Annotated in this window: 53 protein-coding genes and 1 rRNA gene (2 of these 54 cut by a window edge); 32 read left to right on the top strand and 22 right to left on the bottom strand. The window is 65.5% G+C overall.

Translation table 11 applies throughout. The features are described from left to right. A 16S ribosomal RNA gene (locus HPT29_RS13450) occupies positions 1–505 on the bottom strand; it reaches 982 nt to the left of the window's first position. 923 nt (positions 506–1428) lie between these two features. Here HPT29_RS13450 and HPT29_RS13445 point away from each other — a divergent pair. The 3 genes from HPT29_RS13445 (at position 1429) to HPT29_RS13435 (ending at position 4020) form a co-directional block, all read left to right on the top strand. Continuing rightward, positions 1429–2940, top strand: coding sequence for a PAS domain-containing sensor histidine kinase (locus HPT29_RS13445; protein ID WP_210272192.1), 1512 nt, complete (start codon positions 1429–1431; stop codon positions 2938–2940). Continuing rightward, on the top strand, positions 2930–3541 hold the full coding sequence (gene fixJ / locus HPT29_RS13440) for a response regulator FixJ (protein WP_173948327.1): 612 nt from the start codon (positions 2930–2932) through the stop codon (positions 3539–3541). Before HPT29_RS13445 ends, fixJ begins: the two co-directional genes overlap by 11 nt. Positions 3542–3651: 110 nt before the next feature. Then, complete coding sequence (locus HPT29_RS13435) at positions 3652–4020, top strand: response regulator (RefSeq protein ID WP_173948326.1); 369 nt, start codon at positions 3652–3654, stop codon at positions 4018–4020. A 158-nt stretch (positions 4021–4178) separates the two neighbouring features. On the opposite strand, the gene HPT29_RS13430 is transcribed toward HPT29_RS13435, so the two are convergent. The 11 genes from HPT29_RS13430 to hemN all read right to left on the bottom strand — a co-directional run bounded on the left by HPT29_RS13430 (position 4179) and on the right by hemN (position 15570). Beyond that, complete coding sequence (locus HPT29_RS13430) at positions 4179–4865, bottom strand: helix-turn-helix domain-containing protein (RefSeq protein WP_173948331.1); 687 nt, start codon at positions 4863–4865, stop codon at positions 4179–4181. A 145-nt stretch (positions 4866–5010) separates the two neighbouring features. Further along, positions 5011–6126 (bottom strand): MFS transporter, encoded by a 1116-nt coding sequence (locus tag HPT29_RS13425; RefSeq protein WP_173948325.1) that lies wholly within the window; start codon positions 6124–6126, stop codon positions 5011–5013. Further along, positions 6123–6272, bottom strand: coding sequence for a cbb3-type cytochrome oxidase assembly protein CcoS (gene ccoS / locus HPT29_RS13420; RefSeq protein ID WP_173948324.1), 150 nt, complete (start codon positions 6270–6272; stop codon positions 6123–6125). Before ccoS ends, HPT29_RS13425 begins: the two co-directional genes overlap by 4 nt. A 3-nt stretch (positions 6273–6275) precedes the next feature. Next, positions 6276–8513, bottom strand: a complete 2238-nt coding sequence (locus HPT29_RS13415; protein ID WP_173948323.1) for a heavy metal translocating P-type ATPase — start codon at positions 8511–8513, stop codon at positions 6276–6278. 12 nt (positions 8514–8525) lie between these two features. Further along, positions 8526–9026 carry a FixH family protein gene (locus HPT29_RS13410; protein WP_173948322.1) on the bottom strand — a complete coding sequence of 167 codons (501 nt, stop codon included), beginning with the start codon at positions 9024–9026 and terminating at the stop codon, positions 8526–8528. A gap of 11 nt (positions 9027–9037) precedes the next feature. After that, a complete protein-coding gene (ccoG, locus tag HPT29_RS13405; RefSeq protein WP_173948321.1) occupies positions 9038–10495 on the bottom strand; it encodes a cytochrome c oxidase accessory protein CcoG in 1458 nt (485 codons plus the stop codon). Positions 10496–10622: 127 nt separating this feature from the next. Further along, positions 10623–11507: a cytochrome-c oxidase, cbb3-type subunit III gene (gene ccoP, locus HPT29_RS13400; protein WP_173948320.1), complete on the bottom strand. Its 885-nt coding sequence runs from the start codon at positions 11505–11507 to the stop codon at positions 10623–10625. Between the two features lie 4 nt (positions 11508–11511). After that, positions 11512–11667 carry a cbb3-type cytochrome c oxidase subunit 3 gene (locus HPT29_RS13395; RefSeq protein WP_173948319.1) on the bottom strand — a complete coding sequence of 52 codons (156 nt, stop codon included), beginning with the start codon at positions 11665–11667 and terminating at the stop codon, positions 11512–11514. A gap of 11 nt (positions 11668–11678) precedes the next feature. Next, a complete protein-coding gene (gene ccoO / locus HPT29_RS13390) occupies positions 11679–12413 on the bottom strand; it encodes a cytochrome-c oxidase, cbb3-type subunit II (RefSeq protein ID WP_173948318.1) in 735 nt (244 codons plus the stop codon). An 11-nt stretch (positions 12414–12424) separates the two neighbouring features. Then, positions 12425–14089: a cytochrome-c oxidase, cbb3-type subunit I gene (gene ccoN / locus HPT29_RS13385; RefSeq protein ID WP_173948317.1), complete on the bottom strand. Its 1665-nt coding sequence runs from the start codon at positions 14087–14089 to the stop codon at positions 12425–12427. A gap of 116 nt (positions 14090–14205) precedes the next feature. Further along, positions 14206–15570 (bottom strand): oxygen-independent coproporphyrinogen III oxidase, encoded by a 1365-nt coding sequence (gene hemN, locus HPT29_RS13380; protein ID WP_349774700.1) that lies wholly within the window; start codon positions 15568–15570, stop codon positions 14206–14208. A gap of 246 nt (positions 15571–15816) precedes the next feature. Between hemN and HPT29_RS13375 the strand changes: the two genes are divergently transcribed. Together HPT29_RS13375 and HPT29_RS13370 are read left to right on the top strand one after the other, a co-directional pair. Further along, positions 15817–17268 carry an aldehyde dehydrogenase gene (locus HPT29_RS13375; protein WP_173948316.1) on the top strand — a complete coding sequence of 484 codons (1452 nt, stop codon included), beginning with the start codon at positions 15817–15819 and terminating at the stop codon, positions 17266–17268. Between the two features lie 121 nt (positions 17269–17389). Beyond that, positions 17390–18229: a 3-oxoadipate:acetyl-CoA acetyltransferase gene (locus HPT29_RS13370; RefSeq protein WP_173948315.1), complete on the top strand. Its 840-nt coding sequence runs from the start codon at positions 17390–17392 to the stop codon at positions 18227–18229. Positions 18230–18245: 16 nt separating this feature from the next. Here HPT29_RS13370 and HPT29_RS13365 read toward each other — a convergent pair whose 3' ends face one another. From HPT29_RS13365 to HPT29_RS13355, 3 genes are all read right to left on the bottom strand, one after another. After that, complete coding sequence (locus HPT29_RS13365) at positions 18246–19235, bottom strand: magnesium transporter CorA family protein (protein ID WP_173948314.1); 990 nt, start codon at positions 19233–19235, stop codon at positions 18246–18248. A 343-nt stretch (positions 19236–19578) separates the two neighbouring features. Beyond that, the gene (locus tag HPT29_RS13360) at positions 19579–19716 is read right to left on the bottom strand and encodes a hypothetical protein (RefSeq protein WP_173948313.1); all 138 of its coding nucleotides are present in this window, start codon (positions 19714–19716) and stop codon (positions 19579–19581) included. 169 nt (positions 19717–19885) lie between these two features. Beyond that, entirely contained in the window at positions 19886–20665 is a 780-nt protein-coding gene (locus HPT29_RS13355; protein WP_173948312.1) for an IclR family transcriptional regulator, read from the bottom strand. Positions 20666–20840: 175 nt separating this feature from the next. On the opposite strand from HPT29_RS13355, the gene HPT29_RS13350 reads away from it, so the two are divergent. The 13 genes from HPT29_RS13350 (at position 20841) to HPT29_RS13290 (ending at position 31951) form a co-directional block, all read left to right on the top strand. Next, on the top strand, positions 20841–22016 hold the full coding sequence (locus HPT29_RS13350; protein WP_173948311.1) for an ABC transporter substrate-binding protein: 1176 nt from the start codon (positions 20841–20843) through the stop codon (positions 22014–22016). Between the two features lie 84 nt (positions 22017–22100). Next, a complete protein-coding gene (locus tag HPT29_RS13345) occupies positions 22101–22964 on the top strand; it encodes a branched-chain amino acid ABC transporter permease (protein ID WP_173948310.1) in 864 nt (287 codons plus the stop codon). A gap of 1 nt (position 22965) precedes the next feature. Continuing rightward, the gene (locus tag HPT29_RS13340; RefSeq protein ID WP_173948309.1) at positions 22966–23979 is read left to right on the top strand and encodes a branched-chain amino acid ABC transporter permease; all 1014 of its coding nucleotides are present in this window, start codon (positions 22966–22968) and stop codon (positions 23977–23979) included. Further along, positions 23976–24740: an ABC transporter ATP-binding protein gene (locus HPT29_RS13335; RefSeq protein WP_173948308.1), complete on the top strand. Its 765-nt coding sequence runs from the start codon at positions 23976–23978 to the stop codon at positions 24738–24740. The genes HPT29_RS13340 and HPT29_RS13335 overlap by 4 nt, the downstream gene beginning before the upstream one ends. Beyond that, positions 24721–25437: an ABC transporter ATP-binding protein gene (locus tag HPT29_RS13330; protein WP_173948307.1), complete on the top strand. Its 717-nt coding sequence runs from the start codon at positions 24721–24723 to the stop codon at positions 25435–25437. Before HPT29_RS13335 ends, HPT29_RS13330 begins: the two co-directional genes overlap by 20 nt. 8 nt (positions 25438–25445) lie before the next feature. Then, positions 25446–26240, top strand: coding sequence for a 3-oxoadipate enol-lactonase (gene pcaD / locus HPT29_RS13325; RefSeq protein WP_173948306.1), 795 nt, complete (start codon positions 25446–25448; stop codon positions 26238–26240). 31 nt (positions 26241–26271) lie between these two features. Then, on the top strand, positions 26272–26664 hold the full coding sequence (pcaC, locus tag HPT29_RS13320) for a 4-carboxymuconolactone decarboxylase (RefSeq protein WP_173948329.1): 393 nt from the start codon (positions 26272–26274) through the stop codon (positions 26662–26664). Further along, positions 26657–27382 carry a protocatechuate 3,4-dioxygenase subunit beta gene (gene pcaH, locus HPT29_RS13315; protein WP_173948305.1) on the top strand — a complete coding sequence of 242 codons (726 nt, stop codon included), beginning with the start codon at positions 26657–26659 and terminating at the stop codon, positions 27380–27382. Before pcaC ends, pcaH begins: the two co-directional genes overlap by 8 nt. Then, a complete protein-coding gene (gene pcaG, locus HPT29_RS13310) occupies positions 27382–28008 on the top strand; it encodes a protocatechuate 3,4-dioxygenase subunit alpha (protein WP_173948304.1) in 627 nt (208 codons plus the stop codon). The genes pcaH and pcaG overlap by 1 nt, the downstream gene beginning before the upstream one ends. A gap of 21 nt (positions 28009–28029) precedes the next feature. Next, positions 28030–28881 carry a CoA transferase subunit A gene (locus tag HPT29_RS13305; protein ID WP_173948303.1) on the top strand — a complete coding sequence of 284 codons (852 nt, stop codon included), beginning with the start codon at positions 28030–28032 and terminating at the stop codon, positions 28879–28881. Continuing rightward, positions 28878–29666: a CoA-transferase subunit beta gene (locus HPT29_RS13300; RefSeq protein ID WP_173948302.1), complete on the top strand. Its 789-nt coding sequence runs from the start codon at positions 28878–28880 to the stop codon at positions 29664–29666. Before HPT29_RS13305 ends, HPT29_RS13300 begins: the two co-directional genes overlap by 4 nt. A gap of 1 nt (position 29667) precedes the next feature. After that, positions 29668–30870, top strand: a complete 1203-nt coding sequence (pcaF, locus tag HPT29_RS13295) for a 3-oxoadipyl-CoA thiolase (RefSeq protein WP_173948301.1) — start codon at positions 29668–29670, stop codon at positions 30868–30870. 16 nt (positions 30871–30886) lie between these two features. Then, positions 30887–31951, top strand: a complete 1065-nt coding sequence (locus tag HPT29_RS13290; protein ID WP_173948300.1) for a 3-carboxy-cis,cis-muconate cycloisomerase — start codon at positions 30887–30889, stop codon at positions 31949–31951. A 6-nt stretch (positions 31952–31957) separates the two neighbouring features. Here HPT29_RS13290 and HPT29_RS13285 read toward each other — a convergent pair whose 3' ends face one another. Then, positions 31958–32125, bottom strand: coding sequence for a hypothetical protein (locus tag HPT29_RS13285; protein ID WP_173948299.1), 168 nt, complete (start codon positions 32123–32125; stop codon positions 31958–31960). 54 nt (positions 32126–32179) lie between these two features. Further along, complete coding sequence (locus HPT29_RS13280; protein ID WP_173948298.1) at positions 32180–33073, bottom strand: helix-turn-helix domain-containing protein; 894 nt, start codon at positions 33071–33073, stop codon at positions 32180–32182. A 145-nt stretch (positions 33074–33218) separates the two neighbouring features. Here HPT29_RS13280 and pobA point away from each other — a divergent pair, with 145 nt between their 5' ends. Beyond that, a complete protein-coding gene (pobA, locus tag HPT29_RS13275; protein ID WP_173948297.1) occupies positions 33219–34388 on the top strand; it encodes a 4-hydroxybenzoate 3-monooxygenase in 1170 nt (389 codons plus the stop codon). Between the two features lie 69 nt (positions 34389–34457). Here pobA and HPT29_RS13270 read toward each other — a convergent pair whose 3' ends face one another. The 5 genes from HPT29_RS13270 to HPT29_RS13250 all read right to left on the bottom strand — a co-directional run bounded on the left by HPT29_RS13270 (position 34458) and on the right by HPT29_RS13250 (position 38896). Beyond that, positions 34458–35276 carry a DUF1932 domain-containing protein gene (locus tag HPT29_RS13270; protein ID WP_173948296.1) on the bottom strand — a complete coding sequence of 273 codons (819 nt, stop codon included), beginning with the start codon at positions 35274–35276 and terminating at the stop codon, positions 34458–34460. Between the two features lie 34 nt (positions 35277–35310). After that, complete coding sequence (locus HPT29_RS13265) at positions 35311–36003, bottom strand: 4-carboxy-4-hydroxy-2-oxoadipate aldolase/oxaloacetate decarboxylase (protein WP_173948295.1); 693 nt, start codon at positions 36001–36003, stop codon at positions 35311–35313. After that, positions 36000–36722, bottom strand: a complete 723-nt coding sequence (locus HPT29_RS13260; protein ID WP_173948294.1) for a PIG-L deacetylase family protein — start codon at positions 36720–36722, stop codon at positions 36000–36002. The genes HPT29_RS13265 and HPT29_RS13260 overlap by 4 nt, the downstream gene beginning before the upstream one ends. 25 nt (positions 36723–36747) lie before the next feature. Next, complete coding sequence (locus HPT29_RS13255) at positions 36748–37836, bottom strand: 4-oxalomesaconate tautomerase (RefSeq protein ID WP_173948293.1); 1089 nt, start codon at positions 37834–37836, stop codon at positions 36748–36750. A gap of 106 nt (positions 37837–37942) precedes the next feature. Beyond that, positions 37943–38896 carry a LysR family transcriptional regulator gene (locus HPT29_RS13250; RefSeq protein WP_173948292.1) on the bottom strand — a complete coding sequence of 318 codons (954 nt, stop codon included), beginning with the start codon at positions 38894–38896 and terminating at the stop codon, positions 37943–37945. 156 nt (positions 38897–39052) lie between these two features. On the opposite strand from HPT29_RS13250, the gene HPT29_RS13245 reads away from it, so the two are divergent. The 13 genes from HPT29_RS13245 to HPT29_RS13185 form a co-directional block, all read left to right on the top strand. Beyond that, a complete protein-coding gene (locus HPT29_RS13245; protein WP_173948291.1) occupies positions 39053–39931 on the top strand; it encodes an amidohydrolase family protein in 879 nt (292 codons plus the stop codon). A 62-nt stretch (positions 39932–39993) separates the two neighbouring features. Next, positions 39994–40971 carry a Bug family tripartite tricarboxylate transporter substrate binding protein gene (locus tag HPT29_RS13240; RefSeq protein ID WP_173948290.1) on the top strand — a complete coding sequence of 326 codons (978 nt, stop codon included), beginning with the start codon at positions 39994–39996 and terminating at the stop codon, positions 40969–40971. Between the two features lie 103 nt (positions 40972–41074). Then, entirely contained in the window at positions 41075–42163 is a 1089-nt protein-coding gene (locus HPT29_RS13235) for an alpha/beta fold hydrolase (protein WP_210272190.1), read from the top strand. A gap of 2 nt (positions 42164–42165) precedes the next feature. Beyond that, a complete protein-coding gene (locus HPT29_RS13230; protein WP_173948289.1) occupies positions 42166–43032 on the top strand; it encodes a class III extradiol dioxygenase family protein in 867 nt (288 codons plus the stop codon). A gap of 4 nt (positions 43033–43036) precedes the next feature. Beyond that, on the top strand, positions 43037–43351 hold the full coding sequence (locus tag HPT29_RS13225) for a YciI family protein (RefSeq protein ID WP_173948288.1): 315 nt from the start codon (positions 43037–43039) through the stop codon (positions 43349–43351). A 54-nt stretch (positions 43352–43405) separates the two neighbouring features. After that, complete coding sequence (locus HPT29_RS13220) at positions 43406–44422, top strand: Bug family tripartite tricarboxylate transporter substrate binding protein (RefSeq protein ID WP_173948287.1); 1017 nt, start codon at positions 43406–43408, stop codon at positions 44420–44422. Positions 44423–44521: 99 nt separating this feature from the next. Continuing rightward, positions 44522–45697 (top strand): ABC transporter substrate-binding protein, encoded by a 1176-nt coding sequence (locus HPT29_RS13215; protein WP_173948286.1) that lies wholly within the window; start codon positions 44522–44524, stop codon positions 45695–45697. A 158-nt stretch (positions 45698–45855) separates the two neighbouring features. Beyond that, the gene (locus HPT29_RS13210; protein ID WP_173948285.1) at positions 45856–46938 is read left to right on the top strand and encodes an aromatic ring-hydroxylating dioxygenase subunit alpha; all 1083 of its coding nucleotides are present in this window, start codon (positions 45856–45858) and stop codon (positions 46936–46938) included. 8 nt (positions 46939–46946) lie between these two features. Continuing rightward, positions 46947–47921, top strand: coding sequence for a PDR/VanB family oxidoreductase (locus HPT29_RS13205; RefSeq protein ID WP_173948284.1), 975 nt, complete (start codon positions 46947–46949; stop codon positions 47919–47921). Then, the gene (locus HPT29_RS13200; RefSeq protein ID WP_173948283.1) at positions 47921–48676 is read left to right on the top strand and encodes a GntR family transcriptional regulator; all 756 of its coding nucleotides are present in this window, start codon (positions 47921–47923) and stop codon (positions 48674–48676) included. Before HPT29_RS13205 ends, HPT29_RS13200 begins: the two co-directional genes overlap by 1 nt. Before the next feature lie 31 nt (positions 48677–48707). Further along, on the top strand, positions 48708–49871 hold the full coding sequence (locus tag HPT29_RS13195; protein WP_173948282.1) for an ABC transporter substrate-binding protein: 1164 nt from the start codon (positions 48708–48710) through the stop codon (positions 49869–49871). Between the two features lie 58 nt (positions 49872–49929). Continuing rightward, entirely contained in the window at positions 49930–50784 is an 855-nt protein-coding gene (locus HPT29_RS13190; RefSeq protein WP_173948281.1) for a branched-chain amino acid ABC transporter permease, read from the top strand. A gap of 19 nt (positions 50785–50803) precedes the next feature. Continuing rightward, positions 50804–50909 carry the beginning of a branched-chain amino acid ABC transporter permease gene (locus HPT29_RS13185; RefSeq protein ID WP_173948280.1) on the top strand. 932 nt of this gene lie beyond the right edge of the window, so only the first 106 of its 1038 coding nucleotides appear in the window; the start codon lies at positions 50804–50806; its stop codon lies off the right edge, out of view.

Here is a 50909-nt window from a genome sequence, read left to right as displayed (position 1 = left end):
GATTCCGAACAACGCTAGCCCCCTTCGTATTACCGCGGCTGCTGGCACGAAGTTAGCCGGGGCTTCTTCTGCGGGTACCGTCATTATCGTCCCCACTGAAAGAGCTTTACAACCCTAAGGCCTTCATCACTCACGCGGCATGGCTGGATCAGGCTTGCGCCCATTGTCCAATATTCCCCACTGCTGCCTCCCGTAGGAGTTTGGGCCGTGTCTCAGTCCCAATGTGGCTGATCATCCTCTCAGACCAGCTACTGATCGTCGCCTTGGTGAGCCATTACCTCACCAACTAGCTAATCAGACGCGGGCCGATCCTTCAGCGATAAATCTTTCTGCTCTCGCACGTATCCGGTATTAGCCCAAGTTTCCCTGGGTTATTCCGAACTGAAGGGCACGTTCCCACGCGTTACTCACCCGTCTGCCACTCACCCCGAAGGATGCGTTCGACTTGCATGTGTTAAGCCTGCCGCCAGCGTTCGTTCTGAGCCAGGATCAAACTCTCAAGTTGAAGAATTTGATCTCGACTATGTCACTACGCAAATTGACAGAGCACCTCCATCTCCAGCGTTGCCACTGAAGCGGTGTACTCACCAAAGCATAGATCAGGTCGATGTTCATTCCATCCGGCCCCAAAGGACCGGCGCAAGGACACCGCCGCCTACGCTTCTCTTCCCTCTCAACAATGTCAAAGAGCACGTGCCTCGCCAGGGAGACACAAAAAGAACCTCAAGCCGTCCAGCCATCCCTCGCGGAAGGCGCAGACCTCGAAGCCTCCAGGCGACCAGTCCGTTGCCGAACCCCGCCGCCGATGAGACTGATTTAGTCCCTGTTCTTTCCCCTGTCAACCGCCCGCCGAAAGTTTTTTCAAGCTTTCGTACCCGCCGCTGAAGATCTGCCGGAACACTCGCAAGCCTCTCTCAAGTAAAGGCCAAGACATCCCGTTCGCAAAAACGCTGCCGCGCCTGCGTCAACCCCGCCGGAAGGCCAAAACCTCCCAGCCCATGCCGGAAAAAACCGCCAGAGGAGCCGCTCACCACGCCCGAAGACCCTTCGAACCCGCACCGCTCATGGCCCAGACCAGATCAAACCCAGCCCGTACACCCGACGACCCGCCCCAGGCCTGACGGCCTGAACCCTGGAAAATCCGTCCTGGTGGAAAAACCCCGCAAGAGCCCCGCTTCCGCAAAACACCCTCAAGGGAGGCGCTCATATAAACCCTCCCAGACACTTTGCAAGCGACTTCTTCAAAGGAACTGCCGCAAACAGCGACTGAAGGGAGGAGGCACCCTAGAGTAATATCGTTATGATGCGTCCAACTTCAAGGGACGTGCGACCTTAAAGGACACTGCATGACACGGTGTATGGTGGTGATTGGCCGCTGGTGGATCACGGCTGGGAATTGTTATGCTGCGGCCCTGAAGAGAGGTCATATTGTCAGATCAACAGTTCAACCCCGAGAGAACCGCCGAGCTTCTGGTTGACGCCGTTACCGATACGGCTTTCGTCGTGCTCGATCGCGATGGAACGGTCGAGAGTTGGAGCCGCGGCGCGGAGTACATCTATGGATGGAGCCGCGACGAGGTGATCGGGCGCTCCGCGTCCGTACTGTACAGTGCTGCAGACGGTTCCGAGGCGCTTCGTCACGACATCCTTGCGGCTCGCTCAACGGGGCGTCACAGGAGCCAGGGCCTTCGGCCACGCAAGGATGGATCGGTCTTCATGGCCCTGGCGACGTTGACGCCGCTCTCCGACGGCGAAGAGTGCGGCATTGCGATGATCACGCGCGACATCACGGCGTCGGTTGTCGCCGAGGAGGCGCTGAGAACGCGGGAGGCACATCTGCGATCGATCCTCGAGACTGTTCCAGACGCCATGGTGGTCATTGACGAACAAGCCCGCATCCAGTCCTTCAGCGCTACTGCGGTGCGTCTCTTCGGCTACGAGCCCGCCGAAGTGATCGGGGAGAACGTCAAGATCCTCATGCCGCCGCCATACCGTGAGCAACACGACGGCTACATGCTGCGGTACCGCAACACGGGCGAAAGGAGGATCATCGGAGTTGGACGCGTCGTCGTCGGGCAGCGCAAGGATGGTTCAACCTTTCCCATGGAACTGGCGGTCGGTGAGATGCATTCGGGAGGGATCCGCTATTTCACGGGCTTCATCCGCGACCTGACGGAGCGACAAAGGACGGAGACGCGCCTGCAGGAACTTCAATCCGAACTCGTTCACATGTCGCGTTTCACGGCTCTCGGAGAGATGGCCTCGACGTTAGCGCATGAAATTAACCAGCCTCTCACCGCGATCACTAACTATCTCAAGGGCTGCAGGAGAATCCTGGAGCGGATGGAGGGCGATGCGATTCCCATGCTGCGGGATGCGGTCAATGAGGCGGGCGAGCAGGCCTTGAGAGCCGGGCAGGTGATCCGCCACCTGCGCGAGTTCGTGGCCCGGGGCGAGAGCGAACGTCATCTGGAGAACCTGCCCAAGCTCATCGAGGAGGCAAGCGCTCTGTCCCTCGTGGGGGCGAAGGAACAAGGGGTTCGAGTTGTTTACGACTTCGATCCGGACGCTCCCTTCGTGCTTGCCGACCGGATCCAGATCCAGCAGGTTCTGCTGAACCTGATCCGAAACGCCATCGAAGCCATGCAGGAGACAGAGCGGCGAGAACTCCGGGTAGCCACCCGCACGGTCGATGCCGGGCATGTGGAGCTGAGCGTGGAGGATACCGGACCGGGTCTCGCGCCCGAGGTCGCAGCTCAGCTCTTCCAGCCCTTCGTCACGACCAAGAAGCACGGAATGGGCGTCGGTCTGTCGATCTGCCGTACGATCGTGGAGGCCCATGGCGGGAAGATCTGGGCCGAATCGGCGCCAGGAACGGGAACGGCATTCAGATTCACGTTGAGATTGGTCGGCAGGGAGGAGATGTCGCATGCAGAGTGATGTTGCGGTGCATGTGGTCGATGATGACGTGGCCGTCCGGAAGTCCCTGGCGTTCCTGCTCGCCTCGGAGGGCCTCCCGGTCCGCCTGCATGAATCGGCCTCGGCCTTTCTCGATGATGCGCCTGCCGTCGAGACGGGATGCATCGTGACGGATGTCCGCATGCCGGGGATCGACGGAATCGAACTGATCCGCCGGCTCAAGGCCCGCGGCGTTGCCCTGCCTGTCATCGTCATGACCGGCCACGCGGATGTGCCGATGGCCGTCGAAGCCATGAAGGAGGGGGCGGTCGACTTCCTGGAGAAGCCGTTCGGGGACGAGGTGTTCCTCGCTGCGGTTCGTTCCGCCTTGGTCCGTCAGGAGAAGAGCAGCCACCATGGACACCAGCTGGCCGAAATCCAGAGGCGCTTCGATGCCTTGTCCGAGCGGGAGCGGCAGGTGCTTGACGGTCTGGTCGCCGGAAAGGCCAACAAGGTGATCGCCTACGATCTCGGGATCAGCCCGCGGACAGTTGAGATCTACCGGGCCAATGTCATGGCCAAGATGCAGGCCAAGAGCCTGTCTGAACTCGTCCGTCTAGCCCTCCTGATCGAGGCCAAATAGTCCCTTAAGGGATATTCCTGAGTAGGGCGGCAGCCCACTTCGTGCATAATTTGCCATGTTGGCCAAATGTCATGCCCATTGGCCGGAACCGATGATTGCACAGGCGTTTGATGTCTCACCCTACGGGGCTGGTCATCGTCGTGGACGACGACGACGCGGTCAGAAACTCACTGAAGTTCGCCCTGGAGCTTGAGGGTCTGACCGTGCGGCTGTTCAAGGGCGGCGCGGAGCTTCTGGCCGCGTCGGATCTGCCGGAGGGCGGGTGCTACGTGATCGATTACAACATGCCGGGAATGACCGGAATCGAACTCGTCGGACACTTGCGGCAACGCCGAAATGACTGCCCGGCGATCCTCATCGCGTCCCAGATCAGCGACGATCTCAACCGTCGCGCAGCCCGATCGGGATTCCGGATCGTTCTAGAAAAGCCGCTGCATGACAGCGAGTTGCTCGACAGCATTCACGCAGCGCTCGCGTAAAATCGAGCCTGCTCATCGTCTGTGCTCCTGCGGCACTCTGTTCTGTTCGTTCTGGATCGACTTCCTCTCGAAAGCGTTCGGCCTCGCGACCTTGCAACCGCGAAGCTGAATGAGCTCGGGTTGGTTGAAGAGGAAGCTGAGGCGCTCGATATCCTAAGCTAAGCGTTCAGGCGCTCGAGCGCCGCCCTGTTGCTCAGCACCACGTGGCGAGCCGAGGGGAGCGCGATCATGCGCTGACGCTCGAGTTGCGTGAAGGACCGCGAGACGGTCTCGATGGTCAATCCGAGATGGTCAGCGATATCCGTGCGTGACATGGGAAGATCTAGAGCGTCTTCATCGGCCGTGCGCTCGGCCATATCGAGTAGGAAAGACGCAATCTTTTCCAGGGCCGATTTACGGCCGAGCAGGAGCATGTGGTTCTGGGCCCGGATCAGGGAGCGCATCATTCCCATCGTTATATCCCGGGCGAGTTGCGCATCGCTTCCGGTCATAGAGGCAAGATGGCTGCGGCGATAGGCGACGATGATGCAGTCGCCGACAGATTCCGCGCTGAACCGGTAGTCCTCGCCAGCCTCGATGCCGAAAATATCGCCTGCCAGATGAAAAGCATCAATTTGGCGCCGTCCGTCGCTGAGGAGCTTGGACGTGCGCACCACACCGGACAGCACCTTGTAGACGAAAGCGGCTCGGTTCCCCTCGGCGAAGATTTCCTCATCCTTGGCGAAGGACTGGACCGAGCCGACGCTGGAGGCCGCGGGCTCCGCTGGCTTGCGCAGGGGCGGAACTTCCAGGCTGAACAGAGGAAGAGTCGAAGAAGTGGCCTTATTGAGGAGCGCTGTCTGCATCGGACCCTCGCGAACTCGTGAACGTGACGATGCTCCATGGGTACCGCCGCCGAGGCGCGGCAAAAATTCAGGTCTGATACCTAAGGGGTTTTCCTTAGGTCGCCGTTCCGGTGACCCGGAGTCCGTCAAGGGGGCGCACCAGATGCTATGCGAAGATGCTCGCCGCCAGAGTTCCGAGGATTGCTCCCGTGAGCGCGGCGCCGTCGTGCAGGCCGAGGAGCCATCGCGGGAGCGAACCGTTCCTGTGGACCCAAAGCGTGGTCCCAAGGACGACCAGTGACCATCCGCCGCCGACGCAGGCCGCTCCGAGCGAAAAGCCGCTCGCATTCGTTGACAGCATGAATGCTGCTCCGCCGAACGCCAGCAGCAGGCCTCCTGTAACGGAGAGATGAACAGGGAGGGCCAGGCGGGGCAGGAACGCCAGGAGCAACGACGGAGCGTACATGGCCATCACATGCCAAGCTACGGCCCCGACGGCCGCTTCCGACGGCGCGCAGCCGATGACCGCGATTGGGGTTGCACCCATCAGTGCGGTCATCATGAACCATCCGACCGCACTGATCAGGGTCGGCGGCAGGAAGGCGCGCCATCCTGGCGTGCCGACGGCTTCGGTCTTGTGCTCGCGACGGCTTTGGTAAGGCAGAGAGGCGGTCGCCACCAGAGACGCCACATGGGCCACGGCAGCCGCAGCGGCCGTGCCGGCAAATACCCGCGGAGACGCCAGATCCTCCGCGACAACGGCAAGGGTCGGAGCGATAAGGCCCGCCAGGGTGGCTGCGCCGAACACGATCAAAACGGTGCCGGCTCCCTTGCCGCCGACAGGCACCGCGGCATGGCGATAGAACAGGCTGAAACCGCCAGCAATTCCAAGCCAGAACGAGCCGAGCACCAGGGCTCCGAAATGCATGGACGCAAGAGCAAAGACGAGCACGAGGCCCCCGGCGGCACCCAGACTCGCTCCGAGGGAGAAGGCGGCCCGCCGGCCGAACGAGTCGAGCAGGAACGAGGCGGGCAGGCTCGCAAGAGCCGCCCCGATATAGAAGGCCATATAGGGAAGCGCGACCAAGCCGTGGCTTGGTGCGAGGGCCAGCCCGGCCAAGGGCAGGATGCTGAGTGTCAGGATCTGCGCGAGAACCGAGAACGCGAAGCCTGCGGCCAGAGGGATCGTGCCGGAGCGGCCCTCGTTTGTCCGACCCAGCGTGCCCGGGTCACAGACGCATTCGAGCTGTCCCGCCCGGGGCATGGGGACTGAAACGATCATTTCCGGACATCGTCGTCGGACAGGACGCGCACGGCGGCTCCCTGCACATCGTCATACTGGCCACTTTTCAGCGACCACATGAAGGCAGCCAGACCGGACAGGCCCAGCAGGAGTGCCATCGGAACGAGATAGATCAGAACTTCCATGGCTCAGGCTCCTTGCGCTGCCGGACGGGGAGACGACGGGATCGGCTCGGTCTGCGGCGCGCCCGGCATGCGCCCGCGAGCCCGGAGGGCATTAAGGGTCACGATGGTCGAGGAGCCGGACATCGCGAGAGCGGCGACCAGCGGCGTGACGTAGCCGAGAAAGGCGAGCGGAACCGCGATCAGGTTGTACACGAGGGCAATGCCGAGATTCAGGCGCATCAGGCGGTGGGCCCGCCGGGCAATGTTGATGGTGTCCTGCACGGGCTTCAACATCTCGCCCAGGAAGACGGCATCGGCCTGTGTCTGGGTCAGATCGGCGGCGCTGATCGGCGAAAGCGACACGTGCGACGCGGCCAGGGCCGGCGCATCGTTGAGACCGTCCCCGACCATCAGCACCTTACGTCCTTCGGCCTTGAAAGCCTCGAGCGCATCGATCTTGTCGGTGGGTTTGCAGCCGCCGCGCCACCACTCGATCCCGAGGGCCGAGGCGACTGGCGCGACGGCCTCCGGTCGATCGCCCGACAGGATATAGCAATCGAGGCCAGATTCGCGCAGGCTTTGAACGACCGCGGCGGCATCCGGGCGAAGGGCCTGCCGCACGAGCAGAACAGCCTTCTTGCCACCCCAGGAGAATGCAATCGCGGACGCTGCCGGATCGGTAGAGGCGACCTGGGCCGCGAGATCATCCATCCCGCAGAAGGCCGGTCGGCCCAACCGCATCTCCTCGCCGTTGACAATGGCTCGAACGCCCTGACCGGGTTCTTCCATCACGCCATCATAGGGGCTGGCCTGAGCCATGCGGGCGATGGTGGCCGCCAGCGGGTGGTGGCTCGACAAGGCAAGACGACCGGCCGCTCCCAGCACGGTGGGATCGATATCGCCGGCGTTGACGATGCTCATACCCGGCATCGTCAGGGTTCCGGTCTTGTCGAACACGATGGTGTCGACCTTAGCCAGCCGCTCGAACACATCTCCCGTGTTGAGGAAGACGCCGGCGCGGAAGAGGGCTCCCGAGGCGACCACCTGGACCACCGGAACGGCGAGTGCCAGAGCGCAGGGACAGGTGATGATGAGCACCGCGACGGCGGTGATCAGCGCGTCGTGAACGGACGCCCCGGTGGCAATCCAGGTCAACGCCGTGAGGGCGGCTGCCGCATGCACGACCGGGGCGTAGACCTTCGCGACGCGGTCGGCCAGTCGCACATAGCGGGACTTGGCTGCCGCGGCATTCTCCAGCAGGCGCTCGACTTCGTCGAGGAGCGTGCCCTTGCCGGCGGCGGTTACCTTCACGGTCAGGGTGCCATGGGAGTTAAGGCTCCCCGCATAAACCTGACTGTCGGCCCGGACGGAGCGGTGAGCGGTCTCGCCGGTGACGAGGCTCTCGTCGATCTCGGACGAACCGGCGACGACGACGCCATCGACCGCAATGCGCTCGCCAGGACGCACCAGGACCCGGTCGCCGATCTTCACGGCAGCGGTCGGCAGGAGAACGACCTCGCCGCCGTCTTCGATCCTGTGAGCCACTTCGGTCCGGAACGATGCCAGGTTGCCTGCCACCGCGCGGGTTCTTCGACGCATGGCCTGATCGAGGTAGCGGCCACAGAGCAGAAAGAACAGGAGCATCACCACCGAGTCAAAATAGGTGTGCTCAGCGGAGTTGATCGTCTCGACAACGGAGACGGTGAGCGCCAGCAGGATGCCGATGACGATCGGCACGTCCATGTTTGTGCGGCTGTTGCGCAGGGCGTTCATCGCGCTCTGGAAGAAGGGCTGGCCCGCATAGGCCACCGCCGGAAGGGCGATGAGAGCCGCCAGCCAATGGAAGAAATCACGGGTCTCAGGTGTGATGTCCGTGACGTTGCCGGACCAGACCGACACCGCCAGCAGCATGATGTTCATGGAGGCGAAGCCGGCCACGGCAAGGCATTTCAGGAGCCATTTGGCCCGGCGGTCCTCTTCCTCCTCCACGAGCCTGGACCGGAAGGGATGGGCCCGGTAGCCGAGCCGCTCCAATTCGTCTACGACCTGAGCCGGGGAGAGCGCCCCCACGCGCCATTCGACGGCGAGACGATGGTTGGTGTAGTTCAGCCGTGCATCCACGATGCCGGGAAGCCGGCACACGCCGCCTTCGATCTCGTCAATGCAGGCGGCGCAGTCGATCCCTTCGATGGCGAGGTCGAGATGGGATGTGCCATCGTCCTGGTGCTTCACATAGATTGACAGGTCGAGCGCTTCGGCCATCACAGAGGCCTCCTAGAGCGAGATGCGGGTCTTCGAGCGAAACAGAGTCTCAGTTTCGCGCCTCAGTTCGATGACGAGGTCCCATTGGCCCTCCGGCATGGGAGTGAGGCTCTTGAACCGGCCTGGGGTCGCTTCGACGAACTCGAGCGGCATGTCGCGACGCTTGTCGGTTGGATGGGCCAATCGGATCTCGGGGCCGAGGCCGGCCAGCGCCTGTCCCTGGTCATCCCTCGCCGTGATGATCACGCCGGCCGGACCATTGCGTTCAAGGGACGCCTCGACGGACCAATGGCGCGCGTCCTGGGCTTGAGCCGCCGCGACATCGTTCTTGAACGACAGGCCGGCCTTGTAGGCGCTCTCCGTCTCGACCCCGCTGAAGCTGGAGATGGCGACCCGAACCATGTAGAAATTCATGGCGAAGATGACGCCGAAGAATGTGACGAAGTAGAGCAAAACCGCCCGTCCGGTGATCGGTCGCGGCGCCCGGCCTGGTGTGCTGACGGGAGTGGACATCTGATTTCTCCTCAGGGGGCCTTGAAGTGATCGTTCGTGCTGGTCGTGTCGCCGGTGGCGAGATCGGTCAGAACGAACCGGAGCGGTACCGAATCCTCGGCGCGCGAACTCGTGTCGGTCACGAGAACCCGGGCTTCGAGGGTCTGATCCGGACCGACGGTGACGGTGGGACGGCCCTGCTGATCAAGGTCTCCGCCCACGACGTCGATCCTCGCCTCCGGCAGACCTTCCAGGGTGAGGGAGTAGCGCCGTTCGTCTAGTGTCTTGTTGGCGACCCGGATCGTAAACCCATTGCGAATGGACCCGTCCGAGAGGCGCACGTAGAGCGGGTTGCGATCGTGCATCACGCTCAGGTAGAGGCTCTGGCGCATGGCGAGCGACCCGATCATCACCAGACCGACGACGGTCATGAGCCCTGCGTAGAAAAGGGTGCGGGGGCGCACGATGCGGCGGACTTCCGGGCGGCCCTCGATCCGGGCCTGGACGTTCATGTCCGTGTCATAGGCGATTAGGCCCTGCGGACGTCCGACCTTCACCATCACGTTGTCGCAGGCATCCATGCACAGGCCGCACTGGATGCAGTCGAGCTGCAGGCCCTTGCGAATGTCGACGCCTGTCGGGCAGACGGCCACGCATTGATTGCAGTCTATGCAGTCGCCGGCGGGCAGCCCCTGCAGCTTCAGGACGTCGTTCTTCTTCACTGAGCCGCGCGGTTCGCCACGGTCATAGCGGTAGGTGACATTGAGGGCATATTCATCGGTCAGCGCCGCCTGGATCCGCGGCCAAGGACACATATAGGTGCAGACCTGCTCTCGCATGAACCCGGCGAGGGTATAGGTCGTGAAGGTCAGGATACCGATCCACAGATACGCGACGAACGACGCCTGGAAGGTCGCGAGATCATACACCAGGGTTGGCGCATCGGCGAAGTAAAGCACCCAGGCGCCGCCGGTCCACCACGCGATCATGAGCCAGATGACGTGCTTGAGGGCTTTTCTGCCGAGGACAGGGAGGGTGAGCTTCCCTTTGTCCTGGCGCATGCGCTCTCGCCGGTCGCCCTCGACCCAGCGCTCCACCGCATAGAAGAGGTCGGTCCAGACGGTCTGAGGGCAGAGATAGCCGCACCAGATCCTGCCGGCGACCGCATTCATGAGGAAGAGGGTCAGGGCCGCCAGCACGAGAAGGCCGGTGATGTAGTAAACCTCCTGTGGCCAGATCTCGATGAAGAAGAAGTAGAACCGACTATTGGCAAGATCGACCAGGATGGCTTGATCCGGCGCGTTGGGGCCGCGATCCCAACGGATGAAGGGCAGGAAGTAATAGATCCCTAGCGTGATAGCGAGCACGATCCACTTGATCGTACGGTAGCGGCCCTTGACCGCCTGCGGGTAGATCTGCTTCCGAGGAGCATAGAGCGGAGCGTCGTCGGCCGAGGCTCCGAGAGGGTGGGGAAGGGGGGCGTCAGCCATCGAATCTGTCGCAATCGTCTCGATCTGAATGACGATGAGATACGATGAGCGTGACAGAGCCGCCTTGATTCAAATCAAGCAGCGATCGGAGCGCACCCCGGTCGCTGCGTCTTGCGGTGTCAACGACTTAGCGAGCCTGATCACCACCCAGGGAATGCACGTAGAGGGTGAGCGCCTTGATGGTCGTGTCGTCGAGCCGCCCATGCCAGGTCGGCATGACTCCGCCGCGCCCGTTCATCAGGCCCTCGACGATGGTGGCCTTGTCGGAGCCGAAGAGCCAGATCTTGTCGGACAGGTTGGGTGCGCCGAGGTCCTGGTTCCCTAGGCCCTTCTCCCCATGGCAGGCCGCGCAGTTGTCTGCGAAAACCTTCGCACCCGCAGCCAGATTGGCGCTTTTGTCGGTCGGCAGGCCCGCGAGGGAACGGACGTAATCGGCCGCCTGCAGGATCTCTTCGCGCTTGAGCATCCCGTCGCGACCGAAGGCCGGCATGGAGCCGGAATGGCCCTGATCGCTCGTGGAGCGGGCGCCGTGGCGGATCGTCTGGTCGATTTGGGCGAGCGACCCGCCCCAAAGCCAGTCGTCATCGTTCAGGTTCGGGTAGCCCTTGGCGCCTGCGCCGCCGGCTCCGTGGCAGGGGGCGCAGTTGTCTCCGAATGCCGCCTTGCCCTGGGCCCGCGCGAACGCGAACAGTTCAGGGGTCTGCCTGATCTCGTCCAGTGAGCTTGCGGCGAGCTTCGCGGTCATGCCGGAACGCTGCTGCTTGAGAGCGTCGAGATCGGCCGTCACCGCATCCCGCGAGTGCCAGCCGAGCGCTCCTTTGGTGTAGGAGGAGACCAGTGGCCACGCCGGGTAGGCGATGCAATAGGCGATCGCCCACGCGATGCAGGCATAGAACGTCCACAGCCACCAGCGCGGCAGAGGATTGTTGAGTTCCTGGATGTCGTCCCAGCTATGCCCGGTGGTGGTCACGCCGGAAACGGCGTCGACCTGTTCATGTTTGTCATGGGCCATGGGATCAATCCTCCTGGAGAGGCATGCGGGAGGCCGCGTCGAAGCGGTCCTTCCGTGAGGGAGCGAGGGCATAGATCAGCACCGCTAGGAAGACGGCGACGAAGTAGAGGAGCCCCCATGTCTGGGCGAATTCTGCAAAGAACTTGTATGCGGCTGGCATGGTCGTGATCCTCAGCGCACGTTGGCCTTGTTGTCATAGAGCTTGAAGTCAACCTGGGTGCCCAGCATCTGCAGATACGCGATCAGGGCGTCGGCTTCCGTGACCTTCTGCGGATTGCCGTCGAAGGCCCGGGACTGAGCCTTGGGATAGCGCTTGGCGAGATCGATGGCATTCGGATCATCGGCATTGGCCTGGATTCGGACATCGCTTTCGGCATGCTTGAGCATCTCGTCGGTATAGGGAACGCCGAGCGTCGCCTGCACCTTCAGCTCCTCAGAGATGGCCGATGCATCGAGCTCGGTCGTTTCGAGCCAGGGATAGCCGGGCATGATCGAGCCGGGCACCACGGCGCGCGGATCCTTCAGGTGATCCTTGTGCCAGTCGTCGGAGTACTTGTTTCCGAGGCGGGCGAGATCCGGGCCAGTGCGCTTGGATCCCCATTGGAAGGGCCGGTCGTACATGCTCTCGGCGGCGAGCGAGTAGTGTCCATAGCGCTCGACCTCGTCGCGCAGGGGACGGATCATCTGACTGTGGCAATTGTAGCAGCCTTCACGCACGTAGATGTTGCGGCCGGCGAGCTCGAGAGGGGTGTAGGGACGGACGCCCTCCACCTTCTCGATGGTGCTCTTGAGGTAGAAGAGCGGCACGATCTCCACGAGGCCGCCGATGGAGATCACGATCAGCACGCCGATGATGAGGATGATCGAGTTGGTCTCGAAAATCTTGTGGCGGGACCAGAAAGACATGACCGTTTCCTTTATTCCGCGGCAATGAGTGCGGGCTGCATGGCCTGAGGAGCCTCCTCGACCGCCTCGCCGACCGAGATCGTCTTCCAGACGTTCCAGACCATGATCAGGCTGCCGGCCACGAAGAAGGCACCGCCGAGCGCACGGATGACATAGAAGGGGTTCATCGCTTCCACGGTCTCGATGAAGGAGTATTCGAGGAAGCCGAGACTGGTATAGGCGCGCCACATGAGGCCCTGGAGGATGCCTGCCACCCACATCGACGAGATGTACAGGACGATCCCGAGGGTCGAGATCCAGAAGTGCCAAGACACGGCCTTCATGGAGTAGAGTTCCTTCTTGTTCCACAGCCACGGTACGAGGCAGTAGATGGCGCCGAAGGAGATGTAGGCGACCCAGCCGAGGGCTCCGGCATGAACGTGGCCGATGGTCCAATCGGTGTAGTGAGACAGAGAGTTAACCGCCTTCACCGACATGAGCGGTCCTTCGAACGTCGCCATGCCGTAGAATGCGACCGACACCACCATGAGACGAAGAACCGGATCGGTGCGCAGCTTGTCCCAAGCGCCCGAGAGCGTCATGAGGCCGTTGATCATACCGCCCCAAGAGGGCATCCACAGCATGACCGAGAACACCATGCCCAGGGTCTGCGCCCAGTCGGGCAGGGCGGTGTAGTGCAGGTGGTGGGGACCTGCCCAGATGTACATGAAGATCAGCGACCAGAAGTGAATGATCGACAGACGGTAGGAATAGACCGGCCGCTCGGCCCGCTTCGGGATGAAGTAGTACATAATGGCAAGGAAGCCGGCAGTGAGAAAGAAGCCGACCGCGTTATGGCCGTACCACCATTGCACCAGAGCATCCTGCACGCCCGACCATACGATGTAGCTCTTGGGCGAGAAGAGGGAGACCGGAATCGCAGCGTTGTTGCCCAGATGAAGGACCGCAATAGTCAGGATAAAGGCGAGGTAGAACCAGTTCGCCACGTAGATGTGGGGCTCCTTGCGGCGCATGACCGTGCCGAGGAACACCAGGAAATACGTGACCCAAACGATCGTAAGGAAGAGGTCCGCGTACCATTCGGGCTCGGCATATTCCTTGCCCTGGGTGATGCCGAGCAGGTATCCCGTTCCGGCGATCACGATGAAGAAATTGTAGCCTAGCACCACAAACCAGGGTGCGATGTCGCCGACCATCCGGGCGCGACAGGTGCGCTGCACGACATAAAACGAGCTGGCGATCAGGACGTTGCCCCCAAAGGCGAAGATCACCGCCGAGGTGTGCAGCGGCCGCATCCTGCCGAAGGACAGCCACGCCGTGTCGAAATTGAGCGCCGGGAAGGCGAGTTGAAGGGCGATCAGGAGGCCGATTGTGAAACCCGCGACGCCCCAGAACACGGAAGCGATCGTGGCGAACTTCACCGGACCCATGTTGTAGTTCGGCTTGCCGCCGATGGTCAGCGGTGGCAGTTCGGCCGGCCGCTCGTAAAACCGGTTTACGATAGCGAATACGGCGGCGACACTGGCCGCTGCAAAGAGGTAGGCGTGAAAGGCGTATTCGGGCGTATAGGCCTTCGCCGCGATGATGATGCTGAGGAAGGCCAGCCCGGCGAAGGCAAGGGCGGAGCCCATTTCGCCGAAGGTCATTCCTTTTGAGGGTGCTGCCGCTTGAGCCATAGGCTTCGACCTTTTGAGATTATCGGCGAAGCCGTGAGCTTCGCCGTCAGTAGAGTCGTGTAATGGGAGGGGCGGGAGGGGGCATTGATGCAGATCAATGGCCGGACGCCGGCGCCTTAGAGGGCGCTGGAGTGACGCTGGCCGTCGTTCCCGAGGTAGCGGTCGAACACCGAGCAGACGTTTCGGACAAGGGCACGGCCCTCGTCCGGGATCGTCAGGGTCAGTCCGTCGCGCACGACGAGGCCGTCCGCCGCCAGTTCGTCGATGACCTCGATCTCGTGCCTGAAATTCGGGGCCTCGCCTCGGGCGTTCGACGCAACGTCCTGGAGATCAACGGAAAAGTCGCACATCAGGCGTTCGATGATCGTTCGGCGCAGGCGGTCATCCTCGGTCAGGGCGACGCCGCGGACGACCGGGAGTTGGCCACCGAGAACGGCCTCCCGGTAGGAGGGCGTCGTCGGCGCATTCTGGACATAGCCCTGCGGCACCGAGCCGATCGCCGAAGTACCGAAACCGATCAGGGCTACAGCCTCGTCCGTCGTATAGCCCTGAAAGTTGCGGTGAAGCCGTCCGTCCTGCTGACGAATCGTCATGGCGTCGTCCGGCTTGGCAAAGTGATCGATCCCGATCTGCACATACCCGGCCTCGATAAAGGCATGGGCCGCGGCTTCGCGCTGCTCGACGCGCGCCACCGCGTCGGGGAGCGCCGCTTCGGGCAGGAGGGCCTGATGGCGTTTCATCCAGGGGACATGGGCGTATCCGAACAATGCGATGCGGTCGGGATCGAGCCTCAGGGCGAGCTCTACGGAGCGCCTCACGCTCTCGACGCTCTGGAACGGCAGGCCGTACATCAGGTCCAGGTTCAGGCCGTTCACGCCGGCCTGGCGGAGCCATGCGGCCACCTGGGCGGTCTGCTCGAACGACTGGATCCGCCGGATGGTCTCCTGCACCTTCGGGTCGAAATCCTGGACACCCAGGCTTGCCCGGTTGAGGCCGGCTGCCGCAAGGGCTTGAACGTGCTCCGGCGTGATCGTTCTCGGGTCTATTTCGACGGCGATCTCGGCCTCGGGCCGGATATCGAAGGCCAAGCCAAGGGTACGGGAGATCCGCAGAAGATCGCCCGGGGACAGGATCGTTGGCGTTCCTCCGCCCCAATGGATATGGGTGACAGCCATGCGGCCGGGCAGGTGGCGCGCCACGAGTTCGATCTCCCGCTCCAGGCACTCCACATAGGCCGCGACGGCCGTGTAGCTGCGGGTCACGGCGGTGTTGCAGCCGCAATAGAGGCAGAGTTCCGCACAGAACGGCACGTGCAGGTACAGGGACAGGGGCTTGCCCGGCTCCAACTCGGCGAGCCAGGACGCATAGGTCTCAGCCGTGACGTCCGGCTTGAAGTGCGGGGCGGTGGGATAGCTCGTATAGCGCGGGACGCGCTGGTCGTAGCGGGCAATGAGTTCAGGGGTCATGATGGAAGCTTGCATGGAAGCTTCGCGATCCGCTTTGACCTGGATCAAAGCTGGCAGATCCCTGGAACGGCATACCAATTACGCCTTCCATTCGGATTCCACCGGTCCCGTCGGCGCGGGGCCGGTGCACCGCCGCTCTGTCCGGGCGGGAAAACCTACCGGCCGTCGACGGATGAGGCTCGATCGCCGCGGCACGGTTGCGATATCGTCGCCCTGCCACACCTTCATCCTTCCCACTGGGCCGATCCTGGAGCAGCAGACATGACGGACATCCATCTTCTCATCGACGGCCGGGACGTGCCCGCCTCCAATGGCGCCACCTTCGAGCGGCGCGACCCGATCTCCGGTGACGTGGCGAGCCGAGCGGCGGCGGCGGGCGTCGCCGATGCGCAGGCGGCCGCCGATGCGGCGGCAGCCGCCTTTCCGGCCTGGTCCAGGCTCGGGCCGAACGCCCGGCGCGCGGTGCTCCTGAAGGCTGCCGATCTGCTCGAGGGCAGGGCCCAGGACTTCGTGACCCTGATGGCGACCGAGATCGGCGCGACCGCCGGCTGGGCGCAGTTCAACGTGAAGCTCGCGGCCGGCATGCTGCGCGAGGCGGCTTCGCTCACGACGCAGATCACCGGCGAGATCATCCCGTCCGACAAGCCGGGCTGCGTGTCCATGGCGGTGCGCCAGCCGGCCGGGGTCGTGCTCGGCATCGCGCCCTGGAACGCGCCGGTCATCCTCGGCGTCCGGGCCATCGCGACGCCGCTCGCCTGCGGCAACACGGTCGTCTTGAAAGCCTCCGAGATCTGCCCCGGAACCCATCATCTGATCGGTGCCGTCCTGCGGGAGGCCGGTCTGCCGGCCGGCGCCGTCAACGTGATCACGAACGCGCCGGAGAACGCCCCGGAGGTGATCGAGGCCCTGATCGCCCATCGGGCCGTGCGCCGGATCAACTTCACCGGGTCGACCCGGGTCGGGCGCATCATCGCCGAGACGGCGGCGCGCTTCCTGAAGCCCGTGCTTCTCGAACTCGGAGGCAAGGCGTCCCTCGTGGTGCTGGACGATGCCGATCTCGACGCCGCCGTTGCGGCATCGGCGTTCGGGGCCTTCATGAACCAGGGCCAGATCTGCATGTCGACGGAGCGCATCGTGGTCGACGACGCGGTGGCGGACGATTTCGTCGCCAGGCTCGCCGCGAAGGCGGACTCGCTCCAGGCCGGCAATCCGCGCCACGGCAACTTCGCCCTCGGATCCCTCGTCGGCGTCGAGGCGGCCCAGCGGATCAGCGGGCTCGTGGACGACGCCGTCTCGAAAGGCGCCAGGCTCCTGGCCGGCGGCCGGGTCGACGGCACGGTCATGTCGGCGACGGTTCTCGACCATGTCACCCCGGCCATGCGGCTCTACGGCGAGGAATCCTTCGGCCCGGTGGTCTGCGTGATCCGGGCGGCGGGACTCGAGGAGGCGGTCCGGATCGCCAACGACACGGAATACGGCCTGTCGGCGGCGGTCTTCGGCCGGGACGTCACGCGCGCCCTCGACGTGGCGCACAGGATCGAGTCCGGCATCTGCCACATCAACGGGGCCACGGTGCACGACGAGGCCCAGATGCCGTTCGGCGGCGTGAAGGCAAGCGGCTACGGCCGCTTCGGCGGCAAGGCCGGGATCGCCGAGTTCACGGAGCTGCGCTGGATCACCATCGAGACCGGCCCGCAGCATTTCCCGATCTGAGGACGCCTGCCACGATCCTTGGATTCTTGCCGGGAACTTCGCCCGTCCGGCTCGCTTGCCCTGCGCGGCGCCCTAAGTGAGAAGAAGCACCCTCAGCCAGGGCGCCGTCAGGAGAGCATTCGTGAGGCCGGTCATCATTGCCGTCGCGATCACGGGGTCGGTCCCGCGCAGGAAGGACAATCCGGCGGTGCCGATCACCCCGGACGAGCAGATCGAGTCGACCCGTCAGGCCTACGAGGCGGGCGCCACGCTCGTCCACATCCATGTCCGCAACGACGACGAGACGCCCTCGTCCGATCCGGATCGCTTCGCGGCCGTCCAGGCCGGTGTCGCCAGGCACTGCCCGGGCATGATCATCCAATTCTCGACCGGCGGCCGGGGGCGTGATCCGGCCCAGCGCAGCTCCGCCCTCGGCCTGCGCCCCGACATGGCCTCCCTCTCGACGGGCTCCGTCAACTTCCCCACCATCGTGTACGAGAACCACACGGTTCTGGTGGACGAGATGGCGGGAAAGATGAAGGAGTTCGGAATCCGCCCGGAGATCGAGATCTTCGATCTCTCTCATCTGCACGGGGCCAGGCGCCTCGCCGACAAGGGGCTGCTCGACGATCAGCCGCATATCCAGTTCGTCATGGGAATCCAGAATGCGCTTCCGGCCGAGGAGCGCCTGCTCGACATCCTGCTCAAGGAAGCCAAGCACCTGTTTCCGAACTGCACCTGGACGGCGGCCGGGATCGGGCGCCATCAGGCCTCGGTCATGGACTGGGCGCTCGCGCGGGGTGCGGACGCGGTCCGGACCGGGCTCGAGGACAACATCCGCATCACCCGGGATCGGCTCGCCTCCAGCAACGCGGAACTCGTGGAGCACGCGGTGCTGTCCGTCGAGCGGCACGGCCACCGGGTCGCGACCCCGGACGAGGCCCGGGCGCTGCTGGGCTGCAGACCGGGTCCTGCGACCTAGAGCGGGTGTATCGCTCTCAGATCCAACCTCTGCGACGGGCCACACCGGCCGCGATGCCGATGAAGGTACCCAAGGCGGAGATAACAACCCAGAAGCCGATGACGCCAGTTTGTGTGTAGGGCGTCTCGAAATTCATGCCGAACACGCCCGCCACCGCCCCGATCACGCCCAACATCACGGTGACGAAAGTCAGCCTGCGGACAAGGTCATTCGTCGCTTCTGCCGTACGGGTCGTAAATAACTCAAACGAGCCGTTCACCAGTTCGCGGGCGTGGTCGACGGCATCCACGGCACGCTCGAACCGTCGTTCCAGGGATTGATAATGCGCAGCCGCCTCGGACTCGAAGATTTGAGCGAAGTCCGGACGTGAGAGCCCGTAGAAGACAGGGCGTTGCTGATTCAGGAAGTGGCGAAGTTCGGACACCTTGCGCCGCATCCCGACCACGCCTGCGAGCAGGCTGCGCCGGGCCGAGTGCGCCAGCATCGCCTCGTCGATCCGGTCCAGAAACTCCTCGAGTTCGCTGACGGCCTCGAAATAGGCGCTCAAATGCCAGTCCAGCAGGGATGCCGCGAGCGCCGGTGGGCTCAGAGCCCCGATCACCGTCTCACCCTTGCCCTGGTCGCGGAAAGCCTGAAGGAACGGCAATTCGCCATCATGCACGGTAATGATCCACCGCGGGCCAATGAGAAAGTCCAAGTGGACGGGACGCCACTTGGTTAGGGCCCGATCCCCGTTGCCGTTCTCTCCGCGCGAGAGGCCGATAACGTCGAACTGGAAGTACTCGCCGTAGTTGTCCAGATACGGCGCCTCTTGAGGATTGAGCAGTTCCCTGACAGAACCGCGGTCCAGGCTGAAGAGACCGGCGAGATGCTCCACCTCATCGCGATTGCGGCCGCTGACGTCGACCCACAGGAGCGTTCGTTCGTCGAGGCCCGCCAGGCATTGCTCATCGAGATCGACCTCTCGGTCATGTCCATCTGCATTATAGAGAAAGGCCTGGATCATTTTCCCTGGATTGATTCTGCCAGATTGAGGTCGCGTTTACTGCCCGATGCTGGCCAGCAGAAGACTTGATCCGATCAGGCAACCGAAAGACGCAGCAAAAAGTATCGCGGCTCGGGTGAGAGACGGTTTCGCTTCCGCGCCTGATGGGCGTGAGCCGACACCTTGCGATTCCTCTACGCTTCGAACACGATCCATGACCTCTCCTGCCTGAATTGCACGGTGGCATGAGGACTGAACGGAAGTGGCAGGCGGATTATTCCATCAAACAGGGAAAAAATATCATCGGAGGCGCAACGATGACGCACATTGCGCACCTGTCGCAGCCTCAAGCCAAGAGCTCGGTTTACAAAATAGTCGAATAGGTGGCTATGGCGATCGGGAGCGTCACGAAGATGACCGTCGTTACGATCTTTTCCAGGCGGTCGATTTCATTCTCGGCATCCGTGATTTTTGCATGAATTCTTGAATCGTCACCGCTCATCACGATCACCAGTTCTATAAATAAACTATGTGATGACAACGTTTGGCGAGCGTCCGAGGTCCATGTGACGAGCCACGAGCCGGGCCTGTTTCTCCGCACGGTGCCATCACGGGAAAAGAAGCATTGTTTCGAACCCGAAAGCGCAATTCCACGTCTCACGTCCGATGCGCTAAAGCAGGTAGCGCAGCGACTCGCTCGCCGCGCTCAGCGACGGCAGGAAGCGCTCGCGCATCTCGTCCGCCGAGACGCGCCCGGCCTGCGCGCTAAGATTGAGCGCAATCGTCACCTGGCCGTTCTTCTGGACCACCGGCACGGCGATGGAGCGCAGGCCGAATTCGAGCTCCTCGTTCACGATGGCATAGCCCTGGCCGCGCGTGGCTTGGAGGACTGCACGGAATTCCGCCTTGTCCGTCACGGTCTTCGGCGTCCTCGCCTCCAGGCGGACGCGCCCGAGATAGGCGTCGATCGCCTCCTCGGGCTGGTAGGCCAGGATCGCCCGGCCCAGGGAAGTGCAATAGGCCGGGAGACGGCTGCCGACCCCCAGGCCGATGGACATGATCCGGCGCGTCGCCGAACGGGCGATGTAGACGATGTCGTCGCCGTCGAGGATCGCGGCGGAACTGGATTCGCCCGTCGCCTCCGAGATCTGCTCGAGAAAGGGCTGTACCCGGGTCGAGAGCGACGCGGACGAGAGATAGGCGTAGCCCAGCCGCAGGATCCGGGGGCTTAGGGAAAAGTAGCGCCCGTCGAAGCTCGCGTAGTTCAGCCGGGTCAGCGTGAGCAGGTAGCGCCGGGCCGCCGCCCGGGTGATGCCGGTCAGCTTGGAAACGTCGGACAGGGTCAGGCGGGGCCGGCTGGCATCGAAGGCCTCGATGACGAGGAGGCCCTTTTCGAGACTCGCGACGAAATCCCGGTCGCTGCCCTGATCCTCGATATTTGCACCCTGCATCGCCCGCTCCGGAGGGGTATGGTGAACTTTGGTAGCCTTGACACCCCCATGCCAAACCGTACTACATGTGCGATATAGCTTTCAATGTTCGCGATGCGCACAAAGGGCTAGACGATAGGATGAGAAGACCGCGATCCTGGATAACGAGATCGGGGCGCCTAGAGGGAGGAACGGAATGAAGGTTTCCAACGCAATTCTCGGAGCCGCCATCGGGGCTCTGCTGGCGGGTTCGGCCATGGCCGACACGATCAAGGTCGGCATCATCGGGCCGTTCTCGGGGCCCTTCGCGCTCCAGGGAAAGAACTTCCAGGCCGGCGTCGAGGCCTACATGGCGCTCAACGGCAAGTCCGTGAAGGGCCATGACATCGAGGTGATCTACCGCGATCTCCCGGCGGCCAATCCCGCCCAGTCCCGCGCCCTGGCGCAGGAACTGGTGGTGAAGGAGAAGGTGCAATATCTCGGCGGCGTGTACTTCACGCCGGACGCCATGGCGATCACGCCCCTGCTCAAGCAGGCGAACACGCCGCTCGTGATCTTCAACGCCGCCACCTCGGCGATCATGACCCAGTCGCCCCTGGTGGTGCGCACCTCCTTCACGACCGCGCAGACGACCTCGCCCCTGGGCAAGATCGCCACCGAGCGCGGCGTCAAGAAGGTGATCTCGGCGGTGAGCGATTACGGCCCGGGCGTCGATGCGGAAGCGGCCTTCAAGAAGGCGTTCGAGGCCGCCGGCGGCCAGGTGGTGGAAGCCATCAGGATGCCGCTCAACACCACCGATTTCAGCCCGATCATGCAGCGCGTGCGCGATTCCGGCGCCGAGGCGGTCTTCGCCTTCCTGCCGTCCGGCCCCACGACCCTGGGATTCGTGAAGGCCTACAACGAGACCGGCCTGAAGCAGGCCGGGATCAAGTTCTTCGCACCGGGCGATCTCACGCAGGAATCGGATCTTCCCGCGCTGGGCGACGGCGCCGTGGGCCTGCTCACCACGTTCCATTACGCGGTCTCGCACGACAGCCCCGAGAACAAGAAGTTCGTCGAGGCCGCCACCAAGGCCGTCGGCGGAGCCGACCAGCTCTCCTTCCCGTCGGTCGGCGCCTATGACGGCATGCACGTGATCTACAAGATGATCGAGGCGACGGACGGCAAGCAGGATGCCCAGAAGGCCGTGGACGCGGTGAAGGGCCTGGCCTGGACGAGCCCCCGTGGTCCCGTGAGCATCGACGCCGAGACCCGGCACATCACGGAGAACATCTATCTCCGCGAGGTCGTGAAGGGTCCGGACGGCAAGACCACCAACAAGGAAATCCAGACCTTCCCGAACCAGAAGGATCCTGGCCTCGCCACCCAGTAAGCGGGCGGCCTGCACTCTCGAAGACGCGGCGTGGTGACGCCGCGTCTTCCGCTCAACCGATCAGCCGCGCGTCCGGGATTCTCCATGCAGACCGTCCTCAGCATCGCGATCGACGCCTTTGCCTACGGCATGGCCCTCTTCATCATCTGCATCGGCCTGTCGCTCACGATGGGGCTGATGCGGGTGGTGAACCTGGCGCATGGCGCCTTCGCGATGATCGCAGGATACATCGCCTCCTACGCGGCGCGCGATCTCGGACTCGGCTACGCGGTCGCGATCTTCCTGGCGATCATCGGCACGGTCGTGATCTCCATTCCCCTGGAGCGCCTGCTCTACCGCCGGATCTACGGCCGGCCCGAGCTGACCCAGGTGCTGATGACCATCGGCATCACGTTCTGCATCATCGGCATCACCAACTACTTCTTCGGCCCGACCCTGAAGACGATCCCGCTCCCCGGCAGCCTGAGCCAGCCGGTGGATGTCGGCTTCAAGACGATCGCCGCGCACCGCCTCTTCGTGATGGCCTGCGGAATCGTCGTGGCCGGCGGGCTCTGGTACCTGATCGAGAAGACCGATTTCGGCATCAAGCTGCGGGCCACCGTCGACAACGCCGCCATGGCCGACGCGCTGGGCGTGCGCACGCAGGTGGTCTACGCCGTCAGCTTCGCCATCGCCATCGGGCTTGCGGCCTTGGGCGGCGTCGTCGGGGCCGAGTTCCTGCCCATCGAGCCCTACTACGCCCTTCGCTACATGGTGACGTTCCTCGTCGTCGTGTCCGTCGGCGGAGCCGGGTCGATCCCCGGCGCGGTTGCCGCCTGCCTTCTGCTCGGTGCGGTCGACACGACCGGGCGCTACCTCATGCCCGAGTTCGGCAACTTCTTCTTCTATGCCGCCGTGATCGCCATCGTGTGCGTGTTCCCGCGCGGCTTCTTCGGAAGGGCCCAGTAACGTGCAGGTCGTCGCTCAAGCACAGAGAGTCGCATCGCCGTCGGACGTCGGGAACCGGTGGCTGCGGGACGCGATCGGCCTCGCCCTGATCATCGCGGCGGGCCTTGCGGGATACTGGCTGTTCCCCGACAACCTGGCGCTCCTGACCCGGGTCATCGCGGTGGCGCTGCTCGTCCTCTCGCTGGACCTCATCACGGGCTATTGCGGCGTTGCCTCGTTGGGACAGGCCTCGCTCTTCGGCGCGGGCGCCTACGCGGCGGGGATCGCCTGCGTGAACGGCGTCACCGAGCCCCTGACCCTCATCGTCATCGGGTCGGTCGCCGGAGCGGTGGCGGGCCTTCTCATGGGCACGATCATGCTGCGCGCCCATGGCCTCGCCCAGCTCGTCCTGTCCATCGCCATCGTCCAGCTCTTTCACGAGGCGGCCAACAAGGCCTCGGCCTATACCGGCGGCAGCGACGGGCTCGCGGGCCTGACGGTGAGCCCGCTCTTCGGCCTGTTCGAGTTCGACCTCTGGGGGCAGACCGCCTATCTCTTCGGGCTTGCCCTGCTCGTCGTCGTGTTCGTCGCGCTGAAATTCATCGTGTCGTCGCCCTTCGGCATGCTGTGCCGGGGCATCAAGCAGGACCCGATCCGCATTCGCGCCATGGGGTCCTTCGTGTTCCCGGTGCTCCTGAAGATGTTCGTGATCTCGGGCGCGGTGGCCGGCATGGGCGGGGCACTGGCTGCGATCTCCACCCAGGTGGTCGGCCTCGACAGCGTCAGCTTCGAACTCTCCGCCAATGCACTGGTCATGCTGGTGCTCGGCGGTCTCGGCTCGCTCTACGGCGCCCTCGTCGGAACGGTGATCTTCATGGGGTTCGAGCACATCGTGTCGGCCATCAATCCGTTCCACTGGATGACCATGGTGGGGGCGCTGCTCATCGCCGTGGTGCTCGCGGCGCCCGGCGGCCTGAGCGGCGTGCTCGAAACGCTCGCCGGATCGGCCCGGCGCAGCAAGGGAGGGCGCTCATGAGCGACCTGTTCCGCGTCGAGGGCCTGACCAAGAATTTCGGCGGCCTCGCGGTCAGCCGCAACATCTCGCTGTCGATGCCCGCGGGCGAGCGGCTGGCCCTGATCGGGCCGAACGGCGCCGGCAAGACCACCTTCGTCAACCTGGTGACGGGACAGATCCCCCCGAGCGCCGGCCGCGTGGTTCTCAACGGTGAGGACGTTACCGGCCTCGGGGCCGTGCGGCGGGTGCGCAAGGGATTGGTGCGCACCTTCCAGGTGACGCGCCTTTTCTCCGAGCTGACCCCGGAAGAGCACGTGACGCTCACCGTGCTCCAGCGCGAAGGCAAGGCGCGCCGCATCCTGAGCCGCTTCACGGGCCATTCCGAGGTGGCCGGCGAGGTGGAGGGGATTCTCTCGACGCTCGGCCTGCTCGACGTGGCGCGCCGCAGGGTCGGCGAGATCGCCTACGGCCAGCAGCGTCTGCTGGAGATCGGCATCGCGCTGGCGCTGCGGCCGAAGGTGCTGCTGCTCGACGAGCCGGCCGCCGGCGTTCCGTCGAGCGACACGCCCAGGATCGAGCAGGCGCTGGAGCGCCTGCCGCCGAGCCTCGCCGTGCTGATGATCGAGCACGACATGGATCTCGTCTTCCGCTTCGCCAAGCGCGTGGTCGTGCTGGCGGCGGGCGAGATCATCTTCGAGGGCCTGCCCTCCGAGGTCGCCGCCGACGACCGGGTCCGTGAAGCCTATCTGGGGAACTATGCCCATGCCCGCAGAATCGCTTGAGGTCCGCCGATTGAGCGCGGGCTACGGCCCGACGATCGTCCTGGAGGACGTGTCCTTCTCCGTGCCGTCCGGGGCGCGCCTGTCCATTCTCGGCCGCAACGGCATGGGCAAGACCACGCTGCTTTCGACCCTGATGGGCATGAACCGCCGCTATGGCGGCGAGATCCTGATCGGCGGCGCCGACGTGTCGTCCCTCAAGAGCTCCGAGCGGGCGCGCCGGGGCATCGGCCTCGTGCCGCAGACCCGCGACATCTTCCGTTCGCTCACCGTGGAGGAGAACCTGGTCGTCGGAGTCAAGGACCGGCCGCGCAGCGTCATCCAGGAAGCCTACGACATGTTCCCGCGCCTGCACGAGCGGCGCAACAATCTCGGCTGGCAGCTGTCCGGCGGCGAGCAGCAGATGCTCTCGACCGCACGCACCATCCTGGGCCGCCCGTCCGTCCTGCTCCTCGACGAGCCGCTCGAAGGACTGGCGCCGGTGATCTGCGAGGAGCTCATGGCGGCCTTCACGCGGCTTGCCTCCAGCGGCGAGATGACGATCCTGCTCGTCGAGCAGCGCCTGGAGAGCGCGCTGGATTTCGCCGAATCGGTCCTGATCCTGGAGCGCGGTCGCATCGCCTGGCAGGGGACGAGCGAGGCTCTGCGCGCCGACCAGAACCTGGTCGAGCACTATATCGGCGTCGGCTCGTTGCATTGAGGTTTGGCATGGCATTCACACGCGTCAACGGAATCGTTCTGCATCATCAGGTGCTCGGGCAGGCTGACGGGCCGGCGCTCGTCTTCGTCAATTCCCTCGGCAGCGACCTCCGCATCTGGCAGGACGTCGTGCCGGCCTTCGCGGATAGGTACCGGATCGTCCTCTACGACAAGCGCGGGCACGGGCTCTCGGACGCGCCGCCCGCGCCCTATACGATCGACGATCATACGGACGATCTCCTGGCGCTGCTCGATCAACTGAAGGTCGACAGGGCCGCTGTCGTCGGCCTCTCCGTGGGCGGCATGATCGGCCAGCGCATCGCCGTGCGGGCTCCCGAGCGGGTCCGGGCGCTCGTGCTCTGCTGCACGGCCGCGAAGATCGGCACGTCGGAAAGCTGGGCCGAGCGCATCGCGGCCGTCGAGGACGGCGGCATCGAGCCCATCGCCGACGCCGTGCTCCAGCGCTGGTTCACGCCGCTGTTCCGCGAGACGCGTCCGGACGAGGTCGTGGGCTGGCGCAACATGCTGGTGCGTACGCCCGATCACGGCTATGCCGGCACCTGCGCGGCGATCCGCGACGCGGACCTGCGGCCCGATGCGGGCCGGATCGCCGCGCCGACGCTCTGCGTCGCCGGCGACCAGGACGGGTCGACGCCGGCCGACGTGGTCAAGGGCACGGCGGATCTCATTCCGGGCGCGCGCTTCGCGCTCATCGATGGGGCAGGGCACATCCCCTGCGTCGAGAAGCCGGCCGTGCTGTCGCGGCTCATCGGCCAGCATCTTGAGGAGGCGGGACTTGTCTGAACAGGAACGAAGCGAACGCTACAAGGCCGGCATGGCGGTGCGCCGCGAGGTGCTCGGGGACGCCCACGTGGACCGGGCGACCGCCCAGATGACGGAGTTCGACGCTGATTTCCAGACCTTCATCACCGAAGGCGCCTGGGGGTCGGTGTGGTCGCGCCCCGGCTTCACCAAGCGCGAGCGCTCCATCGTGACCATCGCGCTCCTGGCCGCGCTCGGCCAGGACGAGGAGGTCGCCATGCATGTGCGCGCCACGCGCAACACGGGCGCGACCAAGGAAGACATCAAGGAGGCGCTGCTGCACGTGGCCGTCTATGCGGGCGTGCCGGCGGCGAACCACGCCATCAAGATCGTCAAGAAGACATTCGCCGACATGGAAGCCGCTTCGGAACAGGAAGGCGGATCCGGGAGGAACAAGCATGAGTGACAACGGCCAATATTTCCAGCGTGACCGGACCTGGCATCCGCCGGCCTTCACGCCGTCCTACAAGACCTCGGTGCTGCGCGCGCCGCAGCAGGCGCTGATCTCTCTCGAGAACACGCTCTCGGAATCGACCGGTCCGGTGTTCGGGCATTCCAAGATCGGCCCGTTGGACAACGACCTGATCCGCAACTACGCGAAGACCGGCGAGGCCATCGGGCAGCGCATCGTCGTCTACGGCCGGGTGCTCGACGAGAATGCCCGTCCGGTACCCGGCGCCCTGGTGGAGTTCTGGCAGGCGAATGCCGGCGGGCGCTACCGCCACAAGAAGGAAACCTATCTCGCGGCCATCGACCCGAATTTCGGCGGCTGCGGGCGCATGATCACGGACGAGGAGGGACACTACTGGTTCCGCACCATCAAGCCCGGCGCCTATCCGTGGCCGAACGGCGTGAACGACTGGCGCCCGGCGCATATCCATTTCTCGATCTTCGGCCACGCCTTCGCGCAGCGCCTGATCACCCAGTGCTATTTCGAGGGCGACCCGATGATCTGGCAGGACCCGATCGCCATGACGGTGCCCGACAGGGCCGCCGTGGAACAGCTCATCGCGGCGCTCGACCGGCAGAACACCCTGCCGATGGATTCGCTCGCCTACAAATTCGACATCGTCCTGCGCGGCCGCCGCTCGACCATGTTCGAGAACCGGATGGAGGGGAACTGATGGTTCAGAAGCTCGATTTCCTGAAAGAGACGCCCTCGCAGACGGCGGGACCCTATGTCCATATCGGCACGAACCCGAACTGGGTCGAAATCACCGGCGTCTGGAACGAGGATCTCGGACTGGTGCTGGTCGGCCCGGAGACCAAGGGCGAGCGCATCATCGTGAAGGGCCGCATTTTCGACGGCGCCGGCGACGTCCTGCGCGATGCCCTCGTGGAGATCTGGCAGGCGGATGCCGAGGGGCTCTACAACAGCCCCGAGGAGACCCGCGGCAAGGCCGATCCGAACTTCGTCGGATGGGGCCGTCAGCCCTGCGACGGCGCCACGGGCGAATACCGCTTCGAGACCGTCAAGCCGGGCCGCGTGCCGTTCCGGGATGGACGGATGATGGCCCCGCACATCACGGTCTGGATCGTCGCGCGCGGCATCAATATCGGGCTGCACACGCGCCTGTATTTCTCCGACGAGGAGGCGGCCAACGCCGAATGCCCGATGCTCGCCCAGATCGCCCGCAAGAACCGGATCCCCACCCTGATCGCCACCCGCGGCGAAGAGAACGGTCTGCCGGCCTACACCTTCGACATCCATCTCCAGGGTGACAAGGAAACCGTGTTCTTCGACATCTGATCGCCGACCCGAGAGCATATCATGGCCAAGTTCCAGAGCCTCAAGGAGGCCGTCGCCGAGAACCTGCGCGAGGGCGACACGGTCGCCTTCGAAGGGTTCACCCACCTGATCCCCCATGCGGCCGCCCACGAGGTGATCCGCCAGGGGATCCGGGACCTCACCGTCATCCGCATGACCCCGGACATCGTCTACGACCAGATGATCGGCATGGGTCTGGTGAAGAAGGTGATCTTCTCCTACGCGGGCAATCCCGGCGTCGGCCTGCTGCGCCGCATGCGCGATGCCATCGAGAACGCCTGGCCCCGCGCCATCGAGACCGTGGAGCACAGCCATGCCGCCATGGCCAACGCCTACGAGGCGGGCGCGGCGGGCCTGCCCTGCGCGGTGTTCCGCGGCTATCGCGGGGCGGGCCTGAAGGAGGTCAATCCGGCAATCAAGAGCATCGTCTGCCCGTTCACCGGCGAGGAGCTGGCGGCCGTGCCGGCGCACCGTCCGGATGTCGCCGTCATCCACGCCCAGAAGGCAAGCCGGCGCGGCGACGTGCTGGTGGAGGGCATCATCGGCGTGCAGAAGGAGGCCGTGCTCGCGGCCAAGCGCTCGGTGGTGACGGTCGAGGAGATCGTGGAGGATTTCGACGACCTCCATCCCAATCTCTGCGTGCTGCCGCATTGGACCGTCACGTCCATCGCGCAGGTGCCCGGCGGGGCGCATCCCTCCTACACCCACGGCTATTACGATCGCGACAACGCCGCCTATCTCGAATGGGACAAGATCTCGGCCGACCGCGATCTCTTCACCGCCTGGATGAAGGAGAACGTGCTCGACCAGGGGCCCGAGGTGTTCGCCCAGCGCGTGAAGGGATTGCAAGCATGACCAGCCTGTCGGATTTCACGCCCAACGAGATGATGACCATCGCGGCGGCCCGGGCCCTGTCCAACGACGATGTCTGCTTCGTGGGCATCGGGGCGCCGTCCGCCGCCTGCAACGTCGCGCGCCTGACCCATGCGCCGGACATCACCCTGATCTACGAGAGCGGCACCATCGGCACGGCGCCGAACGTGCTCCCGCTCTCCATCGGCGACGGCGAGCTGTGCGAGACCGCCGTGACGACCGTGTCCGTGCCGGAGATGTTCCGCTACTGGCTCCAGGGCGGGCGCATCTCCATCGGGTTCCTGGGCGCCGCCCAGCTCGACCGCTTCGGCAACATCAACACCACGGTGATCGGCGATTATCACAAGCCCAAGGTGCGCCTGCCCGGCGGCGGCGGCGCGCCGGAGATCGCCAGTTCCTGCAAGGAGGTGTTCATCACCATGAAGCAGGCGACCCGCGGCATGGTGGACAAGATCGACTTCTACACGTCGTTCGGCCATGGCGACGGCGGCAACCACCGCGAGCGGCTCGGCATCACCACGAAGGGCCCGACGCTCCTGATCACGGATCTGGCCATCTGGAAGCCGGATCCGGAGACCAAGGAATTCACCGTGGTGTCGATGCATCGCGGCGTGACCCGGGATATGGTGCAGGAAACCTGCGGCTGGACGGTGCGATTCTCCGAGCGCCTCGAGGAGACGCCTCCGCCGACCGACCTCGAACTCACCACCCTGCGCGAGCTTCAGGCCCGGACCGAGAAAGCTCACGGCGGCAAGAAGGGGACTTGAGATGCGTGAAGCCTTTATCTGTGCCTATGTGCGCACGCCCATCGGCCGCTATGGCGGCTCCCTGTCCGGCGTCCGCGCCGACGACCTTGCGGCCGTGCCCCTGAAGGCGCTGCGGGAGCGCCTGCCGAACCTCGATTTCGAGGCCGTCGACGACGTGATCTACGGCTGCGCCAACCAGGCCGGCGAGGACAACCGCAACGTGGCCCGCATGGCCGTGCTGCTCGCGGGATTGCCGGGTGTGATCCCCGGAACCACCATGAACCGCCTCTGCGGCTCGGGCATGGACGCGGTGATCGCGGCGGCCCGCGCCATCAAGGCGGGCGAGGCCGAGATCATGATCGCGGGCGGCGTCGAATCCATGTCGCGCGCGCCCTTCGTGATGCCCAAGGCCGACACGGCGTTTTCACGCAACGCCGAGATCTACGACACCACCATCGGCTGGCGCTTCATCAACCCGCTGATCAAGAGCCAGTACGGCGTCGATTCCATGCCGGAGACCGGCGAGAACGTGGCGGCCGATTTCAACGTCTCCCGCGAGGACCAGGACGCCTTCGCCCTGCGCTCGCAGAAGAAGGCGGCGGCCGCCCAGGCCAACGGGCGCCTCGCCCGGGAGATCGTTCCGGTCACGATTCCGAAGCGCAAGGGCGATCCGGTCGTGGTCGACACGGACGAGCATCCCCGCGACACCACCATCGAGCAGCTGGCGAAGCTCCCGACGCCGTTCCGCAAGGACGGCACGGTGACGGCCGGCAACGCGTCCGGCGTCAATGACGGCGCGGCGGCCCTGATCGTCGCCTCCGAGGATGCGGTCCGCAAGTTCGGGCTCGAACCGATCGCCCGCGTGCTCGGCGGCGCTACGGCCGGCGTCGCGCCGCGCATCATGGGCATCGGCCCGGCGCCCGCCACCAAGAAGCTCTGCGCGCGCCTCGATCTGAAGCCGACGGATTTCGACGTGGTGGAGCTCAACGAGGCCTTCGCCAGCCAGGGCATCGCGGTCCTGCGCGAGCTGGGCATTCCGGAGGATGCCGAACACGTCAACCCGAACGGCGGCGCCATCGCGCTCGGCCATCCGCTCGGCATGTCCGGCGCCCGCATCACCGGCACGGCCGCCCTGGAGCTGAAGCTCACCGGCAAGAGGCGCGCGCTGGCCACCATGTGCATCGGGGTCGGGCAGGGCATCGCCATCGCCCTCGAGGCAGTCTGACGCGAGGTCCGTGACGATGCACACGCTCCCCCGTCCCGTCCTGCAGGCCCTCGTCGGCGACGAGGCGGTTGAGGCGTTCTTTTCCAACGAGGCCGAACTCGCGGCCATGCTGCGGGTCGAATCTGCCCTGGCCGAGGCCGAGGCCAAGGTCGGGCTGATCGCCGGGGACGCCGGGCGCCGGATCGTCGAGGTCTGTGGCGCCTTCCAGGCGGACTGGGGCAAACTCGCCGAGGGCCTCGCCCGCGACGGTGTGATCGTTCCGGATTTCGTCAGGCAGCTGCGCGCCGCCGTGGGCGAGCCCCATGCGAAAGCCGTGCATCTGGGAGCGACCAGCCAGGACATCATCGACACCGCCCTGGTCCTCCGCCTGAAGAGCGTCGTCGAGATCCTCGGGCACCGGCTCGATACGCTGATCCATTCCCTCGACGGCCTGAAGCGCCGGGACGGCGCCGTGCGCCTCATGGCCCATACCCGGATGCAGCGGGCGCTTCCGTTCACGGCGTCCGACAAGATCGACACCTGGCTCCAGCCCCTGGAGCGGCACCGGCAGGCCCTGCAGGACCTCGCTCTCCGCCTGCTCGTCGTTCAGCTCGGCGGCCCGATCGGAACCCGCGGTGAGCTGAAACAGCACGGCGACGCGGTCGCCGGCCAGATGGCCGAAACCCTGGGGCTCGGCCTCGCTCCATCGTGGCATTCCCAGCGCGACAGGATCGGCGAGTTCGGGGCGTTCCTGTCGCTGCTCACGGGCACTCTCGGCAAGCTCGGGCAGGACGTCGCCCTGATGGCGCAGAACGAGGTCGGCGAGGTGAAGCTCGCCGCGGGCGGAGGCTCGTCGGCCATGGCGCACAAGTCCAATCCGGTGCCCGCCGAGGTGCTCGTCGCGCTGGCCCGCTTCAATGCCGGAATGCTCGGCACCCTGCATCAGGCTCTCGTGCACGAGGGCGAGCGCTCCGGTGCGGCCTGGACGCTGGAATGGATGGTGCTGCCGCCGATGGTGGTTTCAGCCGCCGCAGCCCTGAGCAGGGCTCAGGGACTGATCGCCGGCATCACCTTCGCGCCCTCGAAAGCCGTCGAGACCTGACCTCCGTCAGGCATCGCCGACGATCACGGTGACCCGCCCGGAGCCGCCGCAATCCGGGCATGGTTTCTGCCCGACGCTGCCGGATCCGTCGCAGGTGGGGCAGACGTTTTCTCCGGTCTGCTTGGCGCCCGGCACATCCTCGTCCCCGGGATTCTTCCGATCGGTATCCGACATGAACTGGCTCCTTCGCTGGGTAACGCCGGGGACCTGCGCGGGTTCTGGCGAGGGTCAGGCCATGGCGCTCTGCTGCAGGGCCCGAAAGGCGAGGGGCGCGAGCCCGGTCCTCTGCTTGAAGAAGCGGGCGAAATAGGCCGGGTCGTCGAAGGCCAGGGTCAGCGCGATCTCCTTGGCGCTCATGGTGGTGAAGGTCAGGTAGCGCTTCGCCTCGAGGACGATCCGCTGGTGCACGATTCCGAGCGCGGTGTCGCCGAGATGCTCGCGGCAGATACGGTTGAGATGGGGCGCCGTCAGGCCGAGCCTGCGGGCATAGGCGTCGATCGGCTGGTGGCTGCGGAAATCCCGGTCGACGAGTTCCCGGAAGCGCAGGGCGTGCCGGAGGGCCGGGCGCCCGGACCCGTTGTGGCCGGGAGCGGCCGCCGAGCCCAGCAGGCGATGGATCGCGATCAGGATCAGCATCAGCCGGGCCTGGATCGCCTCGGAACGCCCGTGTCCGCGCCCGCCGAACTCCTCCGCGAGGCACGCGATGTCTCGGCTCAGCGTGCGGCTGATGTCCTCATGCTCGCCGAGATCGGCCACTTGAACCGACCGGAACGTCTCGCGGACACCATGCATGTCCGCGAGGATCTGGGACAGGCGGCTGTCGAACAGCGTGAGGACCGTTCCCGCGACGTCCGGCGAGAAGGCGTAGCCGTGCACGCTCATCGGGGGCAGGGCCACGAGGGCAGGGCCGGTCAATCCTGTGCTCCGGCCGTCGATCACGATCTCCGCCGTCCCGGCCGCGAGATGCAGGATCTGGAATAGCCGCTCGTGCCGGTGCGGCAGGATCCTGTAATTGTGCAAGCGGCTGCGGACCTGGATGGTCTCGCAATGAACCCAGTCCGCCGCCGGATCCTCGCCGGATTCTCCATAGAGCGCGTAGGTTGGAATGTCGGCGATGGTCACGTCGGGTCGATCCGTCCTGCATCAGCGAATGTTCGGAATGTCCAATCTGATGCTCGCTTTGTCTATTGGCCGTTGGGCGGCCGGAGTTCATTCTTGGACCCAATGAACAAGGCGGCCGCGGCTGCCATTCCGGAGGAGATCGCGCATGCGCACCAAGGTCGCCATCATCGGGGCGGGACCCGCCGGGCTCCTGCTCGGCCGCCTTCTCGACAGGGCCGGGATCGACACCGTCATCCTCGAACGGAGGAGCCAGGACTACGTGCTCGGACGCATCCGCGCCGGCGTCCTCGAACAGGGCACGGTCGAGCTCCTGGACAAGGCGGGCGTCGGCGAGAGACTGCATGCGGATGGGCTCGTCCATGACGGGGTCGAGCTCTGCTTCGACGGCGACAGGCACCGCTTCGACTTCCGCGCGCTGATCGACAGGACGGTGACCGTCTACGGGCAGACGGAGGTCACCCGCGACCTGATGCAGGCCCGCGACGCTTCGGGCGCGACCACGATCTACGAAGCCGAGAACGTGTCGCTCCACGGCTTCGACAGCGACCGGCCGAGCGTGCGCTACGTCAAGGACGGCGTCGAGCACGAGATCGCCTGCGACTTCATCGCCGGGTGCGACGGCTATCACGGGGTGGCGCGCGCCAGCGTGCCGGAGGGCGCCATCCGCACGTTCGAGCGGGTCTATCCCTTCGGCTGGCTCGGCATCCTGGTCGACAGGCCGCCCGTCGCCGAGGAGCTGATCTACGCGCACCACGAGCGCGGCTTCGCCCTGTGCTCCATGCGTTCGCACAGCCGCAGCCGCTACTACGTCCAGGTGCCGGCGGACGAGAAGGTCGAGGCATGGTCGGACGACCGCTTCTGGGACGAGCTGCGGCGCAGGGTCGACCGGGAGACGGCCGACGCTCTGGTGACCGGACCTTCGATCGAGAAGTCGATCGCGCCCTTGCGGAGCTTCGTGGCCGAGCCGCTCCGGTTCGGGCGTCTCTTTCTGGCCGGCGACGCCGCCCATATCGTGCCGCCCACCGGCGCCAAGGGGCTGAACCTCGCGGCGAGCGATGTCGGGGCCCTGGCCGAGGCGCTCGTCGAGTTCTACGCCGAGCGGTCCACCGCGGGCGTCGACGGGTATTCGGCGCGCGTGCTCGCGCGGATCTGGAAGGCCGAGCGGTTCTCCTGGTGGATGACCTCGATCCTGCACACCTTCCCCGAGACCGACGCCTTCAGCCGCCGGATCCAGCGGGCGGAGTTCGATTACCTCAGAAGTTCCGACGCCGCCGCGCGGTCCCTGGCGGAGAACTACACGGGGTTGCCGATGTGAGTTTCCGGCTCGGCCTCACCGGATCGGGAAGGCCGGCCATGACGCGGAGTGTTTTCGACCGCGGACTTCTTACGTCTTGTCGGCCTTGGCGAAACTCTCGTGGCGGTCCGCGATGGCGCTCGCCAGGGAGCCGTCGAGGCCGAGCTCGTCGATCATGCGGCTCGCCTCGCGCATTTCCGCCGCGCGCCGGATGCCGTGCTGGCGCACGCGGGACATCATGGTCCTGGCCAGATTTTCCCAGTCCATGCCCGGATACGAGGCCGTCAGGCTCGCCAGGACGGCCGGCATGACGCCGGCCTTGTCGGACGCCAGCGAGAAGTCCACCATCAGGGCCTCCATGCCCTTGATCACGATGCTGCGGCACAGTTTCGTGGCGGACGCAGTGCCGATCCCGGTGCTGACCGGGGTGATCCGCATGCCGAGATCGTTGAGGCGGGCCGAAACCTCCGCGGCTCTTTCGCCGCCGCTCAGGATCGGAACCGCGAGTCCCGGCTCCTTCACGGGCGCCATGACGGCGAACTCGACGAAGTCGGCGCCCCGGTCCCGCATGGGCTTCGCCACCCGCTCCTTGGTGGCGGGAGAGACCGAGTTCAGGTCGACATAGATCTGCGAGGCATGAAGATGCGGCGCCACCTGTTCGGCCGCCGCGACGGCCGAGTCCGCCGTGACGGCGGAGATCACGATGCCGGCCCCCCGGCACGCATCCGCCGGGCCGTCCGCGGCGTGAACGCCCGCCGCCAGAGCCCGCCGCCGCAGCTCCGGACCTTTGCCGGGATCGTCGAACAGGATGTCGTAGACCCTGATCCGCACGCCCGGCTTGCCCGCGAGCTGGTAGGCAAAAAGCTGTCCGACTTCTCCATAGCCGATGAAGGCGATCTCGAGGCTCATGTGTGTGCACCGCTGATTAAGGGACCTGTGACCGTCAGTCCTCGTCCTTGTATTCGACATAGGTGAGACCCGCCTTCGCCAGCGGCTCGCGCATCTTGTAGAGGTCGAGGCCCAGCACGCCGGACGCGAGGGTCTCGCGCTTCGATCCCTCGGTGGCGACACGTGCCTCCCCCGCGACGGCAACGGCTTCGGCCTCCCGGCGCGGCACCACCACGACGCCGTCGTCGTCGGCCACGATCACGTCGCCGGGCTTCACCAGGGCGCCGGCGCAGACCACCGGAACGTTCACCGAGCCGAGGGTCGCCTTCACGGTGCCCTTCGCGGAAACGGCGCGGGACCAGACGGGGAAGCCCATCTCGGTCAGGGTCTTCACGTCGCGCACGCCGGCATCGATCACGAGGCCGACCACCCCGCGGGCCTTCAGGGAGGTTGCCAGCAGGTCGCCGAACATCCCGTCCGTGTTGTCCGTGGTCACGCCGACGACCAGAATGTCGCCCGGCCGGCACTGCTCGACCGCCACATGGATCATCCAGTTGTCGCCGGGCTGGGCGAGCACCGTCACGGCGCTGCCGGCCACCTGGGCGCCGGCCCAGATCGGCCGCATGTAGGGCTTTAGCAGGCCGACGCGGCCCATGGCCTCGTGGGTGGTCGCGGTGCCGAGCTCGGCGAGGCGATCGACCATGGACTGATCGACGCGCGGAATGTTGGTGACGACGACGGGCTTCATGCCAGTTCCTCGACGATCTGGGGGAAGATGCGCTGGTAGGCCTCGCCGTAGGTCATGGCCCGGCCCGAGTTGCGGCCGCCCTGCATGCCCCGGTTCAGGGCCACGCGGGTGTAGTATTCCCAGAGATGCTTCTGGGCCGCCAGGATCTCGAAGGCCTTGCGCTTCGTCTCCCACACGTCGTCGATGTTGAGGATCACGTTGGGCTTGTAGTTGCACTGCTCGGGCTGGTGCGGCTCGAACAGGAACACCGGCGGGGCATTGTAGGCGAGGTCCGGGCTCGGCTTGTGGCCGGCCGCCTGCGCGATGATGCGGGCCTCCTGGGCGAAACGCGTCGCCTCGGGATGGTCCACGTTGTACGGGTCCTCCAGGGAATGCGTGAGCACGAAGGAGGGCTTGAGCTCGCGGTAGACGTCGACGAGCCGGTCGAGCATCTCGGGGGTGGTGTGGAGCGGGTAGTCGCCTGCGTCGAAGAACTCGATCTCGGCCCCGAGCGTCTCGGCGGCGCGCTCGGCCTCCTCGCGGCGCTGTGCCTTCACGTCGGCGAGCGACACGTCGGCCTTCTTCCAGGCCCACTGGCTCTCGCCGCGCTCGCCGAAGGACAGGCAGACGATCTTCACGCGATAGCCCTTCTTCGCATGGAGCGCGATGGCGCCGCCCGCGCGCCATACGAAGTCGCCGGGATGGGCGGTGACGACAAGTCCGGTCTTTCCAGTGCTCATGATGTCCTCGAGGAAAAGCGTTGATTCAGGCGGCGTCCAGGCCGGTGTCGAGCGCCTCGGCCAGAGCCTCGTGCGCGAAGGCATGGCCCTCGAAGAGCAGGCGCGCGGTGCGCAGCAGGCCCGCCTTCTCGACCACCGGGCTGGCCTCGGTTCCCCCGACCTCGATCACGACGCTGAACTCGCCCGTCGGGTGCTCGACCGAGAGCGTCTTTTCGCGACCTGACGGGATCCGGGCGACGCGGGCCGCCGGCGATCCGGGCAGCACGCAGGCGGTCGCGACCGTGACGGCGGCGAAGACCCCGATGGAGGCATGGCATTCATGGGGGATGAAGCTGCGGGTGCAGACGTGCCCGCCCGCTTGCGGCGGCGCCACCAGGGCCATCTTCGGCACGACCTTGGACGAGACGTCGCCGAGCCCCATCAGCCGGCCGGCTTCGAGGCGGATCTCCTCGAGGCGCGCCTTGAGTTCCGTGTCCTTGTCGAGCACGTCGCGGGGCTCGTACCCGGTCCGGCCCACGGAGGCGGCTTCGAGCACCACCACGGGCATGCCGTTGTCGATCAGGGTCGCGTCGATTCCGGCGACGCGGTCGACGGCGTTGCCGGTCGGCAGCAGCGAGCCGCAGACGGAGCCCGCGGCGTCCAGGAACTCGACGGCGATCGGCGCCGCGGTTCCGGGCACGCCGTCGATGCGCGCGTCGCCCCCGTAAGCCACGCGACCGTCGGGCGTCTGCACGCTGAGCTCCGCAATGGTGCCGGTGTTCACCGTGTGCACGCGCACCCGCGTCACGGGCCCGCGCACAGGCACAAGGCCGCGCTCGATGGCGAACGGCCCGACGCCGGCGAGGATGTTTCCGCAATTGGGCGTGACGTCGACCTTGGGCTTGTCCACGACCACCTGGCCGAACAGGAAGTCCACCTCGCAGTCCGGACGCTGCGACTTCGACACGATGGCGATCTTGCTCGTGAGCGGATGGGCGCCGCCCATGCCGTCGATCTGGCGCGGATCGGGCGATCCCATGATGGACAGAAGGAGCGCGTCACGCCGCGCCGGATCGGACGGAAGATCCTCCGCGAGGAAATAGGCGCCCTTCGAGGTGCCGCCCCGAAGGATCATGCAGGGAATGCGAGGCTGAATGGTCCGTCTCCCGCCGTCTGGTCGATGATGGGCTGAAAGGGTGCATCAGCGGCATGGGTGCATCAAATGATCTGTTTATGGGCTTTCATGAATTTTTTTCACTTAGTCGTGCGGTCTTCCGCCTGCGCCCTGCCGAGGACGCCCGCTTCGGCTCTCCGAAGGTCTGCACGATGAGCCTGCGCAGCTCGTCCGCGAGGGGCGAGAGCGGCGTACCGCGTTTCGAGATGATGCCGAGCTGGCGGGTGACGCTGGGATTGCGCAGGGGAATCAGCCTGAGCCCGCGCTCGTCGACCGTGTCGAAGGCGAGGCTCGGGATGACCGTGAGGGCGACGCCCGCCCGGACCAAGGCGACGGCGGTCTGGATGTGCTGGACCTCGAAGCGCCAGCTCAGGGTCTCCCGGCGGCTCCCCAGCGCATCGTCGATGATGATCCGGTTCCCCGTCTGCGGGCTGATCCGGATCAGCGGCTCCTCGGCGAGATCGGACCAGCTCACGTCCGATTGCGCCGCCAGAGGGTGGTCCTCGGGACAGACCAGCGTGAACGGATCCTTGATCAGCATCTCGATGTCGAAGTCCCACCGGTGGGCCGCAACCAGGGTGATGCCGAACGCGATCGTGCCGTCCTGGACCAGGTTGCTGATCTCGGTGGCCGAATTGTCGTAGATGCGCAGCACCACGTCGGGATGCCGCTCCTGGAAGCGGCGCAGGGCGCCGGGCAGGCGGCCGGACGCGATGGTCGGGAGGCACCCGATCGACAGGGTTTCCTGGCGGCTGCGGCCCTCCTGGCGGAGTTCGTCCAGGGAGCCCGCGAGATTCTCGATCGTCTCCTTCACCTTCGGCAGGAGGTTGAGCCCTGCCTGGGTCAGCGACACCTCGCGGGTGGTGCGCGACAGGAGCTTCACGCCGAGATCCTCTTCCAGCTTGCGGATCCGGTGGCTCAGAGCCGTCTGAGAGAGATTGAGATGCGCCGCCGCATGCTGGAAGCTGCCACGCTCGGCGATGGCCACGAAGGCATGAAGGCCGAGAAAGTCGATGCGCATCGGGTCTCTCCATCCGCTCCGAGGAAGCCACCATTCGGGCTGGCGCCGATATATGAAGTATCTTCATCAATCGCCAAAAACAAACCATTTGCTTCATTTCATCGTGGAAGCATCTCATGGGCGCCGCAACCGCTCGATGAAGGTCAGTCTGTTCGCATGACGTCAGCGCCGACGATTCCGCCTCCGCATCCCGATCCGCACGTTCCGTCCTTCAAGCTGCCGCCGAAGACGTGCGACACCCATTGCCACATCTTCGGGCCGAACGAGCGCTACCCCTATGTGCCGGAGCGCCCTTACACGCCACCGGATGCCCCGCTGGAGATGTTTCGCGCGCTGCACGACCGCCTCGGCGTCGAGCGGGCGGTGATCGTGAATGCGACGCCGCACGGACGCGACAACCGGGTCGTGACCGACGCCATCGCCCAGAGCAACGGGCGCTACAAGGGCGTGGCGAACGTGGACGAGACCTTCAGCGACCAGGATCTCCGACGTCTCGCCGACGCCGGCATCACCGGGTGCCGCTTCACCTTCCTGCCGCGTCTCGGCAAGCTGCCGGACATGTCGTCCTTCGACAGGATCGTTGAGCGGATCGCCGTCCTCGACTGGCATGTGGATCTGTATCTTCCCGCAACCCTGCTGACGGATTTCCGGCCCCGGCTGACGGCGCTGCCCGTTCCCTACGTGCTCGACCACATGGGCGTCGTCGATGCGAGCCTCGGGCTCGATCAGCCCGCCTTCCAGGCCCTGCTCGATCTGGTGCGGGACGACGAGAAGTGCTGGGTCAAGGTCACGTGCCCGGAGCGCATCTCGCGGGCGGGGCCGCCCTTCCACGATGTCGCGCCTTTCGGCAAGGCTCTGATCGACGCGGCGCCCGACCGGGTGCTGTGGGGAACGGACTGGCCGCATCCGAACGTGCCGGTCATGCCCGACGACGGCGATCTCGTCGATCTCATTCCGCTCTACGCGCCGGATCCGCACATCCGGCAGAAGCTTCTCGTCGACAACCCCGTGCGCCTCTTCCGCTTCGCGGAGTGAGGGGCATCGCCGCAAGCCTGCCAAGACAGGCGGCGCGACATGAAAACAGGGAGAAATACGTCATGCTTGGAACCCTCACGAGACGATCCCTTCTGGCCCTCGCCGTGGCGGCCGGGCTCGGAAGCGCCGCCCACGCTCAGCCCGCCTATCCCACACGTCCCGTGAAGGTGGTGGTTCCCTTCGGGGCCGGCGGCGTGGCCGACATCACCATCCGCATCGTGTCGGAGAAGCTGAGCGAGAAGCTCGGGCAGCGGTTCATCGTCGAGAACATGCCGGGCGCCGGCGGCATCACGGCGGCCCGGGCGGCCCTGTCGGGCGGCTCGGACGGATACACCCTGACCATGCTGACCAACGGCACCGCGATCAGCGTGCCGCTGTTCGCGAAGCTCCCGTTCGATCCTCAGGCGGATTTCGTCCCGATCTCGACCCTTGGCACCTTCGACTTCCTCTTCGTGGTCAACGCGAACTCGAAGTTCGAGAACCTCAAGGATTTCCTGCAGCAGGCCAAGGACAAGCCGGGCAGCCTGAACGTCGCCACGGTGGCGGTCGGCAGCTCGCAGCACCTCGCCTCGGTTCTGTTCAAGCAGGAGACCGGGGCTGATCTGGTCCACGTGCCGTTCCGCAGCACGCCCGATGCCCTGGTGTCCCTGCTCAGGGACGACACGCATTTGCTCATCGACAGCCAGGCGGCCGTGAAGTCCGGCCTCGAGGGCAAGCAGGTGAGGGCGATCGCGTCTTCCGGCCCGCGCCGCTCGGCCGCCATGCCGGACGTTCCGACCGTGCGGGAATCCGGGTTCGAGAGCTTCGACGTGACCTCCTGGAACGCGCTCTTCGCCCCCAAGGGAACCCCGCAGCCGATCATCGACACCCTCAACAAGGCCCTGCAGGACATCCTCAAGGAAGACGACGTCAAGGCACGCCTTCTTGACCTCGGGATCGAGGCGCGGAGCGAAACGCCGGCCGAGCTGAGCGCGCGGCTGCGCTCCGACATCGAGAAGTGGCGGGCGGTGATCGAGAAGGCCGGCATCCCGAAGCAGTAGGCGCCGGTCCATGAAGGATTTTCATCAATCCTTCAAAACAAACCATTTGCTTCATCTTTGGCCGCTGGCTCATCCTTGCCGGCGGGAGGAACAAGAACGACCCATGAGCAAACGGCCGACCATCGTCCTGCTGCCCGGGCTCCTCTGCGATGCCAGCATCTGGGAGGCGCAGAGGGGAGCGCTCGCGCCCCATGCCGACATCCGGATCGCAGATTTCTCGCAACTCGATTCCATCGACGCGATGGCCCGCTCCGCGCTGGCTCTTGCCGACGGGCCTCTGTTCGCCATCGGGCATTCGATGGGGGCGCGCGTGGCCATGGAGATGGTCCGCCAGGCGCCCGAGCGCATCGAGAAGCTCGCTCTCATCGACACAGGCGTCGACAGCCGGCGGGACGGCGAGGCGGAAAAGCGCCAGGTCCTGATTGACCTCGCGTTCGCGGAGGGCATGGAAGCCCTGGCCGACCGGTGGCTGCCGCCGATGCTGCACGAGGGCAGGGCGGAAGATCAGACGCTTCTGACTCCCCTCAAGGCCATGGTGATGCGTGCCACGCCCGAGCAGCATCACAGGCAGATCCAGGCGCTTCTCAACCGTCCGGACGTGCGGCCGCATCTCGAGGCCATCACCTGTCCTACCCTGGTGATGGTCGGACGCCAGGACCGCTGGAGCCCGCTGGCCCAGCACGAGGAGATGGCGCGCCTGATCCCGAACGCGGAACTCGTGGTGATCGAGGACAGCGGACACATGTCCCTGCTGGAGCAGCCCGAGCAGGTGTCCCGGGCCCTGCTGCGGTTTCTGGGTTTCGAGAACGACCGCATGGCTGCCGAGCGCGGCGCAGACGGAGAGGTTGAGCCGATGAGCCACGACACCATTCCGGACACGCCCCTGTTCGACCGCAAGCGGTCGCTTCGCGGCTACCGGATCAACAAGATGGCCATGGGTCTCGGCACGCCCGCCAACCGGGAGGCGTTCCGCCAGGACGAGAGCGCCTATCTCGACCGCTTCGGTCTCACGCCGGAGGAGAAGGAGGCGGTGATGACCCGCAACTGGCGCGAGATGGTGCGCCTGGGCGGCAACCTCTTCTTCATTCTCAAGATCTCGGCCGTCGATCCGGTCCGCATCACGGAGATCGGCGCCCATCAGGCGGGCATGGAACACGCGGATTTCCTGCGGGATCGTTTGGGGAAGAAGTAGGAATGGCAAAACTCATCGGAGGTCTCGGAACGTCCCATGTTCCCTCGATCAGCGCGGCCCTCGACAAGGGGCTGCGGGATACGCCGGACTGGAAGCCGTTCTTCGACGGATACATCCCGGGCCAGGACTGGGTGCGGGAGCACAAGCCCGACGTGGCCGTGGTGATCTTCAACGATCACGGCAACACGTTCTTCCTCGACAAGGTGCCGACCTTCGCGGTCGGCTGCGCGGAGGAATACCGGCCGGTCGACGAGGGCTGGGGGCCGCGGGCGATCGCTCCGTTCGAGGGAGCGGTCGACTTCTCGTGGCATTTCATCGACACCCTGGTCGAGAACCGCTTCGACCCGATGATCTGCCAGGAGATCGAGGTCGATCACGGCCTGCAGGTGCCGATGGAGCTGTTCTGGGGCAAGCCGGACGCTTGGCCCGTGAAGGTTGTGCCGATTTTCGTTAACGTCATCCAGTACCCGATCCCGCTGCCGAGCCGCTGCTACGAGATGGGGCGCGTTCTGCGTCAGGCCATCGAGAGCTATGACAGCGACGAGCGCTTCGTCGTGGTCGGAACCGGCGGGCTGTCCCACCAGCTCCAGGGCGCCCGCGCGGGCTTCGTCAATCCGCAGGCCGACCAGGCCTTCCTGAACGATATCGCGGCCGATCCCGACAGGCTCGCGAAGATGTCGCGGGAGCAATATGTCGAGATGTTCGGCAGCGAGGGCGCCGAGCTCATGATGTGGCTCGTCATGCGCGGCGCCATGGATCCCGATGTGGTGGTCCGGCACAAGCACTACTTCGTGCCGGCTTCCATGACGGGAGCCGGCATGATCGTCCTCGAAAACCGGGCGGACGCCGCCCGGGAAGCGGCCGCGTGACGCCATGTACTGGCTCATGATCTGCCGCCACCGGAACGACGCGGCAGATCTGCGCGAGCAGCACCGGGATGCGCACCGCCGGCATGTGGCTACCGGGGGCGGAGGGCTCGCCCGGGTGCTGATCGGCAGCGCCCTGACGGAGGACGACGGCGAGACGCCGAACGGGAATTTCGGCGTGCTCGAAGCGCCGTCCCGCGAGGCCGCCCAGGCTTTCGCGGAGAACGATCCGTACGCCCTGGCCGGTCTCGTCGAGTCGATCGAGATCATCGCCCTGGCGTCGCGGTTCCAGGCCCACCGGATCGACCCGATGACGCCCTAGACGACACGAGTCGTGACACTCGACGCCACAAGAACAAGCCGGAGGAAACAATCGATGCAGGACAATCCGCCCGTGAGCTCCGCTCGCCGCGCCATCACTCGCCGCCAGATCCTGATGGGAGCGGCCGCCCTGGGCCTGTCCGCAGGCTCTTCGGCGCGGGTATCGGCTCAGACCTGGCCGAGCCAGAACATCCTGCTGGTCGTTCCGTTCACGCCCGGCGGATCGACCGACATCCTGGCCCGGCTGCTCGGTCAGCGGCTCGAGGCCGCCGTGAAGAACCCGGTGATCGTCGAATCCCGTCCCGGCGCGGGCGGCTCCGTCGGCGTCGGTTCCGTGGCCCGCGCGACCCCGGACGGCCATACCCTGGTGATGGGCCATATCGGCACGTTCGCCGTGAACCCGGCGCTCTATCCCAAGCTGGCCTACGATCCGATGAAGAGCTTCGAGCCGGTGAGCGGCATCGCCAACGTGCACAACATGCTCGTCGTCCACCCGGACGTCCCGGCCAAGAGCCTGCAGGAGCTGATCGACTACGCGAAGCAGAATCCGGGCAAGCTCAACTACGCGTCCGGGGGCATCGGCAGCGCCGCGCATATCGCGACGGTCGCCCTCTGCGATCGTACCGGCATGTCGATGACCCACGTTCCCTATCGCGGCACGGCCCCGGCGGTGACGGATCTGCTCGGCGGACGGGTGCAGGTCATGTTCACCGGCGCGCCGAACCTGGTTCAGCACGTGGAAGGCGGCACGATGCGGGCTCTCGCCGTGTCCGGCCTGTCGCGCCTCGAGGCCGCCCCCACCGTGCCGACCGTTGCGGAATTGGGATTTCCCGGTTTCGAAGCGTCCCAGTGGTACGGGATCCTCGTGCCGGCCGGCACGACGAAGCCCATCGTCGATCGCCTCAACGCCGAGATCAGGGCCGCCATGGGCGCGCCGGAGATCGCCGAGCGCCTGTCGCTCGAAGGCGCCGAGGTTTGGACCACGACGCCGGACGAGTTTCGCCGTCATATCGCCAGTGAGATGGCGCGCTGGGGCGATCTCGTGAAACGCGCCGGGATCAAGCCTGAATAGCCGCGGGATCGCGGACATGACCACCATCCCGGGTTCCTGCAAGAGGCCGACAAGTGCCCGACGGGGATACCGGGGAGATTGCAACGGGAGGAAGCACAGATGTTACGACGGACTTTCATCAGCGCCGCCAGCGCCGCGGCCGCCCTGCTGGCCCTGAGCGGGGCTGCGTCGGCCCAGGAGAGCTTGAAGATCGGCCTGATCCTGCCGATGACCGGCCCCTTCGCGTCGACGGGCCGGCAGATCGAGGCGGCCGCGAAGCTCTACATGCAGCAGAACGGCGACACGGTGGCGGGCAAGAAGATCCAGCTCATCGTCAAGGACGACACCGGCACGGCCGACGTCACCAAGCGCTTGGCGCAGGAGCTGATCGTTCAGGACAAGGTGACGGTGCTCGCAGGCTTCGGGCTGACGCCGCTGGCGCTTGCGACCGCGCCGCTGGCCACTCAGGCCAAGGTGCCCGAGGTGGTGATGGCGGCCGCCACCTCGATCATTCCAGAGCAGTCGCCCTACATCGTACGATCGAGCTTCACGGCCGCGCAGGTGACCGTGCCGCTCGCCGAATGGGCCGCGAAGGAAGGCCTCAAGCGGGTGGTCACCATCGTGTCGGATTACGGTCCCGGCATCGATGTGGAGAAGGCCTTCACGGAAACCTTCACCAAGGCGGGTGGACAGGTGGAGAACCTGCGCGTGCCGCTGGCCAACCCGGACTTCTCGCCCTTCCTGCAGAAGGTTGCCGACGCCAAGCCCGATGCCCTCCTGGCCTTCGTGCCCTCCGGGGTCGGCGCGCAGTTCATGAAGCAGTTCGTCGAGAGGGGCCTCGACAAGAGCGGCATCCGGTTCCTGGCGGAAGGCAGCGTCACGGACGACGATCTTCTGAACAATATCGGCGACGTCGCTCTGGGGGCCGTCACCGCGCACCATTACTCGGCGGCCCATGACAGCCCCGAGAACAAGGCATTCGTGGAAGCGTTCAAGAAGGCCAACAACGGCATGCGGCCGAACTTCATGGCGGTGGGCGGCTATGACGGCATGCATCTCATCTACGAAGGCCTGAAGAAGACCAATGGTACGGGCGGTCAGGCGCTGATCGACGCCATGAAGGGCATGAGCTGGACGAGCCCGCGCGGCCCGGTCTCCATCGACCCGCAGACCCGCGACATCGTGCAGAACGTCTATATCCGCAAGGTCGAACGGAAGGACGGGGAGCTCTACAACGTGGAGTTCGCCACGATCCCGAACGTCAAGGATCCGGTGAAAGCCGCCAAGTCCAACTGAAATCACGCCTGCCGAAAGCGCCATCTCGCGATGGCGCTTTTTCTTGTATACAGACCCGGATCATCCTGACTGATTTTGCACCGCAAAAGCCCGTATTAGCCGCAAGTATAGTTGTTGTCGGTCCTCAACTGTATACAGTCTGTTCAGGGAGAAAACAGATGACGCACGCCAAGGCTTATCCCCTCAATGCCTGGTACGCCGCAGCCTGGAGCCATGAGATCAGGCACGAGCTCGCGGCCCGGACGATCTGCGACAAGGATGTCGTTCTCTACCGACGCACGGACGGCCAGGTCTCCGCCCTCGAGGATGCCTGCTGGCACCGCCTGCTGCCGCTCTCGATGGGTCGCCTCGAAGGCGACCAGGTGATCTGCGGCTATCACGGCCTCGTGTTCAATTCCGCCGGCCGGTGCACCTACATGCCGGCGCAGAAGACCATCAACCCGTCGGCCTGCGTGCGCTCCTATCCCGTGGCCGAGCGGCATCGCCTCGTGTGGATCTGGCCGGGCGATCCCGCACTGGCGGATCCGGCCAAGATCCCGGACTTCCATTGGAACGACGGCACCGACTGGGTCGGCGAGGGCGGCACCTTCTACAGCTTGAAATGCGACTACCGCCTCGTGATCGACAACCTCATGGACCTGACGCACGAGACCTACGTGCATGCGGGCAGCATCGGCGACGAGGCGATCACCAGCGCGCCCTTCGACGTCACGCATACGGACCACACGGCCACCGTGACGCGCTGGATGATCAACATCGAGCCGCCGCCGTTCTGGGCCCGGCAGCTCAATCGTCCCGGCGCGCATGTGGACCGGTGGCAGATCATCTATTTCCAGGCGCCGTCCACGGTCGTCGGCGACGTGGGCGTCGCCGTGACCGGAACAGGCGCCCCGCAGGGCGACCGCTCACAGGGCGTCAACGGCGCCTTCCTGGCCGCCATCACGCCGGAGAAGGACGGCTCCTGCCACTATTTCTGGAACTTCGTCAGAACCTTCCGGACGGATGACGAGCAGCTGACTCGGGACATCAACAAGGCCCATGTCAACGAGGGCAAGGGCGTCTACGACCAGGACCACGTGGTCCTCGAGGCGCAGCAGGTCGCCATCGACCGGAATCCCAGGATGCCGTTCTACAACCTCAACATCGACGCGGGCGCCCTGTGGGCGCGCAAGCTGATCGACCGGATGCTGGACGACGAATACGGCCCGCAACCGCACGTGCCGAGCCAGGCGGCCGAGTAGGGTCGACCATGGCCGAACAAATCGAATGGCGGGCCGCGAAGCTGCTCCGGACCCGGGATCTCTCCCCGGACATCCGGCTCTTCGAGATCGAGCCCTCGGGAGACTTCGTCGCCCCGACGCCCGGCAGCCACATCAACGTGAATGTGCAGATCGGCGAGAGGCCGGACGTGCGGTCCTACTCGATCGTGGGCCCCTGTTCCGACGGCCTCTACAGGATCGCCGTGAAGCTCCTCGGCGACAGCCGGGGCGGCTCCGCCTACATGTGGGGTCTCAAGCCGGGGGCCCAGCTCACCATCTCGACCCCGGGCAATCACTTCGATCTCGGCCGGGGACGACCGGAATACCTGCTCCTCGCCGGAGGCATCGGGATCACGCCGATCTTCACCATGGCGATGGCGCTGGCGGAGATCGATGCGGATTTCCGGGTGCTCTACGCCTGCCGGCGGCGGGAGGATGCGGCCCTTGCCGACGAGCTGCGCGAGCGGGTCGGCGAGCGGCTGCAGATGTTCGTCGACGCGGACGGGGGCAGGGTGGATCTCGATTCCGAGATCGCCCGGCTCGCGCCCGGCGGCGAGCTTTACGTCTGCGGGCCGATCGGCCTGCTGGAGGCGGCCAAGCGCGCCTGGCAGCAGAGCGGCCGCCCGGTCGACCAGCTCCGGTTCGAAACTTTCGGCAACAGCGGGCGCTTTGCCTCTCAGCCCTTCAAGGTCTGCATTCCCCGGCTCGACCTCGTGGTCGACGTGCCGCAGAACCAGACCATGCTCGACGCCCTCGAAACGGCCGGAGTCGCCATGATCTCGGATTGCCGGCGCGGCGAATGCGGCCTCTGCGCGCTCTCCATCCTGGAGGTGGACGGCATCGTCGATCATCGCGACGTCTTCTTCAGCGACGAGGAGAAGGCTGCCAACGCCAAACTCTGCACCTGCGTGTCGCGGGTCGCAGGGGGCAGCATCACCATCGACACGGCGGACAGGGCGGCCTGATGAGCATCGAGAAGCCCGGCGACCGCTCCCTCTCCCAAACCGTGAAGGCACAGCTTGCCCTGCGCGAACTGGTCCTTCGTGGAGCCCTGAACCCGGGCGAGCGTGTCTCCGAGCTGCAGATGGTCGAGCGCCTCGGCGTCTCCCGCACCCCGGTCCGAATGGCCCTTGTCCGTCTCGAGGAAGAGGGGCTTCTGGAAGCGATCCCGTCCGGCGGCTTCGCCGTGAAAGCCTTCTCCGAGAAGGAAGTCTTCATCTCCATCGAGATCCGCGGAACGCTGGAAGGACTGGCGGCACGCCTCGCCGCCGAGCACGGCGTCGGCCGCTCCGAGCTCGTCGAGGCCGCATCATGCCTCGACGACATCGACGAGGTCATCCGTCGCGACATGCTCGAGATCGACCTGTCGCAATATGTCGAGCTCAACGCCCGCTTTCACCGGATCCTGATCGACATGGCGGATTCTCCGCCCCTGGCACGTCAGATCGAGCGGGCGAGCGCCCTGCCGTTCGCCTCGGCGAGCGCGCTGGTTCCCGTTCAATCGCGCTCGCCGGAGCTGCATCACATTCTGACCGTCGCCCAGGACCAGCATCGCTGCGTCCTGACCGCCATCGAGCGGCGCGAGGGCAGCCGGGCCGAGGCGATCATGCGCGAGCATGCCCGCATCGCCCACCGAAATCTGGAAAGAGCGCTGACAAACCAGAGGGACATGGACCTTGTGCCGGGTTCTGCGCTCATCAAACGGCGCGTCCGCGCCTAATGGCGAAAAGCCGAAGAGGGAGTGAGGAAACATGTTGAGACGGACATTTCTAGGGGCCGCGGCCGTCCTGGCCCTGACCGGGGCCGCGTTGGCCCAGGAGCCCCTGAAGATCGGCCTGATCCTGCCGATGACCGGCCCCTTCGCGTCGACGGGCCGGCAGATCGAGGCGGCGGCGAAGCTCTACATGCAGCAGAACGGCGACACGGTGGCGGGCAAGAAGATCCAGCTCATCGTCAAGGACGACACCGGCACGGCCGACGTCACCAAGCGCCTCGCCCAGGAACTCATCGTCAACGATAAGATCGCCGTCATGGCGGGCTTCGGCCTCACGCCGCTCGCCCTCGCGCCGGCGCCTCTGGCCACCCAGGCCAAGGTGCCCGCCGTCGTGATGGCGGCCGCCACGGCGACCATCACCGAGGCCTCGCCCTACATCGTGCGCACCAGCTTCACCCTGCCGCAGGCCACCGTGCCCATGGCCGACTGGGCGGCCCAGAACGGCATCAAGAAGGTCGCGACGCTCGTGTCGGATTACGGGCCGGGCATCGACGCCGAGAAGGCGTTCACCACAGCCTTCACGGCCAAGGGCGGGCAGGTGGAGAACCTGCGGGTGCCGCTGGCCAACCCGGACTTCTCGCCGTTCCTGCAGAAGGTGGCGGACGCCAAGCCCGACGCCCTGTTCGTATTCGTGCCGTCAGGCATCGGCGCGCAGTTCATGAAGCAGTTCGTGGAACGCGGCCTCGACAAGAGCGGGATCAGGCTGATCGGCCCCGGCGACGTGACGGACGACGACCTGCTCAACAACATGGGCGACGTGGCGCTCGGGGCGATCACGACCCAGCATTACTCGGCAGCCCATGACAGCCCGGAGAACAAGGCCTTCGTGGAGGCGTTCAAGAAGGCCAACAACGGCATGCGGCCGAACTTCATGGCGGTGGGCGGCTACGACGGCATGCATCTGATCTATGAGGGCCTGAAGAAGACCAGCGGCCAGGGAGGCCAGGCGCTGATCGACGCCATGAAGGGCATGAGCTGGACGAGCCCGCGCGGCCCGGTCTCCATCGATCCGCAGACCCGCGACATCGTGCAGAACATCTACGTGCGCAAGGTCGAACGGAAGGACGGGGAGCTCTACAACGTGGAGTTCGCCACGATCCCGAACGTCAAGGACCCGGTGAAAGCCGCCAAGTCCAACTGATCGCAGTGGCAGGCGCCGTCGCATGACGGCGCCTGCGTTACGTTTCCTGGAGAGACCGGTGCTGACCATTCTCTTTGACGGTATGGCCTACGGCATGCTGCTGTTCGTGCTGGCCTGCGGGCTTGCCGTGACCCTGGGGCTGATGAACTTCGTCAACCTGGCGCACGGGGCCTTCGCCATGGCGGGCGGCTATGTGACGGCCGTCCTGATGAACCGCTACGGGGTTCCGTTCCTCCTGACGCTGCCGCTGGCCTTCCTCGTCCCGGCCCTCGCGGGTCTCGTGCTCGAACGGACCCTCTACAAGCAGCTCTACACGCGCAGCCATCTCGATCAGGTGTTGTTCTCCATCGGCCTCGTGTTCATGGCGGTGGCCGCCGTCGACTACACGATGGGATCGCAGCAGCAGATGATCCGCATCCCCACCTGGCTGCAGGGGCGGGTCGAGATCCTGGGGATCCAGGTCGGCCTCTACCGCAGCTTCATCATCGCGGTCTGCGGCGTTCTGGTGGTGACCCTGCAATTCATTCTCACCCGGACCCGGTTCGGCAGCCGCCTGAGGGCCGCCGTGGACGATCCCCGCGTGGCGCGAGGGCTCGGCATCAACGTCAGCGTGATCTTCGCCGCCACATTCGCGGTGGGGTCCGGCCTCGCGGGGCTGGGCGGCGCCCTCGGGGCCGAGATCCTGGGGCTCGACCCCACGTTCCCGCTCAAGTTCATGATCTACTTCCTGATCGTCGTGACCGTCGGCGGGACGACGAGCATCACCGGTCCCTTCCTGGCCTCCCTGCTGCTCGGGATCGCCGACGTGGCCGGGAAGTACTACGTGCCGAGCCTAGGCGCCTTCGTCATCTACACGCTGATGATCGTCGTTCTCGTTCTCCGCCCACAGGGGCTCTTCGCCCGTGCGCGCTGAACCGACAGGAAACAAGCCGATGCAGTCGAATACTGCCGATAACGTAAGGGCGGCCCTGGGCCGGAGAGGCCGATGGGGCTGGGGCGAGATCGCCTTCTGGCTCATGGCGGCCGCGACCCTGTTCT

Source organism: Microvirga terrae (genome assembly GCF_013307435.2).
GTDB classification, from domain to species: domain Bacteria; phylum Pseudomonadota; class Alphaproteobacteria; order Rhizobiales; family Beijerinckiaceae; genus Microvirga; species Microvirga terrae.
Note: the sequence above shows the minus strand (reverse complement) of the source record. Positions and strands in the feature narration are given on the sequence as shown.

What these genes read in the sequence shown, in the direction of transcription:
- ccoS (WP_173948324.1), bottom strand. Translation starts at nt 6,272, where the DNA reads ATGGAAGTTCTGATCTATCTCGTTCCGATGGCACTCCTGCTGGGCCTG.
- HPT29_RS13205 (WP_173948284.1), top strand. Translation starts at nt 46,947, where the DNA reads ATGGCCGAACAAATCGAATGGCGGGCCGCGAAGCTGCTCCGGACCCGG.
- ccoP (WP_173948320.1), bottom strand. Translation starts at nt 11,507, where the DNA reads ATGGCCCATGACAAACATGAACAGGTCGACGCCGTTTCCGGCGTGACC.
- HPT29_RS13220 (WP_173948287.1), top strand. Translation starts at nt 43,406, where the DNA reads ATGCAGGACAATCCGCCCGTGAGCTCCGCTCGCCGCGCCATCACTCGC.
- HPT29_RS13350 (WP_173948311.1), top strand. Translation starts at nt 20,841, where the DNA reads ATGAAGGTTTCCAACGCAATTCTCGGAGCCGCCATCGGGGCTCTGCTG.
- pcaC (WP_173948329.1), top strand. Translation starts at nt 26,272, where the DNA reads ATGGCGGTGCGCCGCGAGGTGCTCGGGGACGCCCACGTGGACCGGGCG.
- HPT29_RS13200 (WP_173948283.1), top strand. Translation starts at nt 47,921, where the DNA reads ATGAGCATCGAGAAGCCCGGCGACCGCTCCCTCTCCCAAACCGTGAAG.
- HPT29_RS13430 (WP_173948331.1), bottom strand. Translation starts at nt 4,865, where the DNA reads ATGCAGACAGCGCTCCTCAATAAGGCCACTTCTTCGACTCTTCCTCTG.
- HPT29_RS13260 (WP_173948294.1), bottom strand. Translation starts at nt 36,722, where the DNA reads ATGAGCACTGGAAAGACCGGACTTGTCGTCACCGCCCATCCCGGCGAC.
- HPT29_RS13410 (WP_173948322.1), bottom strand. Translation starts at nt 9,026, where the DNA reads ATGTCCACTCCCGTCAGCACACCAGGCCGGGCGCCGCGACCGATCACC.
- HPT29_RS13195 (WP_173948282.1), top strand. Translation starts at nt 48,708, where the DNA reads ATGTTGAGACGGACATTTCTAGGGGCCGCGGCCGTCCTGGCCCTGACC.
- ccoO (WP_173948318.1), bottom strand. Translation starts at nt 12,413, where the DNA reads ATGTCTTTCTGGTCCCGCCACAAGATTTTCGAGACCAACTCGATCATC.
- pcaG (WP_173948304.1), top strand. Translation starts at nt 27,382, where the DNA reads ATGGTTCAGAAGCTCGATTTCCTGAAAGAGACGCCCTCGCAGACGGCG.
- ccoN (WP_173948317.1), bottom strand. Translation starts at nt 14,089, where the DNA reads ATGGCTCAAGCGGCAGCACCCTCAAAAGGAATGACCTTCGGCGAAATG.
- HPT29_RS13435 (WP_173948326.1), top strand. Translation starts at nt 3,652, where the DNA reads ATGTCTCACCCTACGGGGCTGGTCATCGTCGTGGACGACGACGACGCG.
- HPT29_RS13345 (WP_173948310.1), top strand. Translation starts at nt 22,101, where the DNA reads ATGCAGACCGTCCTCAGCATCGCGATCGACGCCTTTGCCTACGGCATG.
- HPT29_RS13330 (WP_173948307.1), top strand. Translation starts at nt 24,721, where the DNA reads ATGCCCGCAGAATCGCTTGAGGTCCGCCGATTGAGCGCGGGCTACGGC.
- HPT29_RS13395 (WP_173948319.1), bottom strand. Translation starts at nt 11,667, where the DNA reads ATGCCAGCCGCATACAAGTTCTTTGCAGAATTCGCCCAGACATGGGGG.
- HPT29_RS13375 (WP_173948316.1), top strand. Translation starts at nt 15,817, where the DNA reads ATGACGGACATCCATCTTCTCATCGACGGCCGGGACGTGCCCGCCTCC.
- fixJ (WP_173948327.1), top strand. Translation starts at nt 2,930, where the DNA reads ATGCAGAGTGATGTTGCGGTGCATGTGGTCGATGATGACGTGGCCGTC.
- HPT29_RS13235 (WP_210272190.1), top strand. Translation starts at nt 41,075, where the DNA reads ATGAGCAAACGGCCGACCATCGTCCTGCTGCCCGGGCTCCTCTGCGAT.
- HPT29_RS13230 (WP_173948289.1), top strand. Translation starts at nt 42,166, where the DNA reads ATGGCAAAACTCATCGGAGGTCTCGGAACGTCCCATGTTCCCTCGATC.
- HPT29_RS13225 (WP_173948288.1), top strand. Translation starts at nt 43,037, where the DNA reads ATGTACTGGCTCATGATCTGCCGCCACCGGAACGACGCGGCAGATCTG.
- HPT29_RS13300 (WP_173948302.1), top strand. Translation starts at nt 28,878, where the DNA reads ATGACCAGCCTGTCGGATTTCACGCCCAACGAGATGATGACCATCGCG.
- HPT29_RS13210 (WP_173948285.1), top strand. Translation starts at nt 45,856, where the DNA reads ATGACGCACGCCAAGGCTTATCCCCTCAATGCCTGGTACGCCGCAGCC.
- HPT29_RS13270 (WP_173948296.1), bottom strand. Translation starts at nt 35,276, where the DNA reads ATGAGCCTCGAGATCGCCTTCATCGGCTATGGAGAAGTCGGACAGCTT.
- HPT29_RS13290 (WP_173948300.1), top strand. Translation starts at nt 30,887, where the DNA reads ATGCACACGCTCCCCCGTCCCGTCCTGCAGGCCCTCGTCGGCGACGAG.
- HPT29_RS13265 (WP_173948295.1), bottom strand. Translation starts at nt 36,003, where the DNA reads ATGAAGCCCGTCGTCGTCACCAACATTCCGCGCGTCGATCAGTCCATG.
- pcaH (WP_173948305.1), top strand. Translation starts at nt 26,657, where the DNA reads ATGAGTGACAACGGCCAATATTTCCAGCGTGACCGGACCTGGCATCCG.
- HPT29_RS13215 (WP_173948286.1), top strand. Translation starts at nt 44,522, where the DNA reads ATGTTACGACGGACTTTCATCAGCGCCGCCAGCGCCGCGGCCGCCCTG.
- pcaD (WP_173948306.1), top strand. Translation starts at nt 25,446, where the DNA reads ATGGCATTCACACGCGTCAACGGAATCGTTCTGCATCATCAGGTGCTC.
- HPT29_RS13415 (WP_173948323.1), bottom strand. Translation starts at nt 8,513, where the DNA reads ATGGCCGAAGCGCTCGACCTGTCAATCTATGTGAAGCACCAGGACGAT.
- pcaF (WP_173948301.1), top strand. Translation starts at nt 29,668, where the DNA reads ATGCGTGAAGCCTTTATCTGTGCCTATGTGCGCACGCCCATCGGCCGC.
- HPT29_RS13250 (WP_173948292.1), bottom strand. Translation starts at nt 38,896, where the DNA reads ATGCGCATCGACTTTCTCGGCCTTCATGCCTTCGTGGCCATCGCCGAG.
- HPT29_RS13245 (WP_173948291.1), top strand. Translation starts at nt 39,053, where the DNA reads ATGACGTCAGCGCCGACGATTCCGCCTCCGCATCCCGATCCGCACGTT.
- HPT29_RS13240 (WP_173948290.1), top strand. Translation starts at nt 39,994, where the DNA reads ATGCTTGGAACCCTCACGAGACGATCCCTTCTGGCCCTCGCCGTGGCG.
- HPT29_RS13305 (WP_173948303.1), top strand. Translation starts at nt 28,030, where the DNA reads ATGGCCAAGTTCCAGAGCCTCAAGGAGGCCGTCGCCGAGAACCTGCGC.
- HPT29_RS13425 (WP_173948325.1), bottom strand. Translation starts at nt 6,126, where the DNA reads ATGATCGTTTCAGTCCCCATGCCCCGGGCGGGACAGCTCGAATGCGTC.
- HPT29_RS13285 (WP_173948299.1), bottom strand. Translation starts at nt 32,125, where the DNA reads ATGTCGGATACCGATCGGAAGAATCCCGGGGACGAGGATGTGCCGGGC.
- pobA (WP_173948297.1), top strand. Translation starts at nt 33,219, where the DNA reads ATGCGCACCAAGGTCGCCATCATCGGGGCGGGACCCGCCGGGCTCCTG.
- ccoG (WP_173948321.1), bottom strand. Translation starts at nt 10,495, where the DNA reads ATGGCTGACGCCCCCCTTCCCCACCCTCTCGGAGCCTCGGCCGACGAC.
- HPT29_RS13335 (WP_173948308.1), top strand. Translation starts at nt 23,976, where the DNA reads ATGAGCGACCTGTTCCGCGTCGAGGGCCTGACCAAGAATTTCGGCGGC.
- HPT29_RS13365 (WP_173948314.1), bottom strand. Translation starts at nt 19,235, where the DNA reads ATGATCCAGGCCTTTCTCTATAATGCAGATGGACATGACCGAGAGGTC.
- HPT29_RS13255 (WP_173948293.1), bottom strand. Translation starts at nt 37,836, where the DNA reads ATGATCCTTCGGGGCGGCACCTCGAAGGGCGCCTATTTCCTCGCGGAG.
- HPT29_RS13360 (WP_173948313.1), bottom strand. Translation starts at nt 19,716, where the DNA reads ATGAGCGGTGACGATTCAAGAATTCATGCAAAAATCACGGATGCCGAG.
- HPT29_RS13355 (WP_173948312.1), bottom strand. Translation starts at nt 20,665, where the DNA reads ATGCAGGGTGCAAATATCGAGGATCAGGGCAGCGACCGGGATTTCGTC.
- hemN (WP_349774700.1), bottom strand. Translation starts at nt 15,570, where the DNA reads ATGCAAGCTTCCATCATGACCCCTGAACTCATTGCCCGCTACGACCAG.